This window comes from Pseudomonas sp. Ost2, from assembly GCF_018326065.1.
GTDB lineage: Bacteria > Pseudomonadota > Gammaproteobacteria > Pseudomonadales > Pseudomonadaceae > Aquipseudomonas > Aquipseudomonas gingeri.
Map to the genome: position 1 here is coordinate 1 of NZ_AP021904.1, position 55,976 is coordinate 55,976.

The 55,976-nt window shown below is 63.0% G+C and carries 55 protein-coding genes (1 of these 55 running past the window's edge); 25 read left to right on the top strand and 30 right to left on the bottom strand.

Annotated features, from left to right (window positions below; all coding sequences use genetic code 11):
- Positions 1-200 precede the first annotated feature (200 nt).
- Genes dnaA through gyrB form a run of 4 tightly spaced genes read left to right on the top strand, consistent with a single transcriptional unit; the run spans position 201 to position 6,421 of the window.
- Positions 201-1,718: a chromosomal replication initiator protein DnaA gene (gene dnaA, locus KI243_RS00005; RefSeq protein WP_042937012.1), complete on the top strand. Its 1,518-nt coding sequence runs from the start codon at positions 201-203 to the stop codon at positions 1,716-1,718.
- A 38-nt stretch (positions 1,719-1,756) separates the two neighbouring features.
- Positions 1,757-2,860, top strand: a complete 1,104-nt coding sequence (gene dnaN, locus KI243_RS00010) for a DNA polymerase III subunit beta (RefSeq protein ID WP_017129282.1) — start codon at positions 1,757-1,759, stop codon at positions 2,858-2,860.
- A gap of 35 nt (positions 2,861-2,895) precedes the next feature.
- Entirely contained in the window at positions 2,896-3,999 is a 1,104-nt protein-coding gene (recF, locus tag KI243_RS00015; RefSeq protein WP_017129281.1) for a DNA replication/repair protein RecF, read from the top strand.
- A gap of 4 nt (positions 4,000-4,003) precedes the next feature.
- Complete coding sequence (gene gyrB, locus KI243_RS00020; protein WP_177087360.1) at positions 4,004-6,421, top strand: DNA topoisomerase (ATP-hydrolyzing) subunit B; 2,418 nt, start codon at positions 4,004-4,006, stop codon at positions 6,419-6,421.
- A 97-nt stretch (positions 6,422-6,518) separates the two neighbouring features.
- Here the strand turns inward: gyrB and KI243_RS00025 are convergent, their stop codons facing one another.
- Positions 6,519-7,406, bottom strand: a complete 888-nt coding sequence (locus KI243_RS00025; RefSeq protein ID WP_017129279.1) for a LysR family transcriptional regulator — start codon at positions 7,404-7,406, stop codon at positions 6,519-6,521.
- Positions 7,407-7,541: 135 nt separating this feature from the next.
- Here KI243_RS00025 and KI243_RS00030 point away from each other — a divergent pair, with 135 nt between their 5' ends.
- Both KI243_RS00030 and KI243_RS00035 read left to right on the top strand, forming a co-directional pair.
- Complete coding sequence (locus KI243_RS00030; protein WP_177087362.1) at positions 7,542-9,203, top strand: GMC family oxidoreductase N-terminal domain-containing protein; 1,662 nt, start codon at positions 7,542-7,544, stop codon at positions 9,201-9,203.
- Positions 9,204-9,303: 100 nt separating this feature from the next.
- Positions 9,304-10,926 (top strand): MFS transporter, encoded by a 1,623-nt coding sequence (locus tag KI243_RS00035; protein WP_212810314.1) that lies wholly within the window; start codon positions 9,304-9,306, stop codon positions 10,924-10,926.
- A gap of 174 nt (positions 10,927-11,100) precedes the next feature.
- On the opposite strand, the gene KI243_RS00040 is transcribed toward KI243_RS00035, so the two are convergent.
- From KI243_RS00040 to glyQ, 4 genes are all read right to left on the bottom strand, one after another.
- Positions 11,101-11,871, bottom strand: a complete 771-nt coding sequence (locus tag KI243_RS00040; protein ID WP_177087365.1) for a lysophospholipid acyltransferase family protein — start codon at positions 11,869-11,871, stop codon at positions 11,101-11,103.
- 83 nt (positions 11,872-11,954) lie between these two features.
- A complete protein-coding gene (gene gmhB, locus KI243_RS00045) occupies positions 11,955-12,488 on the bottom strand; it encodes a D-glycero-beta-D-manno-heptose 1,7-bisphosphate 7-phosphatase (protein ID WP_017129274.1) in 534 nt (177 codons plus the stop codon).
- Between the two features lie 9 nt (positions 12,489-12,497).
- The gene (glyS, locus tag KI243_RS00050; protein WP_177107172.1) at positions 12,498-14,552 is read right to left on the bottom strand and encodes a glycine--tRNA ligase subunit beta; all 2,055 of its coding nucleotides are present in this window, start codon (positions 14,550-14,552) and stop codon (positions 12,498-12,500) included.
- A complete protein-coding gene (gene glyQ / locus KI243_RS00055) occupies positions 14,549-15,502 on the bottom strand; it encodes a glycine--tRNA ligase subunit alpha (RefSeq protein ID WP_042937010.1) in 954 nt (317 codons plus the stop codon). Before glyQ ends, glyS begins: the two co-directional genes overlap by 4 nt.
- A gap of 82 nt (positions 15,503-15,584) precedes the next feature.
- Here glyQ and KI243_RS00060 point away from each other — a divergent pair, with 82 nt between their 5' ends.
- The 3 genes from KI243_RS00060 to KI243_RS00070 all read left to right on the top strand — a co-directional run bounded on the left by KI243_RS00060 (position 15,585) and on the right by KI243_RS00070 (position 17,391).
- Positions 15,585-16,148 (top strand): DNA-3-methyladenine glycosylase I, encoded by a 564-nt coding sequence (locus KI243_RS00060; protein ID WP_177107173.1) that lies wholly within the window; start codon positions 15,585-15,587, stop codon positions 16,146-16,148.
- Positions 16,149-16,181: 33 nt separating this feature from the next.
- Positions 16,182-17,069: a lysophospholipid acyltransferase gene (locus KI243_RS00065; RefSeq protein ID WP_017129270.1), complete on the top strand. Its 888-nt coding sequence runs from the start codon at positions 16,182-16,184 to the stop codon at positions 17,067-17,069.
- Positions 17,070-17,145: 76 nt separating this feature from the next.
- Positions 17,146-17,391: a PilZ domain-containing protein gene (locus tag KI243_RS00070; protein WP_017129269.1), complete on the top strand. Its 246-nt coding sequence runs from the start codon at positions 17,146-17,148 to the stop codon at positions 17,389-17,391.
- Here the strand turns inward: KI243_RS00070 and KI243_RS00075 are convergent.
- The 5 genes from KI243_RS00075 to def are packed head-to-tail and all read right to left on the bottom strand — an operon-like array spanning position 17,378 to position 21,927.
- Positions 17,378-17,701 carry a tetratricopeptide repeat protein gene (locus KI243_RS00075; RefSeq protein WP_177107175.1) on the bottom strand — a complete coding sequence of 108 codons (324 nt, stop codon included), beginning with the start codon at positions 17,699-17,701 and terminating at the stop codon, positions 17,378-17,380. The two genes, KI243_RS00070 and KI243_RS00075, sit on opposite strands and share 14 nt — an antisense overlap.
- Positions 17,702-17,713: 12 nt before the next feature.
- The gene (gene trkA, locus KI243_RS00080; RefSeq protein WP_017129267.1) at positions 17,714-19,087 is read right to left on the bottom strand and encodes a Trk system potassium transporter TrkA; all 1,374 of its coding nucleotides are present in this window, start codon (positions 19,085-19,087) and stop codon (positions 17,714-17,716) included.
- 22 nt (positions 19,088-19,109) lie between these two features.
- Entirely contained in the window at positions 19,110-20,420 is a 1,311-nt protein-coding gene (gene rsmB, locus KI243_RS00085) for a 16S rRNA (cytosine(967)-C(5))-methyltransferase RsmB (protein WP_212810315.1), read from the bottom strand.
- On the bottom strand, positions 20,417-21,361 hold the full coding sequence (gene fmt / locus KI243_RS00090; protein ID WP_042937005.1) for a methionyl-tRNA formyltransferase: 945 nt from the start codon (positions 21,359-21,361) through the stop codon (positions 20,417-20,419). Before fmt ends, rsmB begins: the two co-directional genes overlap by 4 nt.
- A 59-nt stretch (positions 21,362-21,420) precedes the next feature.
- On the bottom strand, positions 21,421-21,927 hold the full coding sequence (gene def / locus KI243_RS00095) for a peptide deformylase (RefSeq protein ID WP_017129264.1): 507 nt from the start codon (positions 21,925-21,927) through the stop codon (positions 21,421-21,423).
- Positions 21,928-22,079: 152 nt separating this feature from the next.
- Between def and KI243_RS00100 the strand changes: the two genes are divergently transcribed.
- From KI243_RS00100 to KI243_RS00110, 3 genes are all read left to right on the top strand, one after another.
- Positions 22,080-23,102 (top strand): LysM peptidoglycan-binding domain-containing protein, encoded by a 1,023-nt coding sequence (locus tag KI243_RS00100; RefSeq protein WP_177087371.1) that lies wholly within the window; start codon positions 22,080-22,082, stop codon positions 23,100-23,102.
- A 190-nt stretch (positions 23,103-23,292) separates the two neighbouring features.
- Entirely contained in the window at positions 23,293-24,393 is a 1,101-nt protein-coding gene (dprA, locus tag KI243_RS00105; protein ID WP_177087373.1) for a DNA-processing protein DprA, read from the top strand.
- A gap of 48 nt (positions 24,394-24,441) precedes the next feature.
- Entirely contained in the window at positions 24,442-24,999 is a 558-nt protein-coding gene (locus tag KI243_RS00110; RefSeq protein WP_042937003.1) for an L-threonylcarbamoyladenylate synthase, read from the top strand.
- Between the two features lie 147 nt (positions 25,000-25,146).
- Here KI243_RS00110 and KI243_RS00115 read toward each other — a convergent pair whose 3' ends face one another.
- Positions 25,147-26,124 (bottom strand): NADPH:quinone reductase, encoded by a 978-nt coding sequence (locus tag KI243_RS00115; RefSeq protein ID WP_017129260.1) that lies wholly within the window; start codon positions 26,122-26,124, stop codon positions 25,147-25,149.
- A 171-nt stretch (positions 26,125-26,295) separates the two neighbouring features.
- Between KI243_RS00115 and hemF the strand changes: the two genes are divergently transcribed.
- Complete coding sequence (gene hemF / locus KI243_RS00120) at positions 26,296-27,216, top strand: oxygen-dependent coproporphyrinogen oxidase (protein ID WP_017129259.1); 921 nt, start codon at positions 26,296-26,298, stop codon at positions 27,214-27,216.
- The gene (gene aroE, locus KI243_RS00125; RefSeq protein WP_017129258.1) at positions 27,216-28,037 is read left to right on the top strand and encodes a shikimate dehydrogenase; all 822 of its coding nucleotides are present in this window, start codon (positions 27,216-27,218) and stop codon (positions 28,035-28,037) included. Before hemF ends, aroE begins: the two co-directional genes overlap by 1 nt.
- 87 nt (positions 28,038-28,124) lie before the next feature.
- Here the strand turns inward: aroE and KI243_RS00130 are convergent, their stop codons facing one another.
- From KI243_RS00130 to betC, 3 genes are all read right to left on the bottom strand, one after another.
- Positions 28,125-29,693: a SulP family inorganic anion transporter gene (locus KI243_RS00130; protein WP_212810316.1), complete on the bottom strand. Its 1,569-nt coding sequence runs from the start codon at positions 29,691-29,693 to the stop codon at positions 28,125-28,127.
- Positions 29,694-29,868: 175 nt separating this feature from the next.
- Complete coding sequence (choX, locus tag KI243_RS00135; RefSeq protein WP_017129256.1) at positions 29,869-30,789, bottom strand: choline ABC transporter substrate-binding protein; 921 nt, start codon at positions 30,787-30,789, stop codon at positions 29,869-29,871.
- Positions 30,790-30,808: 19 nt separating this feature from the next.
- A complete protein-coding gene (betC, locus tag KI243_RS00140) occupies positions 30,809-32,323 on the bottom strand; it encodes a choline-sulfatase (RefSeq protein ID WP_212810317.1) in 1,515 nt (504 codons plus the stop codon).
- A 114-nt stretch (positions 32,324-32,437) separates the two neighbouring features.
- Here betC and KI243_RS00145 point away from each other — a divergent pair, with 114 nt between their 5' ends.
- Together KI243_RS00145 and KI243_RS00150 are read left to right on the top strand one after the other, a co-directional pair.
- Positions 32,438-33,388 (top strand): LysR family transcriptional regulator, encoded by a 951-nt coding sequence (locus tag KI243_RS00145; RefSeq protein ID WP_017129254.1) that lies wholly within the window; start codon positions 32,438-32,440, stop codon positions 33,386-33,388.
- Between the two features lie 38 nt (positions 33,389-33,426).
- Complete coding sequence (locus tag KI243_RS00150; protein WP_177087379.1) at positions 33,427-33,756, top strand: DOPA 4,5-dioxygenase family protein; 330 nt, start codon at positions 33,427-33,429, stop codon at positions 33,754-33,756.
- A 34-nt stretch (positions 33,757-33,790) separates the two neighbouring features.
- Here the strand turns inward: KI243_RS00150 and KI243_RS00155 are convergent, their stop codons facing one another.
- The 5 genes from KI243_RS00155 to trpB all read right to left on the bottom strand — a co-directional run bounded on the left by KI243_RS00155 (position 33,791) and on the right by trpB (position 38,770).
- On the bottom strand, positions 33,791-34,237 hold the full coding sequence (locus KI243_RS00155) for an anti-virulence regulator CigR family protein (RefSeq protein WP_017129252.1): 447 nt from the start codon (positions 34,235-34,237) through the stop codon (positions 33,791-33,793).
- Between the two features lie 183 nt (positions 34,238-34,420).
- Positions 34,421-35,524: a hypothetical protein gene (locus tag KI243_RS00160; protein WP_212810318.1), complete on the bottom strand. Its 1,104-nt coding sequence runs from the start codon at positions 35,522-35,524 to the stop codon at positions 34,421-34,423.
- Between the two features lie 99 nt (positions 35,525-35,623).
- Positions 35,624-36,532 carry a hypothetical protein gene (locus KI243_RS00165; protein WP_212810319.1) on the bottom strand — a complete coding sequence of 303 codons (909 nt, stop codon included), beginning with the start codon at positions 36,530-36,532 and terminating at the stop codon, positions 35,624-35,626.
- A gap of 208 nt (positions 36,533-36,740) precedes the next feature.
- Positions 36,741-37,550 (bottom strand): tryptophan synthase subunit alpha, encoded by an 810-nt coding sequence (gene trpA, locus KI243_RS00170; RefSeq protein WP_017129250.1) that lies wholly within the window; start codon positions 37,548-37,550, stop codon positions 36,741-36,743.
- Complete coding sequence (trpB, locus tag KI243_RS00175) at positions 37,550-38,770, bottom strand: tryptophan synthase subunit beta (protein ID WP_017129249.1); 1,221 nt, start codon at positions 38,768-38,770, stop codon at positions 37,550-37,552. Before trpB ends, trpA begins: the two co-directional genes overlap by 1 nt.
- Before the next feature lie 111 nt (positions 38,771-38,881).
- Between trpB and KI243_RS00180 the strand changes: the two genes are divergently transcribed.
- A complete protein-coding gene (locus KI243_RS00180; RefSeq protein WP_017129248.1) occupies positions 38,882-39,778 on the top strand; it encodes a LysR family transcriptional regulator in 897 nt (298 codons plus the stop codon).
- Positions 39,779-39,972: 194 nt separating this feature from the next.
- Here the strand turns inward: KI243_RS00180 and KI243_RS00185 are convergent, their stop codons facing one another.
- Positions 39,973-40,299, bottom strand: coding sequence for a DUF883 family protein (locus KI243_RS00185; RefSeq protein WP_017129247.1), 327 nt, complete (start codon positions 40,297-40,299; stop codon positions 39,973-39,975).
- Positions 40,300-40,450: 151 nt separating this feature from the next.
- Here KI243_RS00185 and KI243_RS00190 point away from each other — a divergent pair, with 151 nt between their 5' ends.
- Positions 40,451-40,666: a dodecin gene (locus KI243_RS00190; RefSeq protein WP_017129246.1), complete on the top strand. Its 216-nt coding sequence runs from the start codon at positions 40,451-40,453 to the stop codon at positions 40,664-40,666.
- A gap of 134 nt (positions 40,667-40,800) precedes the next feature.
- Positions 40,801-41,034: a DUF1161 domain-containing protein gene (locus KI243_RS00195; RefSeq protein ID WP_017129245.1), complete on the top strand. Its 234-nt coding sequence runs from the start codon at positions 40,801-40,803 to the stop codon at positions 41,032-41,034.
- A 61-nt stretch (positions 41,035-41,095) separates the two neighbouring features.
- Here the strand turns inward: KI243_RS00195 and KI243_RS00200 are convergent, their stop codons facing one another.
- Positions 41,096-42,097, bottom strand: coding sequence for an LLM class flavin-dependent oxidoreductase (locus KI243_RS00200; protein WP_017129244.1), 1,002 nt, complete (start codon positions 42,095-42,097; stop codon positions 41,096-41,098).
- Between the two features lie 344 nt (positions 42,098-42,441).
- On the opposite strand from KI243_RS00200, the gene KI243_RS00205 reads away from it, so the two are divergent.
- Both KI243_RS00205 and KI243_RS00210 read left to right on the top strand, forming a co-directional pair.
- Positions 42,442-42,873: an OsmC family protein gene (locus tag KI243_RS00205; protein ID WP_017129243.1), complete on the top strand. Its 432-nt coding sequence runs from the start codon at positions 42,442-42,444 to the stop codon at positions 42,871-42,873.
- A 273-nt stretch (positions 42,874-43,146) separates the two neighbouring features.
- Positions 43,147-43,386 (top strand): DUF1161 domain-containing protein, encoded by a 240-nt coding sequence (locus KI243_RS00210; RefSeq protein ID WP_017129242.1) that lies wholly within the window; start codon positions 43,147-43,149, stop codon positions 43,384-43,386.
- A 6-nt stretch (positions 43,387-43,392) separates the two neighbouring features.
- Here KI243_RS00210 and KI243_RS00215 read toward each other — a convergent pair whose 3' ends face one another.
- Positions 43,393-43,806 (bottom strand): hypothetical protein, encoded by a 414-nt coding sequence (locus KI243_RS00215; protein ID WP_017129241.1) that lies wholly within the window; start codon positions 43,804-43,806, stop codon positions 43,393-43,395.
- A gap of 162 nt (positions 43,807-43,968) precedes the next feature.
- Here KI243_RS00215 and KI243_RS00220 point away from each other — a divergent pair, with 162 nt between their 5' ends.
- Complete coding sequence (locus KI243_RS00220) at positions 43,969-45,048, top strand: aminopeptidase (protein ID WP_212810320.1); 1,080 nt, start codon at positions 43,969-43,971, stop codon at positions 45,046-45,048.
- A 106-nt stretch (positions 45,049-45,154) separates the two neighbouring features.
- On the opposite strand, the gene KI243_RS00225 is transcribed toward KI243_RS00220, so the two are convergent.
- Together KI243_RS00225 and KI243_RS00230 are read right to left on the bottom strand one after the other, a co-directional pair.
- Complete coding sequence (locus KI243_RS00225) at positions 45,155-45,799, bottom strand: HAD family hydrolase (RefSeq protein WP_103032993.1); 645 nt, start codon at positions 45,797-45,799, stop codon at positions 45,155-45,157.
- A gap of 28 nt (positions 45,800-45,827) precedes the next feature.
- Positions 45,828-46,376 carry a gamma carbonic anhydrase family protein gene (locus KI243_RS00230; protein ID WP_177109202.1) on the bottom strand — a complete coding sequence of 183 codons (549 nt, stop codon included), beginning with the start codon at positions 46,374-46,376 and terminating at the stop codon, positions 45,828-45,830.
- A 54-nt stretch (positions 46,377-46,430) separates the two neighbouring features.
- On the opposite strand from KI243_RS00230, the gene prlC reads away from it, so the two are divergent.
- Positions 46,431-48,530 (top strand): oligopeptidase A, encoded by a 2,100-nt coding sequence (prlC, locus tag KI243_RS00235; RefSeq protein ID WP_177087393.1) that lies wholly within the window; start codon positions 46,431-46,433, stop codon positions 48,528-48,530.
- The gene (locus tag KI243_RS00240; protein ID WP_017129236.1) at positions 48,527-48,811 is read left to right on the top strand and encodes a YheV family putative zinc ribbon protein; all 285 of its coding nucleotides are present in this window, start codon (positions 48,527-48,529) and stop codon (positions 48,809-48,811) included. Before prlC ends, KI243_RS00240 begins: the two co-directional genes overlap by 4 nt.
- Before the next feature lie 51 nt (positions 48,812-48,862).
- Here KI243_RS00240 and KI243_RS00245 read toward each other — a convergent pair whose 3' ends face one another.
- The 5 genes from KI243_RS00245 to KI243_RS00265 all read right to left on the bottom strand — a co-directional run bounded on the left by KI243_RS00245 (position 48,863) and on the right by KI243_RS00265 (position 54,366).
- On the bottom strand, positions 48,863-49,813 hold the full coding sequence (locus KI243_RS00245; RefSeq protein ID WP_212810321.1) for a transporter: 951 nt from the start codon (positions 49,811-49,813) through the stop codon (positions 48,863-48,865).
- 91 nt (positions 49,814-49,904) lie between these two features.
- Positions 49,905-51,356, bottom strand: a complete 1,452-nt coding sequence (locus KI243_RS00250) for an aldehyde dehydrogenase (protein WP_103032994.1) — start codon at positions 51,354-51,356, stop codon at positions 49,905-49,907.
- Positions 51,357-51,410: 54 nt separating this feature from the next.
- Positions 51,411-52,697 carry an MFS transporter gene (locus KI243_RS00255; RefSeq protein WP_212810322.1) on the bottom strand — a complete coding sequence of 429 codons (1,287 nt, stop codon included), beginning with the start codon at positions 52,695-52,697 and terminating at the stop codon, positions 51,411-51,413.
- Between the two features lie 120 nt (positions 52,698-52,817).
- Positions 52,818-53,804, bottom strand: coding sequence for a helix-turn-helix domain-containing protein (locus tag KI243_RS00260; protein ID WP_017129232.1), 987 nt, complete (start codon positions 53,802-53,804; stop codon positions 52,818-52,820).
- 73 nt (positions 53,805-53,877) lie between these two features.
- Positions 53,878-54,366, bottom strand: coding sequence for a heme-binding protein (locus KI243_RS00265; RefSeq protein ID WP_177087398.1), 489 nt, complete (start codon positions 54,364-54,366; stop codon positions 53,878-53,880).
- 211 nt (positions 54,367-54,577) lie between these two features.
- On the opposite strand from KI243_RS00265, the gene KI243_RS00270 reads away from it, so the two are divergent.
- Entirely contained in the window at positions 54,578-55,525 is a 948-nt protein-coding gene (locus KI243_RS00270; RefSeq protein WP_177118827.1) for a LysR family transcriptional regulator, read from the top strand.
- Here KI243_RS00270 and KI243_RS00275 read toward each other — a convergent pair.
- Positions 55,503-55,976 carry the 3' portion of a tyrosine-protein phosphatase gene (locus tag KI243_RS00275; protein ID WP_177109195.1) on the bottom strand. It continues 171 nt past the right edge of the window, so the window shows 474 of its 645 coding nt (coding positions 172-645); its start codon lies beyond the right edge, outside the window; it ends in the stop codon at positions 55,503-55,505. The two genes, KI243_RS00270 and KI243_RS00275, sit on opposite strands and share 23 nt — an antisense overlap.

Sequence of the window (55,976 nt, forward strand, 5' to 3'; positions counted from 1 at the left end):
AGACTTTCGACCCCACTTGTGCAACGACCTCAAGGGCGGTTATCCACAGAGCTTATGCACATACCATTTGTCGCTTTGTTCACAGATAAGATGTTGATTCCTTGGGTTCTCCCTTCAATCGACGTGTGGATAAGTGCTCTGCCTGCCGGTACAATGGCCGCTTGTTTTTGCCTCACCGGCTTTCAACTTAGGGGATATCCGTGTCAGTGGAACTTTGGCAGCAGTGCGTGGAGCTTCTGCGTGATGAGCTGCCTGCCCAGCAATTCAACACCTGGATCCGTCCACTACAGGTCGAAGCCGAAGGCGACGAGTTGCGTGTCTATGCACCGAACCGTTTTGTGCTCGACTGGGTGAATGAAAAGTACCTGGGACGTTTGCTCGAACTGTTGAACGAGCATGGCAATGGCCTGGCGCCTGCCCTTTCCTTATTAATAGGCAGCAAGCGCAGTTCCGCTCCACGGGCGGCTCCCAATGCACCATTGGCCGCTGCCGCCTCCCAGGCCATGGCGGCCAGTGCCGCTCCGGCACCAACACCCGCGGCCACACCGGCACAACCTGCCCCGGCGCAGAAACCGGTGGTCGAAGTCAGCGAAGAACCGTCCCGCGACAGTTTCGACCCCATGGCCGGCGCCAGCTCGCAGCAGGCCCCGGTGCGTTCGGAGCAACGGACTGTCCAGGTCGAAGGTGCGCTCAAGCACACCAGCTACCTGAACCGTACCTTCACCTTCGAGAACTTCGTCGAGGGTAAGTCCAACCAGCTGGCCCGCGCCGCGGCCTGGCAGGTGGCGGACAACCCCAAGCACGGCTACAACCCGCTGTTCCTGTATGGCGGCGTCGGCCTGGGTAAGACCCACTTGATGCACGCCGTGGGTAACCATCTATTAAAGAAGAACCCGAATGCCAAGGTGGTCTACCTGCATTCGGAGCGTTTCGTCGCGGACATGGTCAAGGCGCTGCAACTCAACGCCATCAATGAATTCAAGCGTTTCTACCGTTCGGTGGACGCCCTGCTGATCGACGACATTCAATTCTTCGCCCGCAAGGAACGTTCCCAGGAAGAGTTTTTCCACACCTTCAACGCCCTGCTCGAGGGCGGTCAGCAGGTGATTCTCACCAGTGACCGCTATCCGAAGGAAATCGAAGGGCTGGAAGAGCGCCTGAAATCGCGCTTCGGCTGGGGCCTGACGGTAGCGGTCGAGCCGCCGGAACTGGAAACCCGCGTCGCGATCCTGATGAAGAAGGCCGACCAGGCCAAGGTCGAACTGCCTCACGATGCGGCGTTCTTCATCGCCCAGCGTATCCGTTCCAACGTCCGTGAACTCGAGGGCGCCCTGAAACGGGTGATCGCCCACTCGCACTTCATGGGTCGCGATATCACCATCGAGCTGATTCGCGAATCGCTGAAGGATCTGCTGGCACTGCAGGACAAGCTGGTGTCTGTGGATAACATCCAGCGCACCGTGGCCGAGTACTACAAGATCAAGATTTCCGACCTGCTGTCCAAGCGCCGCTCGCGCTCGGTGGCACGTCCGCGTCAGGTCGCGATGGCCCTGTCCAAGGAACTGACCAACCACAGCCTGCCTGAAATTGGTGATGTCTTTGGCGGACGCGACCATACTACGGTCTTGCATGCATGCCGCAAGATCAACGAACTTAAGGAATCCGACGCGGACATCCGCGAGGACTACAAGAACCTGCTGCGTACACTGACCACTTGAGAACTGCAGCGCAGCTTACTAAGGCAAGGGACTAGACCATGCATTTCACCATTCAACGCGAAGCCCTGTTGAAACCCCTGCAACTGGTCGCAGGCGTCGTCGAGCGCCGCCAGACCTTGCCGGTGCTCTCCAATGTGCTGCTGGTCGTCGAAGGCCAGCAACTGTCGCTGACCGGTACCGACCTGGAAGTCGAGCTGGTCGGTCGCGTCCAGCTCGAGGAACCCGCCGAGCCGGGGGAAATCACCGTGCCGGCGCGCAAGCTGATGGATATCTGCAAAAGCTTGCCGAACGACGCCCTGATCGACATCAAGGTCGACGAGCAGAAACTGGTGGTGAAGGCCGGCCGTAGCCGCTTCACCCTGTCGACCCTGCCGGCCAACGATTTCCCGACCGTGGAAGAAGGCCCGGGCTCGCTGACCTGCAGCCTGGATCAAAGCAAGCTGCGCCGCCTGATCGAGCGCACCAGCTTTGCCATGGCCCAGCAGGACGTGCGCTACTACCTCAACGGCATGCTGCTCGAGGTCTCTGCCGGGGTGATCCGTGCCGTGGCCACCGACGGCCACCGTCTGGCAATGTGCTCGATGCAGGCCGATATCGGTCAGCCCGACCGTCACCAGGTGATCGTGCCACGCAAGGGTATTCTTGAACTGGCGCGCCTGCTGACCGAACCGGAAGGCAATGTCAGCATCGTGCTGGGCCAACACCACATTCGCGCCACCACCGGTGAGTTCACCTTCACCTCGAAGCTGGTCGACGGCAAGTTCCCGGACTACGAGCGCGTGCTGCCCAAAGGTGGCGACAAGCTGGTGCTGGGCGATCGTCAGGCGCTGCGCGAAGCGTTCAGCCGTACCGCGATCCTGTCCAACGAGAAGTACCGCGGTATCCGTCTGCAACTGGCCAATGGTCAGCTGAAGATCCAGGCCAACAACCCGGAGCAGGAAGAAGCCGAAGAAGAAGTGGGCGTCGACTACAACGGCGGCTCCCTGGAAATCGGCTTCAACGTCAGCTACCTGCTGGATGTGCTGGGCGTGATGACCACCGAGCAGGTTCGCCTGATCCTGTCCGACTCCAACAGCAGTGCGCTGGTCCAGGAATCGGATAACGACGACTCGGCCTACGTCGTCATGCCGATGCGTCTGTAACGGTGCCTCGCCTCTCCATGTCCAGCACACGCTAGATGTCCCTCAGTCGTGTTTCGGTCACCGCGGTGCGCAACCTGCACCCGGTGACCTTCTCTCCCTCCCCGCGTATCAATATCCTTTACGGTGCCAACGGCAGCGGAAAAACCAGCGTGCTGGAAGCCATCCACTTGCTGGGGCTTGCCCGTTCGTTCCGTAGTACCCGCCTGTTGCCGGTGATCCAGTACGAGCAACTCGCCTGCACGGTATTTGGCCAGGTCGAGCTGGCCGAGGGTGGACACAGCGCGTTGGGGATATCCCGTGATCGCCAGGGTGAATTCCAGATCCGCATCGACGGCCAGAACGCCAAGAGCGCGGCGCAGCTGGCGGAGATCCTGCCGCTGCAACTGATCAACCCGGACAGCTTTCGCCTGCTGGAAGGCGCGCCGAAGATTCGTCGACAGTTCCTCGACTGGGGAGTGTTCCACGTGGAACCACGATTCATGTCGACCTGGCAGCGCCTGCAGAAGGCCCTGCGGCAGCGGAACTCGTGGCTGCGGCATGGTACACTTGACGCCGCTTCGCAAGCGGCCTGGGACCGGGAATTGTGCCTGGCCAGCGCCGAAATCGATGAATACCGCCGCGCTTATATCAAAGCCTTGAAACCAGTCTTTGAGCAGACCTTGAGCGAGCTAGTCGAACTCGAGGGCTTAACGCTTAGCTATTACCGTGGTTGGGACAAGGACAAAGAGCTGAGTGCAGTGCTCGCCTCGTCCCTGCATCGGGACCAGCAAATGGGTCATACCCAGGCCGGACCACAACGAGCTGATTTGCGCCTCCGATTGGGTGCACATAATGCCGCGGACATCCTGTCGCGGGGTCAGCAGAAATTGGTGGTCTGTGCATTGCGTATTGCTCAGGGGCACCTGGTCAGTCAGGCCCGGCGCGGCCAATGTATTTATCTGGTGGATGACTTGCCGTCCGAGCTGGACGAGCAACACCGTCGCGCACTGTGTCGCTTGCTTGAAGACTTACGCTGCCAGGTCTTTATCACCTGTGTAGACCACGAATTATTGAGGGAAGGCTGGCAGACGGAAACGCCAGTCGCTTTGTTCCACGTGGAACAAGGCTGTATCACCCAGACCCACGACCATCGGGAGTGAAGGCATGAGCGAAGAAAATACGTACGACTCGACCAGCATCAAAGTGCTGAAAGGTTTGGATGCCGTACGCAAACGTCCCGGTATGTACATTGGCGACACCGATGATGGCAGCGGTCTGCACCACATGGTGTTCGAGGTGGTCGATAACTCCATCGACGAAGCACTGGCCGGTCATTGCGACGACATCAGCATCATCATCCACCCGGATGAGTCGATCACCGTACGCGACAACGGTCGCGGCATTCCGGTCGACGTGCACAAGGAAGAAGGCGTTTCCGCGGCCGAGGTCATCATGACCGTGCTGCACGCCGGCGGTAAGTTCGACGACAACTCCTACAAGGTATCCGGCGGTCTGCACGGCGTGGGTGTGTCGGTGGTGAACGCGCTGTCCGAACTGCTGGTGCTGACCGTACGTCGCAGCGGCAAGATCTGGGAACAGACCTACGTCCACGGTGTGCCTCAGGAACCGATGAAAATCGTCGGCGAGAGCGAAACCACCGGTACCCAGATTCACTTCAAGGCTTCCGGCGAAACCTTCAAGAACATCCATTTCAGCTGGGACATCCTGGCCAAGCGGATTCGCGAACTGTCCTTCCTCAACTCCGGTGTCGGCATCGTCCTCAAGGACGAGCGCAGCGGCAAGGAAGAGTTGTTCAAGTACGAAGGCGGCCTGCGTGCGTTCGTTGAATACCTGAACACCAACAAGACTGCGGTCAACCAGGTGTTCCACTTCAACATCCAGCGTGAAGACGGCATCGGCGTGGAAATCGCCCTGCAGTGGAACGACAGCTTCAACGAGAACCTGTTGTGCTTCACCAACAACATCCCGCAGCGCGACGGCGGTACTCACCTGGTGGGTTTCCGTTCCGCACTGACCCGTAACCTGAACAACTACATCGAACAGGAAGGTCTGGCGAAGAAGCACAAGGTCGCCACCACCGGTGACGATGCCCGTGAAGGCCTGACCGCGATCATTTCGGTGAAAGTGCCGGATCCGAAGTTCAGCTCCCAGACCAAGGACAAGCTGGTTTCTTCCGAAGTGAAGACCGCGGTCGAACAGGAAATGGGCAAGTATTTCTCCGACTTCCTGCTGGAGAATCCGAACGAAGCCAAGCTGGTGGTCGGCAAGATGATCGATGCCGCCCGTGCCCGTGAAGCGGCGCGTAAAGCCCGTGAGATGACCCGCCGCAAAGGTGCGCTGGATATCGCTGGCCTGCCGGGCAAACTGGCCGACTGCCAGGAAAAGGACCCTGCCCTTTCCGAACTGTACCTGGTGGAAGGTGACTCTGCTGGCGGTTCCGCCAAGCAGGGTCGCAACCGTCGTACCCAGGCGATCCTGCCGTTGAAGGGCAAGATCCTCAACGTCGAGAAAGCCCGTTTCGACAAGATGATCTCGTCCCAGGAAGTGGGCACGCTGATCACCGCACTGGGCTGCGGTATCGGGCGCGAAGAGTACAACATCGAGAAGCTGCGTTATCACAACATCATCATCATGACCGATGCTGACGTCGACGGTTCGCACATCCGTACCCTGCTGCTGACCTTCTTCTTCCGCCAGTTGCCGGAGCTGATCGAGCGTGGCTACATCTACATCGCCCAGCCACCGTTGTACAAGGTGAAGAAAGGCAAGCAGGAGCAGTACATCAAGGACGACGACGCCATGGAAGAGTACATGACGCAGTCGGCCCTGGAAGATGCGAGCCTGCACCTGAACGAAGATGCCCCGGGGATTTCCGGCGAGGCGCTGGAGCGCCTGGTGAACGACTTCCGCATGGTGATGAAGACCCTCAAGCGCCTGTCGCGCCTGTACCCGCAGGAACTGACCGAGCACTTCATCTACCTGCCGGCGGTGAGCCTGGAGCAGTTGGGCGATCACGCGGCGATGCAGGAATGGCTGGCCAAGTATGAAGTCCGCCTGCGCCTGAACGAGAAGTCCGGCCTGGTCTACAAGGCCAGCCTGCGTGAAGACCGTGAACGTAATGTCTGGCTGCCGGAAGTCGAACTGATTTCCCACGGCCTGTCGAACTACGTCACCTTCAACCGCGACTTCTTCGGCAGCAACGACTACAAGACCGTGGTGACCCTGGGCGCGCAACTGAGCACCCTGCTCGACGAAGGCGCCTACATCCAGCGTGGTGAACGCAAGAAAGCCGTGACCGAGTTCAAGGAAGCCCTGGACTGGCTGATGGCTGAAAGCACCAAGCGCCACACGATCCAGCGCTATAAAGGGCTGGGTGAAATGAACCCGGATCAGCTCTGGGAAACCACCATGGATCCGGCGGTCCGTCGCATGCTGAAAGTGACGATCGAAGACGCCATCGGCGCCGACCAGATCTTCAACACCCTGATGGGCGACGCGGTAGAACCCCGCCGCGACTTCATCGAAAGCAACGCGTTGGCGGTGTCCAACCTGGACTTCTGATCAGGTAGCCTGGCTGCAAGAGAAACTCCCCGGTCCCGACGGTCCGGGGAGTTTTTTATTGGCTGTTGAATAACCCCCTGCCCTGTGGCCCGGGACTTTAATTGGCCAACAGGACATCCTGCTCTTTCGCGCACAACGCCAACAAGAAATCCCAAACCACCCTCAGCCGCACCGATTTGTGCAGTTCCCTGCGGGTGCTCATCCAGTAACTGCGCTGGATCGTCTCCTGGGGCAGTATGCGCACCAGTTCAGGATCGTCCTTGGCCATGTAGTTGGGCAGCACCGCGATGCCCAGGCCGGCCCGTGCGGCGATCTGCTGGGCAATCACGCTGGTGCTGCGGAAGGTCACGTTCGGCGAGCGGCAGAAGTCGTCGAGAAACAGCAGCTCCTGGCTGAACAGCAGGTCGTCGACATAGCCGATCCACTGGTGTTGCGAGAGGTCGTCGCGATTCGCCAGGCGCGGTGCCCGGGCCAGGTACGCCGGGCTGGCATAGAGGGCCAGGCGATAGTCGGTGAGCTTGCGGGTGATCAGCATATCGGCGTGGGGCCGGTCGAGGTGGATGCTGATCTCGGCTTCGCGGTTGAGGATGCTGACGAAGCGTGGCACCGCCACCAGTTCGACTTCCAGTCCGGGGTAACGCTCGAACAGGCCGCCCATGCGCGAAGTGAGAAACATGATGCCGATGCCTTCGGTCACGCCCAGGCGAATCTTGCCCAGCGGCGCGATGGCCTGGGTGATTTCCTCCTGGGCCAGCAACGCGACGTTCTCCATGGCCTCGGCGTGCTTGAGCAAAGCCTGGCCCGAAGGCGTCAGTTCATAACCCTGGGCGTGCTGGACGAACAACGCGGTGCCCAGGCTCTGCTCGATGGTTTCGATATGCCGGGCGACGGTGCTGTGGGTGGTATTCAGCCGTTTTGCCGCGGTCAGCAAACGTCCGCTACGCTGTAGTTCGAGGAAAAATCGCAGGTCGTTCCAGTCAAACATAGGGCTCCTTGTGAATCGTCGGGTTCACTTGCCTTGCTTGAAAACGCACAGCACTTGCGCAAAAACGAACGTTTTCATCTCGAAATTAATCAATAACATGAGCTGATACAAGAACAATAAACGGCGAGGTCGCTGATGCCATCTGCCCATTTGCCTTACGACTATGTGATCGTCGGTGCCGGACCCGCTGGCTGCGTGCTGGCCAACCGGCTGTCCGCCGACCCGCAGAACAATGTGCTGCTGCTCGAAGCCGGCGGCCAGGATAACTACCCGTGGATTCATATCCCGGTCGGCTACCTGTTCTGCATCGGCAATCCACGCACCGACTGGTGCTTCAAGACCGAGTCCCAGCCTGGCCTGCAAGGTCGCAGCCTGAGCTACCCACGGGGCAAGGTGCTCGGTGGCAGCTCGTCCATCAACGGCATGATCTATATGCGCGGCCAGGCCGGCGACTATGATCGCTGGGCCGAACAAGGCAATCCGGGCTGGGCCTGGAAAGATGTGCTGCCGCTGTTCAAGCACAGCGAAAACCACTTCGGCGGTGCCGGCGAATTCCACAGCGACCAGGGCGAATGGCGGGTGGAACAGCAACGCTATTCCTGGCCGATCCTCGACGCCTTCCGTGACGCTGCCGCTGAAAACGGCATTGCCAGCGTCAGCGATTTCAACGCCGGGGATAACCAGGGCTGTGGATATTTCCAGGTCAACCAGCGTTCCGGCGTGCGCTGGAATTCGGCCAAGGCGTTTCTGCGACCGGTGCTCAAGCGCCCCAACCTGACCATCCTGACGGGCGTGCAGGTCGACCGGGTCAGCCTGGAAAATGGTCGGGCGACGGCGGTCCTGGCACGGTGGCAAGGTGAGGAACACTTGTTCCCGGCCCGCCGGGAAATCATTCTCTGTGCCGGCTCGGTCGGATCTCCGGGGATCCTGCAACGCTCCGGCATCGGTCCGCGGCCGCTGCTGGAAAACCTCGGGATTGGCGTACGCCACGAACTGCCGGGCGTAGGCGGCAACCTGCAGGACCACCTGCAACTGCGGCTGATCTACAAGCTCAGCAATGCCCGCACCCTCAACCAGGTGGCCAACAGCCTGTGGGGCAAGGCCGGCATGGGCCTGCGTTATCTCTATGACCGCAGTGGCCCGCTGGCGATGGCGCCGAGCCAGCTGGGAGCCTTCGTGAAATCGAACCCGGAGCAACCTTCGGCCAACCTGCAATATCACGTGCAGCCATTGTCGCTGGAGCGTTTCGGCGAGCCGCTGCACCGCTTCCCGGCCTTCACCGCCTCGGTCTGCAATCTGCGTCCGCTGAGTCGCGGCCGCATCGATATCCGCTCGGCCAACCCGGACGACGCACCGCTGATCGATCCCAACTACCTCAGCGATCCCGAAGACCTGAAGGTCGCCGCCGAAGCCATTCGCCTGACCCGGCGCATTGTCGACTCCCCTGCTCTGCGCGTGTTCAAGCCCGAGGAGTACCTGCCCGGCGCGTCCCTGCAAAGTGAAGAACAACTCTACGAGGCCGCCGCGAAGATCGGCACCACCATCTTCCACCCCGTCGGCACCTGCCGCATGGGTAACGGTCCGCAGGACGTCGTCGACTCCCGGTTGAGGGTGCATGGCGTACCCGGATTGCGCGTGGCGGATGCCTCGATCATGCCGCAGATCACCTCCGGCAATACCTGCTCGCCGACGGTGATGATCGCTGAAAAAGCCGCGCAGATGATTCTGCAAAGTCGCCAGGCGACCGATGAAGGAGGATTGGGCATCACCCGTGAAACCGCACTACCGACCGCCTGAACGAGGCGATCGGGATCAGGATTCCGGTGGCAGTCAGCCGGAATTCACAGTGGAACAACAACAATAATCACTGTGGCCCACAAGGCCGAGGACATAACGCATGTCGGACTATATCGAGCAACAGTCAACGCCGGTGGCTGCCAGCACGGGCAAGGAAGAACGAAAGATCATTTTTGCGTCATCCCTCGGGACCGTTTTCGAGTGGTATGACTTTTTTCTCTATGGCGCCCTGGCGGCGGTGATCAGCAAGCAGTTCTTTGCCGGGGTCAACGACACCACTGCGTTTATCTTCGCCCTGATGGCCTTTGCCGCCGGCTTCCTGGTGCGACCGTTCGGCGCGCTGGTGTTCGGTCGGCTGGGGGACATGATCGGGCGCAAATACACCTTCCTCATGACCATCATCCTGATGGGCCTGTCGACCTTCGCCGTCGGCCTGTTGCCCACCTACACCACCATCGGCATCGCCGCGCCGATCATCCTGGTGCTGTTGCGCATGCTCCAGGGCCTGGCGCTGGGCGGTGAATACGGCGGTGCCGCGACCTATGTGGCCGAGCACGCGCCGGCCGGCAAGCGCGGTTTCCACACCGGCTGGATCCAGTCCACCGCGACCCTCGGCCTGCTCCTGTCGTTGCTGGTGGTCCTGGCCAGCCGCTACATCAGTGGCGATCAGTTCGAAGTCTGGGGCTGGCGCCTGCCGTTCCTGCTGTCGATCTTCCTGCTGGCAATCTCCACCTGGATCCGCCTGAGCATGCACGAGTCGCCGGCCTTCGTGAAAATGAAGGCCCAGGGCAAGGTCAGCAAATCGCCGATCCGCGAGTCCTTCGGTTCCTGGCCGAACCTGAAGATCGTCCTGACCGCGCTGTTCAGCATCAACGCCGGGCAGGCGGTGACCTTCTACACCGCCCAGTTCTACGTGATGTTCTTCATGACGCAGATGCTCAAGATGGACCCGACCCAGGCCAACACGCTGCTGATTATCAGCGTGGTGATCGGCGCGCCGTTCTTCGTGCTGTTCGGCTGGCTCTCGGACAAGGTCGGGCGCAAGCCGATCCTGATGCTCGGCCTGCTGCTGGCGACAGTCTGCTACTTCCCGCTGTTCAAGGCGCTGAGTCACTACGCCAACCCGCAGGTGGATGCCGCCAGCCGGCAGGCGCCCATCGTCGTGATGGCCGATCCGGCCGGTTGCACCTTCCAATTCGATCCCGTGGGCAAGGCCCGTTTCGACAGCCCCTGCGACAAGGTCAAGACCTTCCTGGTCAAACAGGGCCTTCCGTATGACTCCCAGGCCGCGGCGCCGGGTTCGACGGTGACGGTTGCGGTGGGCGAGCATAAGATCAACGGCTTCGACGAAGCGGCCATGCGCGCGGCAATTACCCAGGCCGGCTATCCGGCCAAGGCTGACGCCGGGTCGGTGAACGAACCGATGGTGGTCCTGCTGATCGTGCTGCTGATCCTGATCGCCACCATGACCTATGGCCCGCTGGCGGCGGTGATGGTCGAATTGTTCCCGACCCGGATCCGCTACACCTCGATGTCGCTGCCCTACCATATCGGAAACGGCTGGTTCGGCGGATTCCTGCCCACCGTGTCGTTTGCGCTGGTGGTCTACACCGGGAATATCTTCTACGGGCTCTGGTATCCGGTGCTGGTAACCGGGATCAGCCTGGTGGTCGGGCTGTTCTGCCTGAAAGAAACCCGGGATGTGGATATCGATAAGGTCTGAGGTTTTCGCAGGCATGAAAAAACCGGCATTAACGCCGGTTTTTTTATCGCCGAGAAAAACTTATGCACGATTTTGGTTGAAAAGTCATACCGAGAAATAAGTAGCTAAATCAGCTACTTACGACATTTTTTCGGAAGAAATCCAAATCTTGTGCACAAGTTATCCACAAAACCGTCAGGCCGCGCTCGGCGTTTCCGCCACCGCGTGTGGCGGTAATGAACCCATCTCGCGCTGGGTGTTCTCGTTCCAGGCCTGGACCCGGTCGTTCAACTCGGCAATGGCCCGTGGGCCGCTGCCTTCGGCGAACATCGGGGCACCGATCACCACGGTGATGGTGCCGGACTTTTTCGCCCAGCCGGTCTTCGGCCAGAACTTGCCGGCATTGTGGGCAATCGGCAGCACCGGCAGCTCGGCGTTGACCGCCAGCGCCGTACCGCCGCGGGAAAACTTGCCGACAGTACCGAAGGGCACGCGGGTGCCTTCCGGGAAGATCAGCACCCAGACGTTGTCCTTGAGCAGTTCATCGCCCTTCTTCGCCACGTGCTTGAGCGCCGCCTTCGGGTTGTCGCGGTCAATGGCGATCGGCCGCAGCATGGCCATGGCCCAGCCGAAGAACGGCACATAGAGCAGTTCACGCTTGAGCACCTGGCTCAACGGTGAGAAATAGGCCGACAGGAAGAAGGTCTCCCAGGTGCTCTGGTGATTCGACAGGATCACGCAAGGGCGCTCGGGCACATTCTCGGCACCCTTGATCTCGACCGTGATGCCCAGGAAGACTTTGGTCAGCCACAGGGCGCAGCGGCACCAGTACACGTTGATGAAGCGATAACGTGCCTTGAACGGCAGGAACGGGGCGATAAAAAAGCTCAGGGAGCACCACAGCAGCGAACTGGTGCCCAGCAGCAGGTAAAAGAAAAAGGTTCTGATGGCCTGCAGGATCGACATAGCGGCATTTACCGTTGCGGGCACTGCCCGCCTGTTAATAAGTGCACCCCCGAACAGTCCTTGGTCAGGAAGTCAGAGAAGCGCTAATTGTGGATAAGTTCAGCGGCAACCGCCGCCAGATCGTCAAAAATCAAAGTGCCCACCGGCAGGGTTTTCCCCAGTGTCTTCTCGCCTTTACCGGTTTTAACCAAAACTGGCTGACAATCGACGGCGCTGGCGGCTTCCAAGTCACCCAGGCTGTCTCCGACAAACCATAGCCTAGACAGATCGACGCCGTAATGCGCGGCGATGGTCCTGAGCATGCCCGGCTTGGGCTTGCGGCAATCGCAGCCCTCGTCCGGACCATGGGGACAGTACACCACCAGGCCGAGCTCGCCACCCTGTTGCGCCACCAACGAACGCAGGCGCTCGTGCATGGCGTCCAGGGTCGCGAGATCGTAGTAACCGCGAGCGATGCCGGACTGGTTGGTAGCGACGGCTACCGTCCAGCCGGCCCGGCTCAGTTGCGCGATGGCCTCGATCGAGCCGGGGAGTGGAATCCACTCCTCCAGCGACTTGATGTAAGCGTCGGAGTCGTGATTGATCACTCCGTCCCGATCGAGAATCAGCAGCTTCAAGACCTGTCCTCAGCCCAGCAGCGAAATGTCGGCGACGCCGAGGAACAGGCCCCGCAGGCGTGCCAGCAGCGCGTAGCGGTTGGCCCGCACATTGGCGTCGTCGGCATTGACCATCACCGCTTCGAAGAACGCGTCCACCGGCTCGCGCAAGGCGGCCAGGCGGGCCAGCGATTCGTTGTACTGGCGCGCCGCGGCCATCGGCTGGACAGCCTGGTCCGCTTGCTGGATCGCCGAGTACAGCGAGAACTCGTTGGCGTTGTCGAAGTACTTCGCCTCGACGGTCGTCGGGATGTTGCCTTCGGCCTTGCTCAGCAGGTTCGATACGCGCTTGTTCACGGCGGCCAGGGCTGCGGCTTCCGGCAACTGGCGGAATTTCTGCACCGCTTGCACGCGCTGGTCGAAGTCCAGGGCCGAACCCGGCTTCAGGGCACGTACCGACAGGTAGGTCGCGACGTCCACGCCTTCGTCTTCGTAACGGGCACGCAGGCGGTCGAAGATGAATTCCAGCACCTGTTCCGAGAGGCCGGCGGCCTTGACCTTGGCACCGAAAGCGCTGACCGCGAAGGCCACGGTTTCGATCAGGTCGAGGTCGAGCTTCTTGTCGATCAGGATTCGCAGCACGCCCAGGGCGGCACGGCGCAGGGCATAGGGGTCCTTGCTACCGGTCGGCAGCATGCCGATACCGAAGATGCCCACCAGGGTGTCGAGCTTGTCGGCGATCGCCACGGCCGCACCGGTCAGGGTGGTCGGCAGTTCGGCACCGGCACCACGCGGCATGTACTGCTCGTTCAGGGCCAGGGCGACGTCTTCCGGCTCGCCGTCATTGAGGGCGTAGTAGTAGCCGGCGATACCTTGCATCTCCGGGAACTCGCCGACCATCTCGGTCGCCAGGTCGCACTTGGACAGCAGGCCGGCACGGGCCGCGCGCTGGGCGTCGCCGCCGATCCGTGGGGCGATGAAGGCGGCCAGTTTCGAGACGCGCTCGGCCTTGTCGTAGACGCTGCCCAGCTTCTCCTGGAACACCACGTTCTGCAGGCGCAGGTTGAAGTCGGCGAGCTTCTGCTTCTTGTCCTGCTTGAAGAAGAACTCGGCGTCGGTCAGGCGCGGGCGTACGACTTTCTCGTTGCCGGCGATGATCTGCTGCGGGTCCTTGCTCTCGATGTTGGCGACCGTGATGAAACGCGGCAGCAGCTTGCCATCGACGTCCAGCAGGCAGAAGTACTTCTGGTTGTCCTGCATGGTGGTGATCAGGGCTTCCTGGGGCACGTCGAGGAAACGCTCTTCGAACGAGCACACCAGCGGCACCGGCCATTCGACCAGGGCGGTGACTTCGTCCAGCAGAGCCGGCGGCACGATGGCGGTGCCTTCCTGCAGGGTCGCCAGCTCCGCGGTACGCTTGCTGATCAGCTCGCGACGCTCGTTGGCGTCGGCCAGCACGTAGGCGCCGCGCAGGTCGTCGAGGTAGCTGGCCGGCGAACCGATACGCACGCTTTGCGGATGATGGAAACGGTGGCCACGGGAATCGCGACCGGCCTTCTGGGCGAGGATGGTGCAGTCGATGACCTGGTCACCGAGCAGCATCACCAGCCATTGGGTCGGACGGACGAACTCTTCCTTGCGCGCGGCCCAGCGCATGCGCTTGGGAATCGGCAGGTCGTTCAGCGAGTCTTCGACGATGGTCGGCAGCAGGCTGGCGGTCGGTTTGCCGGGGATGTTCTGGCTGTAGCGCAGCTTCGGCCCGCTCTGGTCGATTTCGCTCAGCTCGACGCCGCACTTCTTGGCGAAGCCCAGGGCGGCCTGGGTCGGGTTGCCTTCGGCATCGAAGGCGGCCTGGCGTGGCGGGCCGTCGAGGTTGATGCTGCGGTCCGGTTGCTGGGTCTGCAACTGGGTCAGCAAGACGGCCAGGCGCCGTGGCGCGGCGTAGACCTGCTTGGCTTCGAAGCTCAGGCCGGCGCTCTGCAGGCCTTTTTCGATCCCGGCGAGGAACGCCTCGGCGAGGGTATTGAGGGCCTTGGGTGGCAGTTCTTCAGTGCCCAGTTCTACCAGAAAATCTTGCGCACTCATTGTGCTGCCTCCAACTTAGCCAACACTTCATCACGCAGGTCCGGGGTTGCCATCGGGAAGCCGAGCTTGGCGCGTGCCAGCAGGTAGGCTTGGGCGACGGAACGCGCCAGGGTGCGCACACGCAGGATGTACTGCTGGCGTGCGGTCACCGAGATGGCCCGGCGCGCGTCCAGCAGGTTGAAGGTGTGCGAGGCCTTGAGGACCATTTCATAGCTCGGCAACGGCAGCGGCTGATCCAGTTCGATCAGGCGCTTGGCTTCGCTTTCATAGAAATCGAACAGTTCGAACAGCTTCTCGACGTTGGCGTGTTCGAAGTTGTAGGTCGATTGCTCCACTTCGTTCTGGTGGAACACATCGCCATAGGTCACCTTGCCGAACGGACCGTCGGCCCAGACCAGGTCGTAGACCGAATCGACGCCCTGCAGGTACATCGCCAGACGTTCGAGGCCGTAGGTGATTTCGCCGGTGACTGGGTAGCACTCGATGCCGCCCGCCTGCTGGAAGTAGGTGAACTGGGTGACTTCCATGCCGTTGAGCCAGACTTCCCAGCCCAGGCCCCAGGCGCCGAGGGTCGGCGATTCCCAGTTGTCTTCGACGAAACGGATGTCGTGCACCAGCGGGTCGAGGCCGACGCGCTTGAGGGAGCCCAGGTACAGTTCCTGGAAGTTTTCCGGGTTCGGCTTCAGGACCACCTGGAACTGGTAGTAGTGCTGCAGGCGGTTCGGGTTTTCGCCGTAGCGGCCGTCAGTCGGGCGGCGGCTGGGTTGTACGTAGGCGGCGTTCCAGGTTTCCGGGCCGATGGCACGCAGGAACGTGGCGGTATGAAAAGTGCCGGCGCCTACTTCCATATCGTAGGGCTGAAGTACCACACAACCTTGCTCAGCCCAGTATTGCTGGAGGGCGAGGATCAAGTCTTGGAAGGTACGCACGGCTGGCGTAGGCTGGCTCACGAAATTCACCTGTTACTTGGGCTGCGATTTAAAAGGCGGGAGTATACCCGATTCGGTCGCGCCTCCACCCCCTTGGAGCCTTATGCCACGCTGCTTTTGGTGCAACGACGAGCCTTTGTACATGGACTATCACGATCAGGAGTGGGGCGTACCGCTGCGCGACGAGCAGCGATTGTTCGAGTTGCTTTTGCTCGAAGGGTTCCAGGCCGGGCTTTCGTGGATCACGATCCTGAGAAAACGCGAGCACTATCGCAAGGTCCTGTTCGGCTTCGACGTGCGCGAAATCGCGCAAATGAGCGACGACTACATCGAGACCCTGATGCTCGACCCGGGCATCGTGCGCAATCGCCTGAAGCTCAACGCGGCCCGGCGCAACGCCCGGGCCTGGTTGCAGACGAAGGACCCGGTGGCCCTGCTCTGGTCGTTTGTCGGCGGCCTGCCGCGGATTCACCACTTCAGGGATCGCAGCGAGGTCCCGGCCGTCACGCCCGAGGCCGAAGCCATGAGCAAGGCCCTGAAGAAGCTCGGCTTCAGCTTTGTCGGCCCGACCATCTGCTACGCCTTCATGCAGGCCTCGGGGATGGTCATGGACCACACCACCGATTGTCATAGCTATGCCGCGCTGGCCGTGCCACGGCTACAATAGCCGGCTGACGAGTGAGCACACCGGGAGTGACCTGTGGAAAAGTTTAAAGGCGCCATGCTGGTGGGGGCGTTGCGGTTGTTCGCGATGCTGCCCTGGCGTGCCGTGCAGCGTGTCGGCGCGGCCATCGGCTGGCTGATGTGGAAGCTGCCCAACCGTTCCCGCGAAGTGGTGCGGATCAATCTGGCGAAGTGTTTCCCCGAGCTCGACCCGGTGGCCCGCGAGCAACTGGTCGGACAGAGCCTCAAGGATATCGGCAAGTCCCTGACCGAAAGCGCCTGTGCCTGGATCTGGCCGGCCCAGCGTTCCATCGACCTGGTGCGCGAAGTCGAAGGCCTCGACGTGCTCAGGGACGCCCTGGCCTCGGGCAAGGGCGTGGTCGGCATCACCAGCCACCTGGGCAACTGGGAAGTGCTCAATCACTTCTACTGCAACCAGTGCAAACCGATCATCTTCTACCGCCCGCCCAAGCTCAAGGCGGTCGATGAGCTGCTGCGCAAACAGCGGGTGCAACTGGGCAACCGGGTGGCGGCCTCGACCAAGGAAGGCATCCTCAGCGTCATCAAGGAAGTGCGCAAAGGTGGTGCGGTGGGCATCCCCGCCGACCCGGAACCGGCCGAATCCGCCGGGATCTTCGTGCCTTTCCTGGGCACCATGGCCCTGACCAGCAAGTTCGTGCCGAACATGCTCGCCGGCGGCAAGGCGGTCGGAGTGTTCCTGCATGCGCTGCGCCTGCCCGACGGTTCGGGTTTCAAGGTGATTCTCGAAGCGGCTCCAGAAGCCATGTACAGCGCCGATACAGAGACTTCGGCGGCGGCCATGAGCCAGGTCGTCGAGCGTTATGTGCGGGCCTATCCGAGCCAGTACATGTGGAGCATGAAGCGCTTCAAGAAGCGTCCGGCGGGCGAACAACGCTGGTACTGAAACACCTCATTGGCATGATCTGTGGATAAAATCGCCAGTGATTTATCCACAGCGGCTTTATCCAAGGGCGCAATAGATGTCCGATAACAAGAATTACCTGCGTATCAAGATCCAGCACCCGAGCATTGGCGAATGCCTGGGGCAGACGCGCAATCTTTCCAGCAAGGGTGTGTACGTGCAGCACCCGGGCCTGTCGCGCCTGCCGACCGGGACGGTGGTCTATGGCCAGGTGCAGGACTTGCCGGTGGCCGCGCCGCGTATTCGCATGGAAGTGATCCGGGTCGACGCCGAGGGCATCGGCCTGCGCTTCATCGATCTTTGAGCGCGGCCTTTTCCAGCTTTTTCAGGAACACCGTCATTTCCTTTTCCGCCTGCTTGTCGCCATGGGCGCGGGCGGCGTCCAGTCCCTGTTCCCAAGCCTGTTTCGCGGCGTCGGTGTCGCCGGCGGCCTGATGGGCCTTGCCCAGCAGTTTCCAGGCGGCGGAGTATTTCGGATCGAAGGTCACGCAGCGTTGCAGGTGCTCGGCGGCCCTGGCGTTGTCGCCAAGATCCAGGTAACCCTTGCCCAGGCCGAAGCGCAGCAACGAGTTATCCACACCCTTGGCGAGCATTTTTTCCAGTGATTCGAGCATCGGTGCCTCCCTTCAGAAAAAACTCAGGCCGACGTGGAACAGCTTTTCCACATCGCGGATATGTTTCTTGTCCACAAGGAACAGGATCACGTGGTCGCCGGCCTGGATCACCGTATCGTCATGGGCGATCAGCACTTCTTCGTCGCGGATGATCGCCCCGATGGTGGTTCCGGGCGGCAGCGCGATATCTTCGATGGCCCGGCCGATCACCTTGCTCGACTTCGCGTCGCCATGGGCAATCGCCTCGATGGCTTCCGCCGCGCCCCGGCGCAACGAGTGCACGCTGACGATATCGCCCCGCCGTACGTGAGCGAGCAGGGTGCCGATGGTCGCCAGTTGCGGGCTGATGGCGATGTCGATATCGCCGCCCTGGATCAGGTCGACATAGGCCGGGTTGTTGATGATGGTCATCACCTTCTTCGCCCCCATGCGCTTGGCCAGCAGCGACGACATGATATTGGCCTCGTCGTCGTTGGTCAGGGCCAGGAACAGGTCGGCGTCGTTGATGTTCTCTTCCATCAGCAGGTCGCGGTCCGAAGCGCTGCCCTGCAGGACCACCGTGCTGTCGAGAGTATCGGACAGATGACGGCAGCGTGCCGCGTTCATCTCGATGATCTTCACCTGGTAGCGGCTTTCGATCGCTTCGGCCAGGCGCTCGCCGATCTGCCCGCCGCCGGCGATGACGATGCGCTTGTAGCTCTCGTCGAGCCGGCGCATTTCGCTCATCACCGCCCGGATATGCGCCTTGGCGGCGATGAAGAACACCTCGTCATCGGCTTCGATCACCGTATCGCCCTTGGGCATGATCGGCCGGTCGCGACGGAAGATCGCCGCCACCCGGGTGTCGACATTCGGCATGTGCGCGCGCAACTGGCGCAGTTGCTGGCCCACCAGCGGCCCGCCGTAGTAGGCCTTGACCGCCACCAGCTGGGCCTTGCCCTCGGCGAAGTCGATCACCTGCAAGGCGCCGGGGTATTCGATCAGGCGCTTGATGTAGTGGGTGACCACCTGTTCGGGGCTGATCAGTACGTCCACCGGGATCGCGTCGTTGTCGAACAGGCCGGCGCGGGTCAGGTAGGCGGCCTCGCGCACCCGGGCGATCTTGGTCGGGGTGTGGAACAGGGTGTGGGCGACCTGGCAGGCGACCATATTGGTCTCGTCGCTGTTGGTCACCGCCACCAGCATGTCGGCGTCATCCGCGCCGGCCTGGCGCAGGATCGTCGGGAACGAGGCACGGCCCTGGACGGTACGGATATCCAGGCGGTCGCCGAGGTCGCGCAGGCGCTCGCCGTCAGTGTCGACCACGGTGATGTCGTTGGCTTCGCTGGCCAGGTGCTCGGCCAGGGTGCCGCCGACCTGTCCCGCGCCGAGAATGATGATTTTCATCGGATGACTCCGTTCAACCCGGTTAGCCGCGCGCGGCAGCGATCTTGATCAGTTTGGCGTAGTAGAAACCATCGTGGCCGCCTTCCTGGGCCAGCAGTTGGCGACCGTGGGGCTGCCTGATGCCGAACGGACCGGCGATATCCAGCTCGCGGGCCCCGGAGGTGCGGGCCAGGAACGCTGCGATCACCTCGGTGTTTTCCGTCGGCAAGGTCGAGCAGGTGGCATAGAGCAGGATGCCGCCGACGTCGAGGGTCGTCCACATCGCGTCCAGCAGCTCGCCTTGCAGGGCGGCCAGGGCGGCGATGTCGTCGGGTTGGCGGGTCAGCTTGATATCCGGATGGCGACGGATCACCCCGGTGGCCGAGCATGGCGCATCCAGGAGGATCCGCTGGAACGGCTTGCCATCCCACCAGGTCGCGGTGTCCCGGCCATCGGCGGCGATCAGCTCGGCGGCCAGGCCCAGGCGCTCGAGGTTCTCGCGCACCCGTACCAGGCGCTTGGCCTCCAGGTCGACGGCGACCACACCGGCCAGTCGCGGCTCGGCTTCGAGGATATGGCAGGTCTTGCCGCCAGGAGCGCAGCAGGCATCCAGTACCCGTTGGCCGGGGGCCAGGTCCAGCAGGTCGGCGGCCAGTTGCGCGGCTTCGTCCTGGACACTGATCCAGCCTTCGGCAAAGCCCGGCAGGTTGCGCACGTCGCAGGCTTCGTCGAGGACGATGCCGTCGCGGCTATAGTCGCAAGGCTGGGCGGCGACCGCGGCATCGGCCAGCAGCTTGAGGTAGGCATCGCGGCTGTGGTGACGGCGGTTGACCCGCAGGATCATCGGCGGGTGGGCGTTGTTCGCCGCGCAGATGGCTTCCCACTGCTCGGGCCAGAAGGCCTTCAGGGATTTCTGCAGCCAGCGCGGGTGGGCGGTACGCACCACCGGGTCGTGTTCCAGCTCGGCCAGCAACGCTTCGCTCTCCCTTTGCGCGCGACGCAGTACGGCGTTGAGCAGGGCCTTGGCCCAGGGCTTCTTCAGTTTTTCCGCGCAGCCGACGGTTTCGCCAATGGCGGCGTGGGCCGGGATGCGGGTATAGAGCAACTGGTAGAGACCGACCAGCAGCAGCGCCTCGACATCGGCGTCAGCGGCCTTGAAGGGTTTCTGCAGCAGCTTCAGCGCCAGCGCCGACAGCCGAGGCTGCCAGCGGGCGGTGCCGAACGCCAGGTCCTGGGTCAGGCCACGGTCGCGGGCCTCGACCTTGTCCAGTTGCAGCGGCAACGAACTGTTGAGCGAGGCCTTGCCGTTGAGCACGGCGGTCAGGGCCTTGGCGGCGGCCAGACGCGGATTCATTGGCCGAACACCGTGCCGAGGGCGAATTTCTCGCGGCGGCTGTTGAACAGATCGCTGAAGTTCAGGGCCTTGCCGCCGGGCAGTTGCAGGCGGGTCAGGCACAGGGCGGCGGCACCCGTGGCGACGATCAGGCCGTCCTTGCTGGCGGCGAGGATTTCACCCGGCCGGCCCTGGCCTTCGGCGACGCTGGCGGCGAGGACCTTCACCGCTTCGCCGTTGAGGCTGCTGTGGCACACCGGCCAGGGATTGAAGGCGCGAACGAGTCGTTCCAGCTCGACCGCCGGACGGCTCCAGTCGATGCGCGCCTCGTCCTTGTTCAGCTTGTGGGCGTAGGTGGCCAGGCTGTCGTCCTGGACTTCACCGTCGAGGGTTCCGGCGGCCAGGCCGGCGATGGCTTGCAGGACCGCCGGCGGGCCGAGTTCGGCCAGGCGATCATGCAGGCTGCCACCGGTGTCTTCGGCGCTGATCGGGGTGACGGTCTTGAGCAGCATCGGCCCGGTGTCGAGTCCGGCTTCCATGCGCATCACGGTCACGCCGCTTTCGCGGTCGCCGGCTTCCACCGCGCGCTGGATCGGCGCGGCACCGCGCCAGCGCGGCAGCAGCGAGGCGTGGCTGTTGATGCAACCCAGGCGCGGGATATCCAGCACCACCTGCGGCAGGATCAGACCATAGGCGACCACCACCATCAGGTCCGGCTCAAGTGCCGCCAGTTCGGCCTGGGCGTCGGCGTTGCGCAGGGTCGGCGGCTGCAGCACGGCGATGCCGTGTTCCAGGGCAAGTTGCTTGACCGGGCTCGGCATCAGCTTCTGCCCGCGCCCGGCCGGACGGTCCGGCTGGGTGTAGACCGCGACGATCTCGTAAGGGCTGTCGAGCAGGGCCTTGAGGTGTTCGGCGGCGAACTCGGGGGTGCCGGCAAAGACGATGCGCAATGGCTCAGTCATAGATAAAGCTCGCTTGAAAAAGAAAAGGCTTGCCGCAGCAAGCCTTTGGGATGAAGGGATCAGGCGTTCTGGCGGTGTTTCTTTTCCAGCTTCTTCTTGATCCGGTCGCGCTTGAGCGTGGACAGGTAATCGACGAACAGCTTGCCGTTGAGGTGATCGCATTCATGCTGGATGCACACCGCCAGCAGGCCATCGGCCTCCAGTTCGAACGGCTTGCCGTCGCGGTCCAGGGCCTTGATCCGTACGCGTGTCGGGCGTTCGACGTTCTCGTAGAACTCCGGCACCGACAGGCAGCCTTCCTGGTACTCGCCCATTTCGTCGGTCAGCGGTTCGAACTCGGGGTTGATGAACACCCGTGGCTCGCTGCGATCTTCGCTCAGGTCCATGACCACGATACGTTGATGCACGTTGACCTGGGTGGCCGCCAGGCCGATGCCCGGGGCTTCATACATTGTTTCAAACATGTCATCGATCAGTTGCCGCACCTTGTCGTCCACCACGGCCACGGGCTTGGCGATGGTGCGCAGGCGCGCGTCTGGAAATTCGAGGATGTTTAAAATGGCCATAGGCGTAATTGCTGCACATGTGAGGTAAAGTCAGAGACGGCTGCCGAATATCCCGGCGGGATTCGGCTACCGTTGTAAAACGTTCTCCCTGGGAGCGAGCCGCGGGGGCTCTGGCGTTTCACGCGAAGGCACATAATAAAGGGATTCACTGCATGAGGAAAACACTACTCGCCCTGCTGCTGGCCTTTACCGGTGTCGTGCAGGCGCAAGTGCAACTCAAGGACGGTTATCCACAGCGCTATACCGTGGTGCGTGGCGACACACTCTGGGACATTTCCGGGAAATTTCTCCGCGAACCCTGGAAGTGGCCGGAAATCTGGCACGCCAACCCACAGATCGCCAATCCGGACCTGATCTACCCGGGCGACATCCTGACGCTGCAGTTCGTCGACGGCCAGCCGCGGCTGGTAGTCGAGCGCGGCGCTTCGCGCGGCACCATCAAGCTGTCGCCGCAGGTGCGCAGTTCGCCGGTGGCGGACGCGATCCCCAGCATTCCACTGGAAAAGATCAACGCGTTCCTGCTGAGCAACCGCATCGTCGACAGCCCCGAAGACTTCAAAAAAGCCCCGTATATCCTCGCCGGTAGCAACGAGCGGGTGCTCAGCGGCATGGGCGACCGGATCTATGCCCGTGGCGCGTTCGACCCGACGCATTCGGTGTATGGCCTGTTCCGCCAGGGCAAGGTCTACACGGATCCGCAGACCAAGGAGTTCCTCGGCATCAACGCCGACGACGTCGGCACGGGCGAGCTGTTGGCGACCGAAGGCGATGTCGGCACCCTGACGCTGCGCCGCACCACCGAGGAAGTGCGTCTCGGCGACCGGCTGTTCGTCAGCGAGGAACGGCCGATCACCTCGACCTTCATGCCCAGCGCTCCCCAGGCGCAGATCAGCGGCGTGATCATAGATGTGCCACGAGGTGTTACACAGATCGGGGTCATGGACGTGGTCACGATCGACAAGGGCCGCCGCGATGGACTGGCCGAAGGCAATGTTCTCGCGGTGTACAAGACCGGCGAGACGGTTCGCGACCGCGTCACCGGGCAGCCGGTGAAGATTCCCGACGAGCGTTCGGGTCTGCTGATGGTGTTCCGCACCTACGAAAAGCTCAGCTATGGTTTGGTACTCAATGCCACGCGGTCGCTGGCAGTGCTGGACAAGGTGCGCAATCCGTAATGCCTGTCTGTGGGAGCTGGCTTGCCAGCGATGACTGTGGTGAATCTTGCATCGCTATCGCTGACAAGCCAGCTCCTACAGGTGTCTTCAGCTTGGGCGGATTTCGTTAGCAGGCTAAACAGGTTACTCACAGAGTTATCCACAGCTTGTTCCTGCCGGATCACGACCGCCACGGATCAAGGATGATCGAATGTCGCTGTCTGTGAGTCCCTCCCTGTCGCCGGCGGAACTGGAAGCCCGCCTGCGCCTGCATCGCCTGCCGGATATCGGTCCGAGGCGCTTTCGCACGCTGATCGAAACCTTTGGCTCGGCCTCTTCCGCCCTGAGCGCGCCCGCCGCCGCCTGGCGTTCGCTGGGGTTGCCCGCAAGCAGTGCCGAGGCCCGCCGCAGCCCTGCCGTGCGCGACGGTGCCAGCGCTGCATTGGGCTGGCTAGAGCGCTCGAACCAGCATCTGCTGATGTGGGACCAGGCTGATTATCCGGCCTTGCTCGCCGAGGTGGACGATGCCCCGCCGCTGCTGTTCGTGGCCGGTGACCCGACGATCATGGACAAGCCGCAACTGGCGCTGGTCGGCAGTCGGCGTGCCTCGAAGCCGGGCATGGACACTGCCACGGCGTTCTCCCGCAGCCTCGCCGGAGCCGGTTTTGTCATCACCAGCGGCCTTGCCCTGGGCATCGACGGCGCTGTCCATCAGGCCGCGCTGGATGTCGGCGGGCTGACCATCGGCGTGCTCGGCACCGGCCTCGGGAATTTTTATCCACAGCGCCACCGGACGCTGGCGCAGGCCATGATCGAGCGCGGCAGTGCGGTGGTTTCCGAGTTCCCCCTGGATACCCCGCCGCATCCGGGCAACTTCCCCCGGCGCAACCGGATCATCAGCGGCTTGTCCCTTGGCGTGCTGGTGGTGGAGGCCAGTGTCGCCAGCGGCTCGCTGATCACCGCCCGGCTCGCGGCGGAACAGGGCCGCGAGGTTTACGCGATTCCCGGTTCCATCCACCATCCCGGTGCGCGGGGCTGTCACCAGTTGATCCGCGATGGCGCGGTGCTGGTGGAGACGGTCGACGATATCCTGCAGAACCTGCGCGGTTGGCAGCGGGTTGCCGCCAGCACGCCGTCCGCCGCCTCCGATCACCCGCTGCTGGCCTTGCTGCACGCGGCGCCGCACACCAGCGAAGGCCTGGCGCTGGCCTGTGGCTGGAACCTGTCGCGGGTGCTGGCGAGCCTGACCGAGCTGGAACTGGAAGGCCGGGTTGCCAATGAAGGCGGACGCTGGTTAGCTCGCATGAGGTAGCCGTACCTGAGTAAACTGCGAGCAGCGTTGAATCCGGAGAAACGAGCAATGGTCAAGAGTTGGCGTGTGCAAGAAGCCGCACGAGAAGTTCGCGCAGGAGCGGTGATTGCCTATCCAACCGAGGCGGTCTGGGGCCTGGGCTGCGATCCCTGGAACGAAGAGGCGGTAGATCGGCTGCTGGCGATCAAGAATCGCTCGGTGGACAAGGGCCTGATCCTGGTCGCCGACAATATCCGGCAGTTCGATTTCCTGTTCGAAGACTTTCCGGAAACCTGGCTCGATCGCATGGCCAGCACCTGGCCGGGGCCCAATACCTGGCTGGTGCCGCATCAGGATCTGTTGCCGGAATGGGTGACCGGCCAGCACGACACCGTGGCACTGCGGGTGAGTGATCATCCGTTGGTACGCGACCTGTGTTCGCTGGTGGGGCCGCTGATTTCCACTTCCGCCAACCCGCAAGGGCGCCCTGCGGCGAAGACCCGTCTGCGAGTGGAGCAGTATTTCCGCGGCCAGCTCGACCTGGTGCTGGGTGGCCGCCTCGGCGGGCGCAAGAACCCGAGCCTGATCCGTGACCTGGCGACCGGCAAGGTGGTGCGCCCGGCCTGAGTCCGGTGTGAGCAGATTCATTGATCGTTCCCACGCTCTGCGTGGGAATGCAGCCCCTGACGCTCTGCGTCACAACAGCGGACGCGGAGCGCCCCAAGAGGCATTCCCACGCGGAGCGTGGGAACGATCGGTGCGGGTGCCTCGCTCCTAAGGCAACAGCACCGTCGAGCCAGTGGTCCGCCGCGCCGACAGCTCGGTCTGCGCCTTGGCCGCCTCGGCCAGGCTGTAGCGTGCGCCGATCTCGATCTTCAACTGCCCGCCGATAATCAGCCCGAACAACTCATCGGCCATGGCCTGCAGTTGCCGCGGGTTGCTGGCGTAGGTGCCCAGGGTCGGCCGGGTCACGTACAGCGAGCCCTTGGCCGCGAGGATACCCAGGTTGACGCCGTCCACCGCCCCGGAGGCGTTGCCGAAGCTCACCAGCAGGCCCCGTGGCGCCAGGCTGTCGAGGGACGTCAGCCAGGTGTCCTTGCCGACCCCGTCATAGACCACCGGGACCTTCTTGCCGTCCGTCAGCTCCAGCACCCGCTTCGCCACGTCTTCATGGCTGTAGTCGATGGTCTCCCAGGCCCCGAGGGACTTGGCATAGGCCGCCTTCTGCGGCGAGCTCACGGTACCGATCAGCTTCGCCCCGATGGCCTTGGCCCACTGGCAGGCCAAGGCCCCGACCCCGCCGGCCGCGGCGTGGAACAGCACGGTTTCGCCGGCCTTGAGCTCATGGGTCTGGCGCAGCAGGTACTGCACCGTGAGGCCCTTGAGCATGACGGCCGCCGCCTGTTCGAAGCTGATCTGTTCGGGCAGTTTGACCAGGTGGGCCGCCGGCAACAGGTGGAAATCGCTGTAGGCGCCCAGCGGTCCGGTGCCATAGGCGACGCGGTCGCCGACCTTGAACCCGGTGACTTCGCTACCCACCGCGTCGACGATGCCCGCGCCCTCGCCACCCAGCCCGGACGGCATGCTCGGCGGTGCATACAGGCCGCTGCGCCAGTAGGTGTCGATGAAATTCAGGCCGATGGCCTTGTTCTGTACCCGTACCTGCTGCGGGCCCGGCTCGGCGGGGGTGTAGTCGACATATTCGAGGACTTCGGGGCCACCATGGGCACGGAACTGGATGCGTTTGGCCATCGATACTCTCCTTGGGCAGTTTTCATCTTGAGGCTGCGCGAAGGGTCTATCGGACTCCTTCGTTTGACCTTCGTCAACTGCGACGGTGGCGAGGGCAGTGTTATGCTACGCCCCCCCTTGCCGCCGGCCGCCCGACGTGCCGCGTAGCTTTGCCCGATTCAAGGTGATGCCATGACTACCCGCACCGAGGCCGTTAAAGCCTATTTGCTCGACCTGCAAGACCGTATCTGCGCTGCGCTGGAAGCCGAAGATGGCGGTTCGCGCTTCGTCGAGGATGCCTGGACGCGCCCCGCCGGCGGCGGTGGCCGGACCCGGGTGATCGAGAACGGCGAGGTCATCGAGAAAGGCGGGGTGAATTTCTCCCACGTCTTCGGCAGCGGCCTGCCGCCGTCCGCCAGTGCCCACCGGCCCGAGCTGGCCGGGCGCGGTTTCGAGGCGCTGGGGGTGTCCCTGGTGATTCACCCGCACAACCCCCATGTGCCGACGTCCCACGCCAACGTGCGGTTCTTCATCGCCGAAAAGGCCGGTGAAGAACCGGTCTGGTGGTTCGGTGGCGGCTTCGACCTGACGCCCTACTACGGCAACGAAGAGGACTGCGTGCACTGGCACCGCGTGGCCGAGCAGGCCTGCGCGCCGTTCGGGGCGGATGTCTACCCGCGCTACAAGGCCTGGTGCGACAGCTATTTCCATATCAAGCACCGCAACGAGCCACGGGGCATCGGCGGCCTGTTCTTCGACGACCTGAACGAGTGGGACTTCGACACCAGCTTCGCCTTCATGCGTGCCATCGGCGATGCCTATATCGAGGCGTACCTGCCCATCGTGCAGCGGCGCAAGGCGGCGGCCTGGACCGAACAGCAGCGCGAGTTCCAGGAGTTCCGCCGTGGCCGTTACGTGGAATTCAACCTGGTCTATGACCGCGGCACCCTGTTCGGCCTGCAATCGGGCGGGCGCACCGAATCGATCCTGATGTCGCTGCCGCCACAAGTGCGCTGGGGCTATGACTGGAAAGCCGTTCCGGGCAGCGAAGAGGCACGCCTGACCGACTACTTCCTGCAGGATCGCGACTGGTTGGCGCAGGGGGCTGCCTGATGGATCGTTATGTCGTCTTCGGCAACCCCATCGGCCACAGCAAGTCGCCGCTGATCCACCGTCTGTTCGCCGAACAGACCGCCCAGCAACTGGACTACAGCACCCTGCTGGCGCCGCTGGATGACTTTTCCGGCTGTGCCCGGGCGTTCTTCCAGGACGGTCGCGGCGCCAACGTCACGGTGCCGTTCAAGGAAGAGGCCTTTCGCCTGGCCGCCAGCCTGACGCCACGGGCGCAGCGCGCGGGAGCGGTGAATACCCTCAGCAAGCTGGCCGATGGCAGCCTGCTGGGCGACAACACCGACGGTGCCGGGCTGGTCCGCGACCTGACGGTGAATGCCGGCTTCAGCCTGCAGGGCAAGCGCATCCTGTTGCTGGGTGCCGGTGGCGCGGTGCGCGGGGTCCTGGAGCCGTTGCTGGCGCAGCAGCCCGCGTCCGTGATCATCGCCAACCGCACCGTCGAGAAAGCCGAGTTGCTGGCCGAACTGTTCGCCGACCTGGGGCCGGTGTCCGCCAGCGGCTTCGACTGGTTGCGCGAACCGGTCGACCTGATCATCAACGCCACCTCGGCCAGCCTGTCGGGCGATGTGCCGCCGATTGCGCCGAGCCTGATCGAGCCGGGCAAGACCTTCTGCTACGACATGATGTACAGCAAGGAGCCGACCGCGTTCTGCCGCTGGGCCAGCGCACAGGGCGCGGCCGTGGCGATGGATGGCCTGGGCATGCTGGCCGAGCAGGCGGCGGAAGCCTTCCTGCTGTGGCGTGGCGTGCGCCCGGACACGGCGCCGGTGCTGGCGGAGCTGCGGCGCCTGCTGGCCCTTTGAACCGAAACCGTTTGAACTGAAACCTGTGAGAGCGGGCTTGTCGGAACGCCGCTCCCACAGGATGAGTGTCTGGGGGGACAAGTGTGTTCAGTCCTCGAAGCGGATCGGGCACTTATCCACACCCTCCAGCTTGACCAGTTCCTCGATCACCGGGACCCGTGCCTTTCTCAGGGTCAGGCTGCGCCCGTCCCGCGCCAGGCGCCGGGCTTCCTGGTGCAGCATTTCCACCCCGGAATAGTCGATGAAGTTGATCTGCTGCGCCTCGATCACCACCCGCGGGCCATGCAGCCGTTGCAGGCGTACCTGCAGGTAATGGCTGGCGCCGAAGAAGATCGACCCGCCGACCCGCAGCACATCCTCGTCGCCATCGCGCCAATGCTGCACCCGGGGTTGCGAAGTGCGCTTGAGGTAGAAGAACAGCGACGCCAGCACCCCGGCATAGATCGCCGTCTGCAATTCCAGGAGCAAGGTCGCCACGCAGGTCAGGGCCATCACCGCGAACTCGGCATGACTGACCCGGAACAGCGCGCGGATCCCGCGATGATCCACCAGGCCCCAACTGATCAGCAAAATGCTGCCGGCCATGGCCGGAATCGGAATATGGGCGATCAGCGCCGAGCCGCACACCGCGAACAACGCCACCCATAACGCCGAGAACACCCCGGCCAGCGGCGAGCAGGCCCCGGCTTCGTAGCTCAGGGCGGCGCGGGTGAACGAGCCGGCGGACAGGTAGCCGGAAAACAGGCTGCCGACAATGTTCGACAGGCCCTGGGCGCGGACTTCCTGGTTGGCGTCGAGCAATTGCTGGGAGCGTGCGGACAGCGACCGGGCGATCGACAGGCTGGTCACCAGTCCGAGCATGCCCACGGCGACGGCACTGGGCAGCAGCCGCAGGACCGTCTCGATATCCAGCGGCAGCGGGCTGAACGGCGGCAGGCGCCCGGCGAAGCCCTTGACCAGCTGCACATGGCCGAACATCCCCGGCCACAACCAGACCAGCAGGCTGGCGAGGACCAGGGTGATCAGCAGGGTCGGCCAGCGCGGCAGCAGCGACTTGAGCCCGAGGCCGACCAGCAGCGTGCCGAGCCCGAGGGCCAGCGACGGGCGATCCAGCTCGCCGACATGCCGTACCAGCGCCAGCAGGCTGTTGAGGGCGGTGGCCTGGTTCGCCACGTCGATGCCCAGCAGGTTGGGCAACTGTCCCAGGGCGATGACCACGGCGGCACCCAGGGTGAAGCCGAGCACCACCGAATGGGAGACGAAGTTCACCAGGGCGCCGAAACGCAGCATGCCCAGGAGCCACTGGAAGATGCCGGCGATAAAGGTCAGCAGCAGGATCAGGGTGATGTAGTCCTGGCTGCCGGGCACCGCCAGTGGGCTGACACTGGCGAACAGGACAATGGAGATCGCGGCGGTGGGGCCGCAGATCAGGTGCCACGACGAGCCCCAGAGGCAAGCGATCAGCACCGGAATGATCGCCGCGTACAGCCCGTATTCCGGCGGCAGGCCGGCGATCAGGGCGTAGGCGACGGATTGTGGCAGCGCGAGAATGGCGCCGCTGAGCCCCACCACCAGGTCACGGCGGACGCTGGTGCGGGTTTGCCGGGGCAGCCAGCTGAGAAATGGCAGGATTTTGTGGCGGTTGGTCCAGCCCATGGGTCTCTCGGTTGGTTGAGTCGGCGTCAGGGTGAAGGGGATTTGTGACAACCGCGAGGGCGCCCGCGCGCCTGCAGAAGCCGGGCATTCCCGCGCAGCGGCCGTTGAGGCCGCTGAAAAGCTTCGCGGGCAAGCCCGCTCCCACATTGAGGCCTGCGGTGTGTCGGGAAGCGCGTCAGAGCTTGGCTTTCACCACCGGCAACGCATCCTGGCCATCGGCGGTCTTGACGCCGTCCAGCCATTTGTCCAGCACCGCCGGATTGGCCTTGATCCAGGCCCTGGCCGCATCGGCATTGCTCAGCTTCTTGTTCGCCACCTCGGCCATGATGCTGTTTTCCATGTCCTGGGTGAAGCTCAGGTTGCTCAGCAACTTGCCGACGTTCGGGCAGGCCTGTGCATAACCCTTGCGGGTCACGGTGTAGACGCTGCCGGTATCGCCGAAATATTTCTCGCCGCCCTTGAGGTAGTGCATCTTCATCTGCACGTTCATCGGGTGCGGGGTCCAGCCGAGGAAGACCACGAACTTCTGCTTCTTCACCGAGCGGGCCACCTCGGCCAGCATCGCCTGTTCGCTGGACTCCACCAGTTTCCACTGGCCCAGGTCGAACTCGTTCTTCTTGATGATCTCCGCCAGTGAGGCGTTGGCCGGCGCGCCGGAGCCGATGCCGTAGAGCTTCTTGTCGAACTTGTCGGCGTATTTGTTGAGGTCGGCGAAGTTATGCACACCCGCGTCCCAGACGTAGTCCGGGACTGCCAGGGTGAACTCGGTACCTTCGAGGTTCTTCGCCAGCTGGGTGACATCGCCGCTGGCCACGAACTTGTCGTAGAAGCCCTGTTGCGCCGGCATCCAGTTGCCGAGGAACACGTCGACCTGGCCGTCCTTGAGGCCGCCGTAGGTGATCGGCACCGCCAGGGTGTCGACCTTGGCCTTGTAGCCCAGGCCGTCGAGCAGCAGGCTGGTGATGGCGTTGGTCGCGGCGATATCGCTCCAGCCCGGATCGGCCATCTTCACCGTGTCGCAACTCTGCTCGGCGTACGCGCCCAGGCTGCTCACGGCCAGCAGCCCGGCGGTCAGTACTGTGGATAACTTTTTCATGGCCTTCCCCTTGTGTTCGTTATTGGTTTTGGCAGGGTTGTGGATAACGAGCCTTGCGCTCCAGATCGTCGAGGTCGATATGGTTGCGCATGTATTGCTGACTGGCGTCTACCATCGGCTGGTGGTCCCAGCTCTTCAGCTTTCCGAGGGTCAGGGCGTCGGCGACGAAACGCCGGCGTCGCTGACTGGCGAGCACCTGTTGGTGGATCGCCGGGATATTCCATTTCGCCCGGGCTTCGGCCAGGAAGTCGTTGAACAGCGTCTGGTGCCGCGGTGACTGGCTGAGTTCTTCCTCCTCCCGCGGATCGTTGTGGACATCGAAGAGCAGGCAGGGATCGTCTTCGCTGTAGATGAATTTGTAGGCGCCGCGGCGAATCATCATCAACGGGCTGATGGTGCCTTCGGCCATGTATTCGCCGAACACTTCGTCGTGCCCGCCCTCGCCTCGCAGATGCGGCAGCAGCGAACGGCCGTCCAGCGGCAGTCGCTCGTTCAGGTTGCCACCGGCCAGTTCCACCAGGGTCGGCAGCAGGTCGGCGGTGGAGACCGCGGCGCTGACCCGTGCGGCGGCGAATTGCCCCGGTGCGCTGATCAGCAGCGGCACCCGCGCGGCCATCTCGAACCAGTGCATCTTGTACCAGAGGCCGCGCTCGCCGAGCATGTCGCCGTGATCGCCGGAGAACACGATGATGGTGTCGTCGGCCAGGCCGGTGTCTTCGAGGGTCTGCAGGAGTTTGCCGACATTATGGTCGATGTAGCTGCAGGCGCCGAAGTAGGCCCGGCGGGCATCGCGGATCTTGTCCACGGGCAGCGGCTTGTCCCACAGGTCGTAGACCTTGAGCAGGCGTTGCGAATGCGGGTCGAGACTGTCCTGGGCCGGGGTCTGCGGCAGCGGGATATCCTCGTCGCGGTACAGGTCCCAGAACGCCCTGGGAATGGTGTACGGGTCGTGCGGATGGGTCATCGACACGGTCAGGCAGAACGGCTGGTCGCCGTCTTCACGGATATGGTCGAACAGATACTGCTGGGCCTTGAACACCACCTCCTCGTCGAAGTCCAGCTGGTTGGTGCGCACGCAGGGCCCGGCCTGCAATACCGAGGACATGTTGTGGTACCAGCTGGGGCGTACGTCCGGCTCGTCCCAGTTCACCGCCCAGCCGTAGTCGGCCGGGTAGATGTCGCTGGTCAGGCGTTCTTCATAACCGTGCAACTGGTCCGGCCCGCAGAAGTGCATCTTGCCCGACAACGCGGTGCGGTAGCCGAGGCGACGCAGGTAGTGGGCATAGGTCGGCACATCGGCGGGGAAATCGGCGGCGTTGTCATAGGCGCCGATCTTGCTCGGCAACTGACCGCTGACCAGGGTGAAGCGCGAAGGTGCGCACAACGGGCTGTTGCAGTAGGCGGAGTCGAATACCACGCCGTCGGCGGCCAGGCGGTCCAGGTTGGGCAGCTTGATCGGCGACGGACCGTAGAACGGCAACGGGGGCGCGGCCATTTGATCGGCCATGATGAAGAGAATGTTCTTGCGCTTCATGGTGTCGCGGCATTCCATAGTGAATTGTTATGCGATAGTGCTGCGATCCAGCATGTGGTCCACGCCATGTGCGGTAAAGCCCATGCCACACAATGACTAGGATAAGTACAGCTTATGTTTGATGCGTTGGGTGACCTGTCCCTCGACATGCTCCGGGTTTTCGAAGCGGCAGCCCGTCATCGCAGCTTTACCGCGGCAGCGGTGGAACTGGGCACCACCCAGCCGGCCATCAGCCAGCAGATCAAGCGCCTGGAAGAACAGCTGGCGACGCGCCTGTTCGACCGCATCTACCGTGGCATCGAGCTGACCGAGGCCGGCTCGATCCTGTTCGAGCAGGTGCAGGCCGGCTTGCAGAGCATCGACAGTGGCCTGAGCGCGGTGACTGCCCACAGCCAGCATGAGGTGTTGCAGGTCGCCACCGACTTCGCCTTTGCCGCCTACTGGCTGATGCCGCGCCTGCACCGCTTCCACGCGGCCAATCCGCAGGTCGATGTCAGCCTGGTGACCAGCGAGCGCAGCCACAACATGCTGCGCACCGATATCGACGTGGCGGTGCTGTTTGGCCAGGGGCGTTTCAAGCAGGGCGAGAGCCATTGGCTGTTCAGCGAGGAAGTGTTCCCGGTGTGCAGCCCGCAACTGCTCCAGGGCCGCGAGCGACCGCTGTCGACCCAGTGCCTGCTGGATTTCCCGTTGTTGCACCTGAAGGGCGAGAACAGCAGCCACTGGTTCGACTGGAGCGGGGTTTTTCGCGAACTCGGCCTGACCACCGCGCCGGCCCCGGGGCAGCTGCGCTTCGACAACTACACGTTGCTGATCCAGGCGGCGATCGGCGGCCAGGGCGTGGCCATCGGCTGGCGGCACCTTGTGGATAACTTGCTGGAGCAGGGATTGTTGTGCCGGCCGATCAACGAGACGGTGCTTTCGACCTTCGGTTATTACGTGGTGCTGCCGCCGCGCAAACGCCGGGGGCCGTTGATCCAGCGCTTTTTCGACTGGCTGATGGCCGAGCAGGCCAACAGCGCCCAGTCACTGGTGGGACTGGGATTGCCGTCGATTGCGGTGTAGCGTTGAGCCATTACTGAGGATCAATGAAAGAGAGCGGTATGCAACGTATCAAGGGCTACCACGCCCATGTCTATTTCGATGCTTCGACCATCGATCAGGCCCGTGAACTGTGCGAGCTGGCGGCGGCGACCTTTCCGTTGCGAATGGGGCGCATGCATGAGCGTCCGGTGGGGCCGCATCCGGACTGGAGCTGCCAGCTGGCCTTCGACGCCGAGTACATAGGCGTCGTCCTGCCGTGGCTGGCGCTCCATCGCAAGGGCCTGGTGGTGTTCCTGCACCCGTTGACCGGCGATGATCGGGCGGATCACAGCGACCATGCGATCTGGATGGGCGCGATACGGCCGCTGGACCTGTCGATATTCCGGTGATCCCGCCTGCAAGGGATCGTGGTAGGCGATCAGATCAATAGAGCACGCTGTTGAGCACCTCATAGACGATCCCCGTGCCCACCTCGATCAGCGCGACATCGCCGCCGACCCGGCGCCACTCATAGCCATGGTAGGCCGGCAGGCGCGCCACGGCGCGTGGGTCCAGGCGTTCGCCGTAGTACCCGTGGGGCAGTGGCTGGCCGCGCACGACACGGATGCCTGGCGGTGGTGGCGCGCCACGGGTGAAGTGTTCGCGGTCATCATGGATGATCTGGCGAACCGGGCCGAAATCCTGTGGCGGACGGCGCCAGTTCTGCTCCCCCGGGCCCCGGTCGGGGCCTCTTCCCTGCTCCTGTTGGCCATGACCGCCGCGATCGTGATCCGGACCGCGTCCGTCATCCTGCGGTGCCGCTTGCAGCAGCGAACTGGCACCGAGCATCAGCACGCCAAGACCGGCAACCAGGCGTTTGGGCATTTTCATCGGGGTATTCCTCACATACAGCCAATACAGCGAAAAGAGGTTTGAAGACAGGGCTTCAAACCTCCTGGGTCTTGCTGTTTAGTCTGCGTGCGAAAGCATAGATTCCTTTGTATCAGGAACTTTACCTTGGCCGACTGCGGTGGTTATCCACAACGTCGAAAACAGGAAGTAACGCCCTCGGATTCAACCCTTGGCCATCGAGCTCCTTACCTGCCGCAGGTGAATGTGAGTCTTGCCATCGTCCTCGACTTTCACCGCCTCGGGAATGTACCTGCAACCATGTCTGAATACCTTGTAGCGGCTGCCGCCGGCCTCGGCCTCACTGGGAGCGCCCTCGATAATGAGCACGACATTGGTATCCTTCCCGGCTGAGGGGGCGGGCTCTACCGGCATGAATTTGTCGATGAGAACGGAGCCCTTGTCGCCTATCCGGTTTTTGTACAGATTGATTTCCTTTTTGGATAAACACGTCTCATAGCGATAGGTGCTTGTCGATTCCGAAGTGCGATCCGAAAACCCGTCATTCAAAAGTTGTATGATATCGTTACGAGAAACATTTTTTAGAATCTCTGGAAGTTTCGGCTTTTTATCTGCTTCCCTGTTCAAGTAGTCGACGGTGCCCGGTTCGACGAATAGATGGAAAGCGGCCTGGGTCATCTCCTGTTTAATAGCCACCCGCTCCTGGTACTTTTGTTCTTTCAGGTATTTCTTATCCAAGGCATTTTCATGCTTGTGCATGCAGGTTTCGTTTTTTTCCAATGCCCTGCGCTGTATATTGACGTTGGATATCTCTTCAAGAATATCGATAGGTGTTCTTTTTTCGACACCATCGATTCTCGCTCCCAGGTACTCATTAAGCTGGCTTATCTTGGCAGAGGCCTGATTGTATCCACCGTCATACTTTGAGGGGGCGACAGTTAGTTGAGTGTTGAACGCTCTGTCAAGTTTTTCTGCCCAATATATCTTTACTCCTTTTCGTGGGGTTATATATATCTGATTATTTTTATGGCGAACGAAAGGGCGTGTGTTCTCGCTCAATTTCCAGAAGGATGTATATTTCCGATAGGACTTGCAGCGTGATCTGGCATCGGCTACGGCACCTTTCAGCTCGCTGGCAATGGCCCTGTGTTCAACGATGCGCTTTTCTTGTTCGACGATTATCCTTTCGCGGTTACGGACATGTTCTAGCCCTGCCACCAGATTACTGATCTTGTCTTGGCATTTCTTGAGGTCCTGAGGGGCGCTCAGTATGTCCTGAATATTACGGCTTCCGATTCTGAATGGCATATTCAACCCTTTTATCGGGAAGTGAAAAACGGGCGGGAACAACCATTACCAAAGATAATGGCTTTCCCCCCCTTTTTATTTTTCGAAAAGCTTTATGGGTTACTGCTTACCCGTTAGCTCTGTCGAACCTTCCTTGCTTTTGTTTTCCCAGAAAGCTTTCAGTTGGTTGACCTGGAGCCGCGTTGGTTCGATTGTCTCGTTTGTAGAGGGGCTCTGGCTTTTCTTCAAGTCTTTCAGACCATCTATGAATCGTGGTGGTCGAATGGGTGTAGAGCTCGTGCCGACTTCCGAAGCACTACGTTTGACGGGTTGCTCTTTCAGCGAATTTTGGTGCACAGCGTCATTGGCTATTGGATCGCTATTAGACAGACCAAACACTGACTGCTCCGGTTTGGCTTGTGGGCTATTGGCAGGATCGCTCAGGCTTCTATCCATAACTCTTTTACGTGGCTTTGGGATCGGCGCGGTGCCAGAGGCAGCGTCCGAATCGATACCTGTGTCTGACGGCGAGATGGAGTTTGGAGAATTGAATGCATCATTTTTCAGGCTCTCAGCTGAGACCGATCTTAGCTTTTTCTGCTGGGCGGCGTCGATTTCAACAAGACCCTCTCTCAGTTCTTTACTACGGTTTCTGTGAAGATCCAAGCATTCTCTGAGATTCTTCTGAATGGTGATGCATTTTATTTTTTTGCCAAACTCGGCGAGCTTAAAGTCTTTCATGAATTGAGGTGCTTCTGAGGCACCGCCATCACGGAGCTTGAGCGTTTCCAATATGCTTCTATTGGGGCTGAAATACAGACCGCCGTTGTCTTTATTAAAACGGAGGTAGCCGCCACCTTTTTTGTTTTGAACTTCACTGACCTCTTTTACCAGTCTTTCAAGAAGCTTTATATTACCTTGGTTAACCTTGAACTCGGCATCAAATTCGGTGCGCTTTATGCTCCCTGACTGACTGAACCACTCAGTATTTTGAACCGCGCCTGCGGTAGATATTGAACCTGGACCCATTTTATAAACTCCTCTGCCCTATTCCATTATGGATGTCTTTCATTCTCCGAGCGGACATGAAAGACAAGCAGAAGATGCTCAGCCACTTTTGTCCCTCAGCGCTTTCAATAAACGCACACCGAGGCAATGGCCGGCTTATTCACTCGTGAAAAAAGGCCTCGGCGCTGTAGCGCCGAGGCCTTTCGGGTATTGCCTGTGACCCGATGGGTCAGTGGCGTGCGGTGCGCACCCCTTGCGCCAGTGCCGCGCAGAGGCTCAGCACGCCATCGACGGCCTGTTCGTCGCTGGTGGCGTTGGCGATATGGTCGATCAGCGCCGATCCGACCACCACGCCGTCCGCCAGCCGGGCGATGGCCGCGGCCTGTTCCGGGGTACGGATGCCGAAGCCGATGCTGATCGGCAGGTCGGTGTGGCGACGCAGGCGGCTCACCGCCTCTTCGACGTGTTCCAGGGTCGCCGAGCCGGCACCGGTCACGCCCGCCACCGACACGTAGTAGACGAAGCCGGAACTGCCGTTGAGCACGGTGGGCAGGCGCGCGTCGTCGGTGGTCGGCGTGGTCAGGCGGATAAAGTCCAGGCCGGCGGCCTGTGCCGGGTCGCACAGCTCGCCGTTATGTTCCGGCGGCAGGTCGACCACGATCAGGCCATCGACACCGGCGGCCTTGGCGTCGGCGATGAAGCGCGGCACGCCGTAGTGGTGGATCGGGTTGAAGTAACCCATCAGCACCAGCGGGGTCTCGGTGTTGTCGACGCGGAACTCGCGAACCATCTGCAGGGTTTTCGCCAGGTTCTGTTTGGCGGCCAGGGCGCGGATGTTCGCCAGCTGGATCGCCGGGCCGTCGGCCATCGGATCGGTGAAGGGCATGCCCAGTTCGATCACGTCGGCACCGGCCCTGGGCAGGCCCTTGAGGATCGCCAGGGACGTGTCATAACCCGGATCGCCGGCGGTGACGAAGGTCACCAGGGCGGCGCGGTTCTGTTGTTTCAGCTCGGCAAAGCGCGTTTGCAGGCGGCTCATCAGTGTTTCTCCTGCTGGGATTGCTGCATGTGGTGCATGACGGTTTGCATGTCCTTGTCGCCGCGACCGGACAGGTTGACCACCATCAGGTGATCCTTGGGCAGGGTCGGTGCGCGCTTGAAGACTTCGGCCAGGGCGTGGGCGCTTTCCAGGGCCGGGATGATGCCTTCGAGGCGGCAGCACTGGTGGAACGCGGCCAGGGCTTCGTCATCGGTGACCGAGGTGTACTGGACGCGACCGATATCGTGCAGCCAGGCGTGTTCCGGGCCGATGCCGGGGTAGTCGAGGCCGGCGGAAATCGAGTGGGCGTCGATGATCTGGCCGTCGTCGTCCTGCAGCAGGAAGGTCCGGTTGCCGTGCAGCACGCCCGGTACGCCGCCGTTCAGGCTGGCCGCGTGCTTGCCGGTCTCGATACCGTGGCCGGCGGCTTCGACGCCGATGATTTCGACGCTGGTGTCATCGAGGAACGGGTGGAACAGGCCCATGGCGTTGGAGCCACCGCCGATGCACGCCACCAGGCTGTCGGGCAGGCGCCCTTCCTGGGCCTGGAGCTGGTCGCGGGTTTCCTTGCCGATCACGGCTTGGAAGTCGCGGACCATGGCCGGATACGGGTGTGGACCGGCGACGGTGCCGATCAGGTAGAAGGTGCTGTCGACGTTGGTCACCCAGTCGCGCAGGGCTTCGTTCATCGCGTCCTTCAGGGTGCCGGTACCGGCCACGACCGGAATCACTTCGGCGCCCAGCAGCTTCATGCGGAACACGTTGGCCTGCTGGCGCTCGATGTCGGTGGTGCCCATGTAGATCACGCAGTCCAGGCCGAAGCGCGCGGCCACGGTGGCGGTGGCCACGCCGTGCATGCCGGCGCCGGTCTCGGCGATGATGCGTTTCTTGCCCATGCGCCGCGCCAGCAGGATCTGGCCGATGCAGTTGTTGATCTTGTGGGCGCCGGTGTGGTTCAGCTCTTCGCGCTTGAGATAGATCTTCGCGCCGCCGCAGTGTTCGGTCAGGCGTTCGGCGAAATACAGCGGGCTTGGACGACCGACGTAATCGCGCTGGAAGTAGGCCAGTTCCTCGATGAACGCCGGATCGGTCTTGGCGGCTTCGTATTCACGATTCAGGTCGAGGATCAGCGGCATCAGGGTTTCGGCCACGTAGCGGCCGCCGAATGCGCCGAACAGGCCGTTGGCGTCGGGGCCGTTGCGCAGGTTGGACTGGGTCATGGGAGGCTCCAGGTGGGCGATTGAACAAGCGATGGGTTCACTCTAACCATGACAGGCCCGGATGAAAACCGATAAGATTGCCGTAACCTGTCAGGAAAACTCACAGATACCATGAGCCGCGACCTGCCCCCGCTCAATGCCTTGCGCGCCTTCGAGGCCACGGCCCGGCTGAACAGTGTCAGCCAGGCCGCCGAACAACTGCACGTGACTCACGGCGCGGTCAGCCGGCAGTTGAAAGTCCTTGAGGAACACTTGGGGCTGAGCCTGTTCGTCAAGGATGGACGCGGCCTGAAACTCACAGATGCCGGCATTCGCCTGCGCGACGCCAGCGCCGAGGCTTTCGAGCGCCTGCGGGCGGTGTGCGCCGAGCTGACCCGGGATTCGGTGGATGCGCCGTTTGTCCTGGGGTGTTCCGGCAGCCTGCTGGCGCGCTGGTTTATCCCGCGTCTCGGCCGCCTGAATGCCGACCTGCCGGACCTGCGCCTGCACCTGTCGGCGGGCGAAGGCGATCTCGACCCGCGCAAGCCGGGGCTCGATGCCCTGCTGCTGTTCGCCGAGCCGCCATGGCCGGCGGATATGCAGGTCCACGAGTTGGCGAGCGAGCGCATCGGGCCGGTGATGAGCCCGCACTTCGCCCGCTACGCGGCCTTGCTCGAGGCGCCGGCACGGGAACTGGTGGGCGAGCCGCTGTTGCACACCACCTCGCGGCCACAGGCCTGGCCCAGCTGGGCACGGCAAAACGGCATCGAGGCGACGCAGCTGAAATACGGGCAGGGATTCGAGCATCTGTACTATCTGCTCGAGGCGGCGGTAGCGGGGTTGGGCGTGGCGATCGCGCCGCAGCCGCTGGTGGCGGACGACCTGCGGGCCGGTCGCCTGGTGGCGCCCTGGGGCTTCGACGAAACGCCCGGACGACTGGCGCTGTGGCTGCCCCGGCGCGCCGCGGACGGGCGCGCCGGGCAGTTGGCGCAATGGCTCAAGACCGAGCTGGAAAACAGCGTTAGCTGACAGCACCGGACCTTATGCAGGAATCGGCTTGCCGGCGATGGCGTCCGCAAAGGCGGTGCAAGGCTCAAGGCCCCCTTCGCCGGCAAGCCGGCTCCCACAAGGGCGCGCGTTCAGTCTGGTCACCGCGTTTGCACGGCAGGCCGAGGCCCCCATCGCCGGCAAGTCGGCTCCCACAAGGGCGTCAGGCGTGTCGCTCAATCCCCGCGTTTGCACAACAGGTAGGCGGCCAGCAGGCCGAGGGCACCGACCGCGACACCGGCGGTCGTCCACGGGTGTTCCTGGGCGTAGTCGCGGGTGGCGATCCCGGTTTCGCGGGTCTTGACCTTGACCTCTTCGTAGGCGTCGCTGAGCAGGTGACGGGAGTGCCGCAGGGCGCTCTCGGCATTGCTCTTGAGGGCCTTGAGGGTTTTGCGCGACTCGTCCGAGGCGTCGTCCTTGAGGCTTTCCAGAGACTTGAGCAGGCTCTCGATCTCGGCTTCCATGCTTTGCAACGAAGCTTTACGTAATGATGAACTGGCCATGTTGGCTCTCCTGCAGTGATGAGTGGCGTGTGAGGATTGGGACTGCACGGGTTTGCGAAAGTGCAGAAAATCTGTCGCCCGCCTGCTCCGGGCCATCCGGGAAATCACTGCTAGGCTGTGTCTACAGCCCCCGAGAGCCCAGGAGAACGCCATGAGTGATCATCACACCTACAAGAAAATCGAACTGGTCGGTTCGTCGCCCAACAGTATCGAAGAGGCGATCAACAACGCCCTGGCCGAGGCCGGCAAGAGCATCAAGCACCTGGAGTGGTTCGAGGTGCTCGACACCCGCGGCCATATCAAGGACAACAAGGCGGCGCATTTTCAGGTCACGTTGAAAGTCGGCTTCAGGATCGCCAATAGCTGAACAGATACTGGCCTTTTGAACTTCCACACTGGCCGACTGCCATATTGATTGCTATACAGAAGGCTCTATCTAGCCTCATGTGCGTCGCCCAAAAGCCGACGCACTTTTTTTGATTCGACCAGGGAATGCGAGCGATGAAAAAACTTCTATTGGCGGTAGGTTTGCTGAGCATTGCGGGCACCACCCTTGCTGCGGGTAAGTCGTGTGATGAACTGGAAAGGGAGATCAAGGACAAGCTTGAGGCCAAAGGCGTCCATGGTTATTCGCTGCAGATCGTCGACCGGGCGACCGGTGAAGCAGGCGCGAATGGGCGGATCGTCGGCACTTGTGAAGGTGGCACCAAGGTTGTGACCTACAAGCGCGGTTAAGTCCGCGGGGGTATCGAAGCCGGCGCAGCGCGCCGGCTTTTTCATGGGCGTCGATAACGCTTCAGCCCTTCATCACCTGCGCCAGCAACTCGTAGGAATGCAGCCGGTCGGCATGCTCGTAGAGGTCGCAGGTGAAGATCAGCTCATCGGCCTGGGTCTGCTCGATCAGCACGTCCAGCTTCGCGCGGATTTTCGACGGGCTGCCGACCATCGCCAGACCGAGGAAATCTCCGACCGCCTCGCGCTCATGGGGCAGCCACAGGCCGTCCATGGTCTTCACCGGCGGTCGCTGGACCAGGCTCTGGCCGCGCATCAGCGCGAGGATGCGCTGGTACACCGAGGTCGCCAGGTAATCGGCCTGCTCGTCGGTATCGGCGGCCACCAGCGGCACGCCGAGCATCACGTAGGGCTTGTCGAGGACTTCGGACGGCTTGAAGTGGTTGCGGTACACCCGGATCGCCTCGTGCATGAAGCGCGGGGCGAAATGCGAGGCGAAGGCATAGGGCAAGCCGCGTTCGCCGGCCAGTTGTGCGCTGAACAGGCTCGAACCGAGCAGCCAGACCGGCACGTTGGTGTTGGTGCCCGGCATGGCGATCACCCGCTGGTCCGGGGTGCGCGGGCCGAGGTACTTCATCAGTTCGGCGACATCTTCCGGGAAGTCGTCGGCGCTGCCCGAACGCTCGCGGCGCAGGGCGCGGGCGGTCATCTGGTCGGAGCCGGGGGCACGGCCCAGGCCCAGGTCGATCCGGCCCGGATACAGGCTGGCCAGGGTGCCGAACTGCTCGGCGATCACCAGCGGCGCATGGTTGGGCAGCATCACGCCGCCAGAACCGACGCGGATGGTCGAGGTGCCACCGGCCAGGTAGCCCAGCAGCACGGACGTGGCCGAACTGGCGATACCGTCCATGTTGTGGTGCTCGGCGACCCAGAAGCGGGTGTAGCCGAATTTTTCTACGTGCCGGGCCAGGTCCAGCGAGTTGCGCAGGGATTGCCCCGGGCTGCCGTCCTGGCGCACGGGCACCAGGTCGAGGGTGGAAAACTTGACGTCGGACAGTCGCTTCATAAGCCTGCTACTCCTTCTTGGGGCACAGGCTTCCGTCGCGTGGCGAAATACCTGGCAATGTATTCTTGGCAATATGGGCATATACCCGAGTTTCAAGAGCAGGCGGAATTTTTAGCCTGCAAAAAACGCAGATGGCTATTGCCAGTCCGGATCGTCCCCACGCTCCGCGTGGGCATGCAGCCATGAAATTGCGCGTCACAAAGCGGACGCGGAGCGTCCGGAGAGGCGTTCCCACGCTGGAGCGTGGGCACGATCATCACGACAGGGTGAACTTTGCAGGGCCGACTATCCTCAGAACCCTAGGTTCGGCGCGAACCCTCGCGCCGGCTTTTGAGGAGGCAGCTATGAGTATCACGAAGAAAGCATCGGCTCATTGGGAAGGCGACCTGAAAACCGGCATCGGCTCCATCTCCACGGAAACCGGCGTGCTGCGTGAGGCGCCCTATGGCTTCAAGGCCCGCTTCGAAGGCGGTCGGGGCACCAATCCCGAGGAACTGATCGGCGCGGCCCACGCGGGCTGCTTTTCCATGGCCCTGTCGATGATCCTCGGTGAGGCCGGGCTCAAGGCGGACAGCATCGATACCCAAGCGGAGGTAACGCTGGATCAGGTCGACGGCGGTTTTGCGATTACCGCGGTGCACCTGATCCTCAAGGCGAAAATCCCCGGCGCCAGCCAGCAGCAGTTCGATGAGCTGACCCGGAAGGCCAAGGAAGGTTGCCCGGTATCCAAGGTCCTGAACGCGAAGATTTCGCTGGATGCGACCTTGCTGGGCTGAGAGTGAAAGATCGATTGGCCCTGTGCAATGGGGCCTTGCATGTGGGAGCGGGCTTGCCGCGAAGAGGCACCTGAAGCCAGAAAAAGCTTCGCGGGCAAGCCCGCTCCCACATGCTCCCCGAGTACCTTCCCCTGGGTAACATTGCCAAGCAAATACCCGGGTTTGCGCAACTGTGAGCTGGGTCAGAACTTGGCTCGCCCGGTTGTGGTCCAATCTGGTGTGGCAACCCAGTGCGTACGCCCTTGCGACGCGTTGCCGCGAAGGAGCCTGACCATGAAACGCATCGCCCTGGGATTTTTCTGTTGTGCACTGGCTGCGTCGGCCCTGGCGGCCCCCAAGGACTGCGAGGAGCTGAGGAAAGAGATCGAGGTCAAGATCCAGGCCAACGCCGTGCCGTCCTACACCCTGGAGATCGTCTCCAAGGAGGAGGCCGAGAAGCATGACGTCGCCATGGTGGTCGGGACCTGCGAAAACGGCACCAAGGCAATCATCTACCAGAAGAACGATATCTGAGGCCGGCTACGGCATGCACAGCACCGTACGGTCGCCGGCGATCTGTTCGCCCTTGTCGTTGTAGAGCCGGGCATTGGCCTGGAAGCCCAGGGCAACGCCTTCCAGGCGATAACGCCGACCGGCTTCGAAGTGATCGTAGGGCACCGTGATGTAGCAGATGCGCTCCAGTGGATCGGTGTTCATCGCCATGCCGCCGACATACACATCGAAGTCGAAACGCACGGTCAGTTCATGGGCACCGGGGGTGACCTGGAAGAAGCGCCCGTCATCCAGGCGTTTTTTATCCACGCTTTCGGCCATGACCAGGGTGCCGGTACGGGTACCCACGTCGATCCAGGCCATTTGCGGGTCGACCGCCGGCAATGGGCTGACGCAGCCGCCAAGGCTGGCGAGGGCAAGGAGGGAAAGAAGCTTGCGCATGATGGATTTCGCTCGGTGATATGAGGTTCAGCATACCCGTGATCGATGCCTCGGGTCGCCTTGGCCAACATCCGGTGAACACCTGACCCTCGACAATCATTCATGATTATTTTCCGCCCCACGCGATAGTCTTGCAGCAAACCCCGACCGGAAGACTTCCCCATGGTGCACAGGTGGTGCTCAGCCCCTGGGCGACTCACGCCCATTTTACGTCCCGCGCTCGCCGGCCTCCTGCTTTTGCTGGTCGGCGGTTGCAGCAGCGTGAGTTATTACAGCCAGTTGGCCGGTGGGCAGTTGAGCCTGTTGCGGGCCCGGGAGCCGGTCGCCGCGGTGATCGCCGATCCGAGCCGCGATCCCAGGCTGCGCGAGCACCTGGTGCATTCCCAGGAGGCGCGGACTTTCGCCAGCCAGCGGCTGCATCTGCCGGATAACCGCAGTTACCGCCTGTATGTCGATATCAAGCGGCCCTATGTGGTCTGGAATGTCTTCGCCACGCCGGAGTTTTCCCTGACCCCGCAGAGCCACTGTTTCCCCATCGCCGGCTGCGTGGCCTATCGCGGTTACTACGACCAGGGCGCGGCCCGGGGCGAAGCCGCCCTGCAACGCCAGCAGGGCCTGGATGTGTACATTGGCGGCGTCGAGGCCTACTCGACGCTGGGCTGGTTCGACGATCCGATTCTCAACTCGATGCTGAACTGGGGCGACGAGCGCCTGGCGACGCTGATCTTCCATGAGCTGGCGCACCAGCGTTTCTATGTGAAGGACGACACCGAGTTCAACGAGTCCTACGCCAACTTCGTCGAGCAGGAAGGCACGCGCCAATGGCGAGCGGCGCGGGGCTTGCCACCGGCCAAGGCCAATGACGTGGCGCAGAAGGATCAGTTCATCGAACTGGTGCTGCACACCCGTGAACGCCTGCAGGCGCTCTACGCCCTGCCCTTGCCGGCCGAGCAGATGCGCGAGCGCAAGGCCGCCGAATTCGAGCGCCTGCGCCAGGAGTACCGGCGCGTGCAGGCGACGCAGTGGGCGGGGGACAAGCGCTATGACGCCTGGATCAACTCGCCGCTGAACAACGCCAAGCTGCTGCCCTTCGGTCTCTATGACCAGTGGGTGCCGGCTTTCGCCGCATTGTTCAGGCAGGTCAACGGTGATTGGCCGGCGTTTTTCACGGCGGTGGAGAGGCTCGGAAGCCTGCCGGTCGCCGAGCGCAAGGCGGCGTTGCGTCAATTGATGCCAGGCTGAAAGGCGCTTTCGCGGGCAAACCCGCCCCCACAAAGACAGGCCCATGACACCGGCGCTACGGTGGGAGCGGGCTTGCCCGCGAAAGAAGGCGACTCGCCCTGGCGCCCTACACAAACGCCCGATGCAGGTCGGCCAGGGTCTGGAAGTGATACGCCGGCTGTTCGCCCTCCAGCTCCGCGAAGCTGCCGAAACCATAACCCACCGCCGCCGCATCCAGGCCGTTGCGTCGGGCGCCGATCAGGTCATGCTTGCGGTCGCCGATCATCAGCGTATTGCCCGGCTCCAGTTTTTCCTCGGCGATCAGGTGGGCGATCAGCTCGACCTTGTCGGTCCGGGTGCCGTCCAGTTCGCTGCCGTAGATCATCTTGAAGTGCCGGGCAAAATCGAAATGCCGGGCAATCTCGCGGGCGAACACCCAGGGCTTGGACGTGGCGATGTACAGGGTGCGGCCTTGTCCGCCGAGGGTTTCCAGCAAGGGCGTGACCCCATCGAACACCCGGTTTTCATACAACCCGGTGACCTTGAAACGCTCGCGGTAGAAATTCACCGCTTCCCAGGCCCTGGCCTCGTCGAAACCGTAGAACTGCATGAACGCCTGCAACAGCGGTGGCCCGATAAAGTGTTCGAGCTTGCTCAGGTCCGGCTCGTCGATGCCCAGCTTGCCGAGGGCGTACTGGATCGAGCGGGTGATGCCCTCGCGCGGGTCGGTCAGGGTGCCGTCGAGGTCGAACAAAATCGTCTGGTAGTGCATGAAATACCCCAATCTGTACAAAAAACGATCAGTCGGCCCGATGGTAGCCTTCGGCGATATGCTGATCCTTGAGCTTCACGTAGTTCGAGGCGCTGTAGGTGAAGAAAGCCTTCTCCTTGTCCGTCAGGGCGCGCACCTGCTTCACCGGGCTGCCGACATAGAGAAAGCCGCTGGCCAGGCGCTTGCCCGGCGGTACCAGGCTGCCGGCACCGACGATCACCTCGTCCTCGATCACCGCGCCATCCATGACGATGCTGCCCATGCCGATCAGGATCCGGCTGCCGACGCTGCAACCGTGCAGCATGACCTTGTGGGCGATGGTCACGTCGTCGCCGATCAGCAGCGGGAAACCCTCTGGATTGAAGGGCCCGGCATGGGTGATGTGCAGCACGCAGCCATCCTGCACGCTGGTGCGGGCGCCGATGCGGATGCGGTGCATGTCGCCACGGATCACCGTCAGCGGCCACACCGAGCTGTCGGCGCCGATCTCGACATCGCCGATCACCACCGCCGACGCATCGACAAAAGCCCCGGCGCCAAGGGTCGGCGTGTGATTCTGATAGGTGCGAAGGGTCACGATAGGCTCTCTCTCTGTTGCTGATAGCTGCGGTAGGCATTGATTGTAATTAAGATGGCCCCATCTTTGTTCTTACATGTTTCTCCAGCCAAGGTACCCACCGTGAGCGCGAACAACCCTCTTCTGCAGTCCTACGACCTGCCGCCGTTCTCGGCGATCCGTGCCGAGCACGTGCAACCGGCCATCGAGCAGATTCTCGCCGACAACCGTGCCGCCATCGAAGGCATCCTGCAAAGCCAGGGGAAAAATCCGAGCTGGGCCGGCCTGGTCCTGGCCATGGACGAGCTCAATGACCGCCTGGGCGCCGCCTGGAGTCCGGTCAGCCACCTCAACGCCGTGTGCAACAGCGCCGAGCTGCGCGAAGCCTATGAGGCCTGCCTGCCAGCCCTGAGCGCCTACTCCACCGAGTTGGGCCAGAACCGCGCCCTGTTCCAGGCCTTCGAGGCGCTGGCCAACAGCCCCGAGGCCGCCGGCTTCGACGTGGCGCAGAAGACTATTCTCGAACATTCCCTGCGTGACTTCCGGCTCTCGGGTATCGACCTGCCGGAGGCCGAGCAGAAGCGTTACGCCGAAGTGCAGAGCAAGCTGTCCGAACTGGGCAGCCGCTTCTCCAACCAGTTGCTCGATGCGACCCAGGCCTGGACCAGACACATTGTCGACGAGGCCGGCCTCGCCGGGCTTAGCGCCTCGGCCAAGGCACAGATGGCCGCCGCCGCCCAGGCCAAGGGCCTCGACGGCTGGCTGATCACCCTGGAATTCCCGAGCTACTACGCGGTGATGACCTACGCCGAGGACCGCGCCCTGCGCGAAGAGGTGTACGCCGCCTACTGCACCCGTGCGTCGGACCAGGGCCCGAACGCCGGCCAGAACGACAACGGCCCGGTGATGCAGGAAATCCTCGACTTGCGCCAGGAGCTGGCGCAATTGCTCGGCTTCGCCAGTTTCTCCGAGCTGAGCCTGGCGACCAAGATGGCCGACTCCAGCGACCAGGTGCTGACCTTCCTGCGCGACCTGGCCAAGCGCAGCAAGCCGTTTGCCGCCCAGGACCTGCAACAGCTCAGGGCCTACGCCGCCGAGCAGGGCTGTGCCGAACTGCAAAGCTGGGACAGCGGGTTCTACGGCGAGAAGCTGCGTGAACAGCGCTACAGCGTTTCCCAGGAAGCCCTGCGCGCCTATTTCCCGATCGACAAGGTACTCGGCGGCCTGTTCGCCATCGTCCAGCGCTTGTACGGCATCGAGATCGCCGAGCAGAAAGGCTTCGACACCTGGCACCCGGATGTCCGCCTGTTCGAGATCAAGGAGAACGGCCAGCATGTCGGTCGCTTCTTCTTCGACCTCTACGCCCGCGCCAACAAGCGTGGCGGTGCCTGGATGGACGGCGCCCGCGACCGTCGCCGTACCGTCGATGGCGTGCTGCAGAGCCCGGTGGCGAACCTGGTGTGCAACTTCGCCCCGGCCGACAGCGGCAAGCCCGCGCTGCTGACCCACGATGAAGTGACCACCCTGTTCCACGAATTCGGCCACGGCCTGCATCACCTGCTGACCCGCGTCGAGCACGCCGGTGTCTCCGGCATCAATGGCGTGGCCTGGGATGCGGTGGAATTGCCGAGCCAGTTCATGGAGAACTGGTGCTGGGAGCCGGAAGGCCTGGCGCTGATCTCCGGCCACTACGAAAGCGGTGAGCCACTGCCCCAGGACCTGCTGGAAAAGATGCTCGCGGCAAAAAACTTCCAGTCCGGCCTGATGATGGTCCGCCAGCTGGAGTTCTCGCTGTTCGACTTCGAACTGCACGCCACCCACGGCGACGGCCGCAGCGTGGCGCAGGTCCTCGAGGGCGTGCGCGACGAGGTCTCGGTGATGCGTCCGCCGGCCTACAACCGTTTCCCCAACAGCTTTGCGCACATTTTCGCCGGCGGTTACGCGGCGGGTTACTACAGCTACAAGTGGGCTGAAGTGCTGTCGGCCGATGCTTTCTCCAGGTTCGAGGAAGAAGGCGTGCTCAACGCCGAGACCGGTCGCGCGTTCCGCGAGGCCATCCTGGCTCGTGGTGGCTCCCAGGCGCCGATGGTGCTGTTCGTCGACTTCCGTGGCCGTGAGCCGTCGATTGACGCACTCTTGCGCCACAGCGGCCTGAGTGAGGACGCGGCAGCATGAGTGAGGCACCCGTGACCAGGACCAAGAAGCGCTTTATCGCCGGGGCGGTCTGCCCGGCGTGCAGCGAGCAGGACAAGCTGATGATGTGGAGCGAAGACGACGTTCCGCACCGCGAGTGCGTGGCCTGTGGCTATGCCGATACGCTGAACGAGCAAGGCTTGTCGGTGCCCAGGGAGCTGGGCACGCGGGTCAACACGCCGGTGGTGAAGGTCGCCGACAAGAAAGTCCAGACCGTGCAGTTTTTCCCCAATCCGAAGCTGAAGAAGGCCGAGGACAAGTAACCTCCCGCGTGCCGGTCTCCCGAGGCGTTTCGCGCCCGGGAGACCGCGTTCCTATTTGCCGAACGGGATGATGAATTTCAGCCACAGTCTTTCGCCCTGGGGCCGATATTCGCTTTCGAACTCGTGCTGCCAGGTGGCGATTATCTGCGCCGGTCCGGCGTTGTACCTGATCGCCGGTCCCAGGGCGAAGGCCTGGCCCTTCAGGCCGTCCAGGCTGTCGATGACATCCTGCGTCGCCCGGTCGCTGACGTGGTCGTCGGTGGTCTGTTTGTAGTAATAGCCCGAGACCCCCACCTGCCACTGGTCGATGTTGTAGCCGGCGGCGAAGTCGACGTGCAATTCCTGCCCGGAGCGGTAGTCGCTGCCGGTCGGGTTCAGCCCGGTGATCTGGGCGGAGGTGTTCTTCTGGTTGAAGTCGTACATGAACTTCATGTCCAGGGCGAAGCCGTCGGGGTCGTAATAGGCAAACGCCACGACCGGTTCGAAGTTCCAGTAGTGCCGGCTGAAGTTGGCCTGGGCGTTGCGATCGTAGCTGCCGATGGGCACGTTGATGTCCAGGCCGGTGGTGAGATGCAGACCGTTGTCGAAATGCCAGCCCATGATCAGCGGGTTCACGGTGATGTCCCCGACACCCCGGCGATGATCGTTGACCCCCGCCGCATCGACCTCCAGATCCACCAGCGGGACGATGAGGTGGCCGCCCCAGTTCGCGCCCATGAAGGTCTTGTCGCTGACATAGACGGTTCGCGAGACCAATGCATCGGCGCGGACCTTGAAGTCCGGGAGAAAGCCGGAATGGCCGTTGCCGTCATTGAAGCGGTTGGCGCTGTATTGCGTCAGGTAGGTCAGCTCATAGAGACCGGGCGGCGGCAGTGCCCCGGCCAGGTAGTTCTCTGCACCGTTGGGATACACACCGCCTCCGGTTTCCGTTGCCTGCACAGTGTTGATCAGGCCGAGCGAGGCACAGAGTGTGGTGGCGATGCCGATGTGTCTGATAGTCATGGTTCGATCTTCTTATTAGTGGCCGGTCATACGCCCGGCAGCCGTCGGCCGAGCGCATGGAAGGCAGTGGGTTGCGGTGGTCTTTTCGCAGTTACAGCGGGTAATGGCGCGGTTGCTGCTGGATGGTCAGCCAGCGCAGGTCGGTGAACTCGGCGACCCCGGCCTCGCCACCGAAGCGACCATGGCCCGAAGCCCCCAGGCCACCGAACGGCGCCTGGGGTTCGTCGTGGACCGTGGCGCCGTTGATGTGGCAGATTCCCGAGCGGATCCGCCCGGCGACGTCCATCGCGCGGGAAATGTCGCGGGTGAACACGGCCGCTGACAGGCCATATTCGCTGTCATTGGCGATGCGGATCGCGTCTTCCTGGTCCTTGGCCCGGATCACCGAAACCACCGGCCCGAACGACTCCTGCGTATACAGCCGCATGGCTGGGGTGACCTGGTCGATGACATTCGCCGGGATCAGCACGCCCTGCCCGTCGTCACCGGCCAGGCGTGTCGCGCCGGCCGCCAGGGCATCGGCGATCAGTGTCCGGACCCGCTCCGCGGCCTGGGGGTCGATGACCGAGCCCAGTGGCGTCGAGTGCTTGCGCGGGTCGTCTGCGCGCAATGCCATGGCCCGCTGTGCCAGGCGTTCGACAAAGGCTTCGGCGATGCCAGGGGTGACGATGACCCGCTCGGTGGACATGCAGATCTGTCCTTGATTCATGAAGGCGCCGAAGATCGCGGCATCCACGGCCGTTTCGAGATCGGCATCATCGAGCACCAGCAACGGCGCCTTGCCGCCCAGTTCCAGCAGCGCCGGCTTGAGCTGGCGCCCGCAACGTTCGGCGATCAGCCGGCCGACCCGGGTCGACCCGGTGAAATTCACGCGTCGCACCGCCGGAGCATCGATCAGGGCATTGACGATGGCGCCGGCGTCCTCCGGGGCGTTGCTGAGGACATTCACCACCCCCTTGGGAAACCCCGCCCGCAGAAAGGCCTGGCCGATCAGCGAGTGCGTCTGTGGGCAGGCTTCCGAGGCCTTGAGAATGACACTGTTGCCACAGGCCAGTGCCGTGGCGATTGCCCGCACCCCGAGGATCACTGGCGCGTTCCAGGGAGCGATCCCCAGCACGACGCCGGCGGCCTGGCGGATCGACATCGAGAAACAGCCGGGCATGTCCGACGGGATGGTTTCGCCCCGGACGGCCGTGGTCAGCGAGGCCGCCTCGCGCAGGATCGATGCGCCCAGGGCGATGTTGAACGTGGCCCAGCCCTGCGTGGCACCGGTTTCCCGGGCCATCGCCGCCGTCAGTTCCGCGCTGAGGCCAAGCAGCTCCCGGGCTGCCTCCAGCAGCAGGTTGCGCCGGTAGTCCGGGCCGCTCCGCGACCAGCTGACAAAGGCCTGGGCGGCGGCTTCGACCGCGCTGGCGGTGTCGTCGAGGGTGGCGGCGGCGGCGGTGGTGGCCACGGTGTCCGCGACAAAGTCGTGGCGCACGAAGGTCGCACCGTTCGAGGCGGGCCGCAGCTCGCCATTGATCAGTAACAGGGTGTTCGACATTTTGCGAATCTCTGGTTGGGAAGAAGCGATTGCGTGGTCCGTGTCTCGCCGGTTTCAGGGCGCCACGGTCCCGGCTTCCTTGCGCCGGGTGCGTTCGGTCGCGGCCTGGACAAGGCGTGGCGCGGTTTCGCGCAGGAGCAGCGCCAGGCAGGTGCCGATGGCCAGGCCGACCATGGGAATCCAGAACACCTGGCCGATCCCGAAGTGCTGGGCGACGAAGCCGGCGATCACCGGGGCCACGCCGCCGCCGAAGAACTCGCCGGCTCCGGAGACGAAACCGATGGCCGAGGAAGTCAGTTGGGGGGATACGGCCTCGGTCGGGATGGGCCCGGTGAGGATGGAAGCCAGGCCGAGGCCGAAGAACGCGGTAAGCGCCAGCCAGATGAACAGCGTCACGCTGTCCGCCGGGGCATGGAAAAAGCACCAGGTACCGATCGCGGCGCCGATAAACGCGATGACGGTCGCCAGCCGCCGGCCGATGATGTCCGACAGTCCCGAGATGGCGAACTCACCGAGGAACCCGCCCCAGCCCATCGCGGACAGGACAAAACCCATGGTGGCGGGCGTCAGGTGCAGTTGGTCCACCAGATAGCTGGGGACCATCGCGCCCATCACGAATACGCAGCTCATGGTGCAGAACAGGCAGGCAGCGGCCAGCAGCGCATTGCGTGACTTGAGCACCTGCAGCCATGACGGCCTGTCGGCCGCCAGCGTTGCGGCGCGTGCCTGGCGGGTGAGGTGTGGCGGCTCGCGCAACACGCGATAGAGCAGATAGGCCACCACCAGCCCCGGCAGGGCGACGAGCATGAACACCTCGCGCCAGGACGGCACGACGGCCAGCAGTTGCGTGGCGAGAATCGGTGCGATGCCAAAACCGAACAAGGCGAAGGTGCTCAGTTGCAGGCCCTGGTTCAGGCCGCGTCGGCGCGGGTGGGAGGCCTCGGCGGTGGCGGCCACGCTGACCGGGCAGAAGGCGCCCTCCGCGGCCCCCATCACGCCACGGACCAGCAGCAGCGAGAGAAAGCCGGTGGCCATTCCGGAGAAGCCCGACAGCACGGAAAAGATCAGCAGTGCGGGGATCAGGATGGCGCGTCGGCCGACCCGGTCGGACACGTTGCCGATCAGGATGGAGAAGGCTCCCCAGGCCAGGGCCAGGGCGCCCACCAGCGTGCCGAGCTGGCTGTAGCTCAGGTGCAGGTCCTGCATCATGGCGGGAAACAGCGGGGCGAGAATCCAGCGGTCCAGGCCCACCAGGCCAAAGCCCAGGGCCAGCAGGAGGACGGCTTTCCATTCGTATCGCGAGTTGTGCGGTGTGGCGGATGTCTGATTATTGTTATTCATTTTTCTCTCCGGAAGCGGCCCGCCCGTTCTGTCGCGGGCACGCATCGGGGAGATTACGGCGTTGCCCGCGCGGTGCTTTGCCGCCAGGGAACGCCGGGTTTGTCGAGCGTGAACGCCGCCTCAGTGAGTGGCGTTCGACACGTCGGGCACAGCTATCGACGACAGGACATCGGCCCGATAGCGGGTGGGGGTCAGACCGAACCGGGCCTTGAACGCCTTGCTGAAATGCGCGGCATTGTTGAACCCCCACTGATAGGCGATTTCGGTGACCGAGCGGCTGGCCAGGCGACCGTCGCCGAAGGCGTCGCGGACACGCTCCAGGCGCGACTGCCAGATGAACTGGGCCAGGGTGCTCTCGTCGTCGCTGAATGCCTTGTGCAGGTTGCGTTTGCTGCAGCGGAAGCGGCTGGCGATCAACTCGACGTTCAACTGCGGGTTCATCAGGTTCTGTTGCACGAAGTCGTGGACCTGCAAACGCAGGATCTCGCGGCTGGAGGACGTTGCCGACTTGTGCCCGGATTCGAGCAAGGCCATGCGCAGCAGATGGGTGGCGATGGTGCCGAGTTCGGCGCGGGAACTGTGCTCGACTTCGTCGATCTCCGAAAACAGCCGTGCCAGATAGGTCGGCAGCATGCGTTCGATACCCGCGCACCGGCCGAAGCCGCGGGCGGTCAGGGCGCCGACTGCACCATGGCGCAGGCCCAGTTCCGAGCGTGGTACCAGCATGACCAGTTGGCGAACCTGCGTGAGGTTGGTCACGCTGTAGGGGCGCCGCGTGTCATACAGCGCCCACTGGCCCGGCTCCAGGCATACCTCGCGGTCGCCCTGGGCAAAGATCGCCCGCCCACGTTGCTGCACCACCAGCTTGACCAGGTCGCGATCGTCACGGGAGATCATCGCCTGGCCACGTTCGACCCTGTGGGGCGTGGCGTCCAGCCGGCAGTACTGCAGGGTTCCGGCGTGACCGAACATGGCCGAGGCCTCGAAAGGGCCGTCACCGATCACCTGGGTATCGAGTCGACCGACCACGTCCCAGATCAGGTTGCTCCACTGGTCGAGCTTTTCCCTGAGGGTTCCCACCGTGTTGAACTGAGAAGATGGCGTCATTCGGCATTTCTCCCGGCTTGCGGTTTATTGTTGTTTTATCGGCGCAGCGGTCCCGGCATTCGGCTGTGGTGCGCTAGCGGGCCAGCGCCTGGAGGATGGCCCCGGCCAGTGCGGCATCGTCATCGGAGTTCGCCCCCGCGACACCGATGGCCCCCTGCAACCGACCTTGGGCAAGGACCGGCAACCCACCCCGTAGCGCAAGGATTCCCGGCAGTCCCAGGTAAGTCGTGTTGCCCTGCTGCACGGCATCCTCCAGCACCTTCGTATCCATGCCGTAGGCGGCCGCGGTCCGGGCCTTCTTCGTCGCCGCATCGCCCATGCCGCTCGGTACGCTGGCGGGACGGGTGAAGTACAGCAGGTGCCCACCGGCATCGACGATACTGATGGCGACCCGGTCCGGGTGGAACGCCGGTTCGTGACCGACGGCCTCGATGGCGGCGGTCGCCGACTTCAGGCTCAGCTCCGCGGCCATGCCTGGCGGGCTCGTCAGCAGGCCCAGCGACAGGCTCAGGGTGGCGCAGACAGCGAGGTAGGAGGGCTTCGGGCGACGGTAAAGAGGCATGGCTTGATCTCGTTCTCAGGGCATTGTGCCAAAGGCACCCCTTTCATCATCGCCGTCGCCGACAGTGTGGAGAAGAGCCGCCTTGCGCGGAATGCCTCACTCCTACAGAGTGAGCCGGGTATGCCTGGACCACGCGTAAAAGGCATAGTATCGATGCTGGACAGCGGTGCCCGGCAGCGTGCGGCAAGGGGGGCTGCCCGAGGAGGAAAGCATGCTCGATCGAATCACCGGAATGCAGATCTTTACCCGTGTCGCCTCCTCCGGGAGCCTGTCGGCGGCGGCCAGGTCCCTGGCAATTTCCCAGACGCTGGCCACCAAGCACATCGCCGCCCTCGAACAGCAACTCGATATCAAGCTGTTTTTGCGCAGCACCCGCGGCTTGAAACTGACTGCCGCCGGCGAGCGTTATCTGGCGGGCGTGACGCGGGTGTTGCGGGATATCGAAGCGCTGGAAGAGGACGCCGCTGCCGATGACGCGGCCGTGCGCGGCTTGCTGAGATTGAATGCCCCGGCGTCGTTCGGGCATCGGATCCTGGCGCCGTTGCTGGCCGGGTTCTCCCAGCGTTACCCCGGGCTGAACATCGACCTGAGCCTCGACGACAAGCGCGTCGACCTCGTCGAGGAGGGGTGGGATCTGGTCATCCGGATCGGCAAGCTGAAAAGCAATACCCTGCGCGCGCGTCGCCTGGCTCCTTGCGAGCTGGTGGTCTGCGCGGCGCCCAGCTACCTGGAGCGCAGCGGGGTGCCCGCGACGATCGAGGAACTCATCAACCATAACTGCATCGGCTATACGCTTTCGGAACACCTGGGTCCGCGCCGGTGGACGTTCGGGGCACAGGGCGAACGCTCGGTGCCGATCCGCGCGACCTTGTCCATCAACAACGGTGACGCGATCGTTGCCGCTGCGCTCGAAGGCTACGGCATCATCTACAAGCCCTTGTTCATGGTGCACCAGCATTTGCAGGACGGCCGCCTGGTGGCCCTGCAACTGAATCATCCGCCCCTCGGGCTGCATGATGTGTTTGCGGTGTTCCAGGGGGCGCGCAAGCCGCCGGAGAAGGTGCGGGTGCTGATCGACTTCCTGCTGGAGCAGCTTCAGGCACCCCTGCCCTGGATCAGCGGCAGGCCTGCCCTGGTCAGTGGGCGTTGGCCGACTTGAACCAGTTCTGCACGTTGCAGGTGGCAAACGGGCTGGTGCTGCAATCGCCGTTGGCCAGGGCCGTGCGCAGTTTCTCGATATCGGCCTTCATCATGTAGCGGATGCCGTCCTTGAAGTGCGAGCTGTCACCGAACCCGCCCTGGGTCATCTCGCTCAGCGCGTCTTCCTTGCTCCAGCCCTCGACGACCACGCGGTACATGGCGGCCATCAGGCCGGTGCGGTCGGAGCCGTGCTTGCAGTGCATGAGCACCGGACCGTTGGCCTGCGCGTCCTTGATCGCCCGCAACGCGGCCAGTACGTCGGCATCGTCGACGTGGTTGGTCCGGTACGGCAGTTGCACCTGCTTGATGCCTGGCGCGAACAGCCAGCTGGAGTCCGACTCCGGCAGGAAGTTGATCACCGTGCCGATCTTCAACCGCTCCAGCAGCGGCAAGGCGTCCTTGTCCGGCAG

Coding starts and splice junctions, on each gene's coding strand:
- dnaN (WP_017129282.1), top strand. CDS start 1,757: ATGCATTTCACCATTCAACGCGAAGCCCTGTTGAAACCCCTGCAACTG.
- recF (WP_017129281.1), top strand. CDS start 2,896: ATGTCCCTCAGTCGTGTTTCGGTCACCGCGGTGCGCAACCTGCACCCG.
- gyrB (WP_177087360.1), top strand. CDS start 4,004: ATGAGCGAAGAAAATACGTACGACTCGACCAGCATCAAAGTGCTGAAA.
- KI243_RS00025 (WP_017129279.1), bottom strand. CDS start 7,406: ATGTTTGACTGGAACGACCTGCGATTTTTCCTCGAACTACAGCGTAGC.
- KI243_RS00030 (WP_177087362.1), top strand. CDS start 7,542: ATGCCATCTGCCCATTTGCCTTACGACTATGTGATCGTCGGTGCCGGA.
- KI243_RS00035 (WP_212810314.1), top strand. CDS start 9,304: ATGTCGGACTATATCGAGCAACAGTCAACGCCGGTGGCTGCCAGCACG.
- KI243_RS00040 (WP_177087365.1), bottom strand. CDS start 11,871: ATGTCGATCCTGCAGGCCATCAGAACCTTTTTCTTTTACCTGCTGCTG.
- glyS (WP_177107172.1), bottom strand. CDS start 14,552: ATGAGTGCGCAAGATTTTCTGGTAGAACTGGGCACTGAAGAACTGCCA.
- KI243_RS00060 (WP_177107173.1), top strand. CDS start 15,585: ATGCCACGCTGCTTTTGGTGCAACGACGAGCCTTTGTACATGGACTAT.
- KI243_RS00070 (WP_017129269.1), top strand. CDS start 17,146: ATGTCCGATAACAAGAATTACCTGCGTATCAAGATCCAGCACCCGAGC.
- KI243_RS00075 (WP_177107175.1), bottom strand. CDS start 17,701: ATGCTCGAATCACTGGAAAAAATGCTCGCCAAGGGTGTGGATAACTCG.
- trkA (WP_017129267.1), bottom strand. CDS start 19,087: ATGAAAATCATCATTCTCGGCGCGGGACAGGTCGGCGGCACCCTGGCC.
- rsmB (WP_212810315.1), bottom strand. CDS start 20,420: ATGAATCCGCGTCTGGCCGCCGCCAAGGCCCTGACCGCCGTGCTCAAC.
- fmt (WP_042937005.1), bottom strand. CDS start 21,361: ATGACTGAGCCATTGCGCATCGTCTTTGCCGGCACCCCCGAGTTCGCC.
- def (WP_017129264.1), bottom strand. CDS start 21,927: ATGGCCATTTTAAACATCCTCGAATTTCCAGACGCGCGCCTGCGCACC.
- KI243_RS00100 (WP_177087371.1), top strand. CDS start 22,080: ATGAGGAAAACACTACTCGCCCTGCTGCTGGCCTTTACCGGTGTCGTG.
- dprA (WP_177087373.1), top strand. CDS start 23,293: ATGTCGCTGTCTGTGAGTCCCTCCCTGTCGCCGGCGGAACTGGAAGCC.
- KI243_RS00110 (WP_042937003.1), top strand. CDS start 24,442: ATGGTCAAGAGTTGGCGTGTGCAAGAAGCCGCACGAGAAGTTCGCGCA.
- KI243_RS00115 (WP_017129260.1), bottom strand. CDS start 26,124: ATGGCCAAACGCATCCAGTTCCGTGCCCATGGTGGCCCCGAAGTCCTC.
- hemF (WP_017129259.1), top strand. CDS start 26,296: ATGACTACCCGCACCGAGGCCGTTAAAGCCTATTTGCTCGACCTGCAA.
- aroE (WP_017129258.1), top strand. CDS start 27,216: ATGGATCGTTATGTCGTCTTCGGCAACCCCATCGGCCACAGCAAGTCG.
- KI243_RS00130 (WP_212810316.1), bottom strand. CDS start 29,693: ATGGGCTGGACCAACCGCCACAAAATCCTGCCATTTCTCAGCTGGCTG.
- choX (WP_017129256.1), bottom strand. CDS start 30,789: ATGAAAAAGTTATCCACAGTACTGACCGCCGGGCTGCTGGCCGTGAGC.
- betC (WP_212810317.1), bottom strand. CDS start 32,323: ATGAAGCGCAAGAACATTCTCTTCATCATGGCCGATCAAATGGCCGCG.
- KI243_RS00145 (WP_017129254.1), top strand. CDS start 32,438: ATGTTTGATGCGTTGGGTGACCTGTCCCTCGACATGCTCCGGGTTTTC.
- KI243_RS00150 (WP_177087379.1), top strand. CDS start 33,427: ATGCAACGTATCAAGGGCTACCACGCCCATGTCTATTTCGATGCTTCG.
- KI243_RS00155 (WP_017129252.1), bottom strand. CDS start 34,237: ATGAAAATGCCCAAACGCCTGGTTGCCGGTCTTGGCGTGCTGATGCTC.
- KI243_RS00160 (WP_212810318.1), bottom strand. CDS start 35,524: ATGCCATTCAGAATCGGAAGCCGTAATATTCAGGACATACTGAGCGCC.
- KI243_RS00165 (WP_212810319.1), bottom strand. CDS start 36,532: ATGGGTCCAGGTTCAATATCTACCGCAGGCGCGGTTCAAAATACTGAG.
- trpA (WP_017129250.1), bottom strand. CDS start 37,550: ATGAGCCGCCTGCAAACGCGCTTTGCCGAGCTGAAACAACAGAACCGC.
- trpB (WP_017129249.1), bottom strand. CDS start 38,770: ATGACCCAGTCCAACCTGCGCAACGGCCCCGACGCCAACGGCCTGTTC.
- KI243_RS00180 (WP_017129248.1), top strand. CDS start 38,882: ATGAGCCGCGACCTGCCCCCGCTCAATGCCTTGCGCGCCTTCGAGGCC.
- KI243_RS00185 (WP_017129247.1), bottom strand. CDS start 40,299: ATGGCCAGTTCATCATTACGTAAAGCTTCGTTGCAAAGCATGGAAGCC.
- KI243_RS00190 (WP_017129246.1), top strand. CDS start 40,451: ATGAGTGATCATCACACCTACAAGAAAATCGAACTGGTCGGTTCGTCG.
- KI243_RS00195 (WP_017129245.1), top strand. CDS start 40,801: ATGAAAAAACTTCTATTGGCGGTAGGTTTGCTGAGCATTGCGGGCACC.
- KI243_RS00200 (WP_017129244.1), bottom strand. CDS start 42,097: ATGAAGCGACTGTCCGACGTCAAGTTTTCCACCCTCGACCTGGTGCCC.
- KI243_RS00205 (WP_017129243.1), top strand. CDS start 42,442: ATGAGTATCACGAAGAAAGCATCGGCTCATTGGGAAGGCGACCTGAAA.
- KI243_RS00210 (WP_017129242.1), top strand. CDS start 43,147: ATGAAACGCATCGCCCTGGGATTTTTCTGTTGTGCACTGGCTGCGTCG.
- KI243_RS00215 (WP_017129241.1), bottom strand. CDS start 43,806: ATGCGCAAGCTTCTTTCCCTCCTTGCCCTCGCCAGCCTTGGCGGCTGC.
- KI243_RS00220 (WP_212810320.1), top strand. CDS start 43,969: ATGGTGCACAGGTGGTGCTCAGCCCCTGGGCGACTCACGCCCATTTTA.
- KI243_RS00225 (WP_103032993.1), bottom strand. CDS start 45,799: ATGCACTACCAGACGATTTTGTTCGACCTCGACGGCACCCTGACCGAC.
- prlC (WP_177087393.1), top strand. CDS start 46,431: ATGGCCCCATCTTTGTTCTTACATGTTTCTCCAGCCAAGGTACCCACC.
- KI243_RS00240 (WP_017129236.1), top strand. CDS start 48,527: ATGAGTGAGGCACCCGTGACCAGGACCAAGAAGCGCTTTATCGCCGGG.
- KI243_RS00245 (WP_212810321.1), bottom strand. CDS start 49,813: ATGACTATCAGACACATCGGCATCGCCACCACACTCTGTGCCTCGCTC.
- KI243_RS00250 (WP_103032994.1), bottom strand. CDS start 51,356: ATGTCGAACACCCTGTTACTGATCAATGGCGAGCTGCGGCCCGCCTCG.
- KI243_RS00255 (WP_212810322.1), bottom strand. CDS start 52,697: ATGAATAACAATAATCAGACATCCGCCACACCGCACAACTCGCGATAC.
- KI243_RS00260 (WP_017129232.1), bottom strand. CDS start 53,804: ATGACGCCATCTTCTCAGTTCAACACGGTGGGAACCCTCAGGGAAAAG.
- KI243_RS00265 (WP_177087398.1), bottom strand. CDS start 54,366: ATGCCTCTTTACCGTCGCCCGAAGCCCTCCTACCTCGCTGTCTGCGCC.
- KI243_RS00270 (WP_177118827.1), top strand. CDS start 54,578: ATGCTCGATCGAATCACCGGAATGCAGATCTTTACCCGTGTCGCCTCC.